Here is a 46,962-nt window from a genome sequence, read left to right as displayed (position 1 = left end):
CATCGCCAGCCTCGTCTCCGACCGCACCATCACCGCCTGACTACAGGCCACGATCAGGCCAAACACGCCTCACCCACTATCACGCACCAACTCGTAAAGCCGTGGAGCCGACCGCCCCAGCCGCAGACGTCTGAACCTCGGCATTGTCAGGCGATGCTGTCGAGACCGAGCTAGGCCAGCCGTGACCGGATGGCGCTGGGCTTTCGGCCGAACTGCTTCCCGAGGGTGTCGAAGTCTCGTTCGTCCTGCTGGTAGAGCGCAAGGAGGCGGGCGTCGTCCTCTGGTGACCAAGGGTGGCCCATCCTCGGAAAGCGAGCCCGTAGTTCTTCCGGCGTCTCACGCCTTCTGCCGGCATCACCCGCGGGACAGACGGACTCGATGATGTCGAGGGGGAACTCTCCGACGCGGATGCCTGTGAGCCAGAGGTTCAGGTGGTCGTCGTTGAACGTGATCCGGTCGGCCTGGATGGTCACTGCTCGCCGTAGGACGTCGCTGTCGTTCGGGTCCTGGTGGTAGTCGGTGAACGTCAGACGGAACGCTGTGCGCACGGTGGATTCCCCCATAGGGGCCATCCTGACTTGCTCGCTGGGCATGCGGTAGATCGTTTTTCGTCCCTGCCCGCTGCACGCAGCGCGCCGCTGGGCGGGGCCGCCGCTGGCGAAGACAGGGCGGTGGCCCCGCCGACAAGGCGGCGCGCGCCCGCGCCGTGCGCGGGCCTGGATGAAGTAGGGAAAGTCTTATCCCGCGGGGATGAGCTGCTTGCCGTCGTGGCTCCGTACGTGGGGGCCGTTGCCGTCCAAGGCGTCCAAGAGTCTGATCGCGTAGACCTCGGCCATGCGCTCGCTGACCTCGTCGGGTGTAAGCCAGGAAACGGCTGTCGACTCGCTCGATGTGCGCTCGGTGCCGCCGGAGGGCTTGCAGCGGAAGACCAGGGCCACGATGCCGCGGGTCGTGTTCTTGTAGACGCCGGTGAGTTCGTCCACCTTGACGTGGATGCCGGTCTCCTCCAGGACCTCGCGGGCTACTGCGGCGCACTCCTACACGTCGGTCTCGATTCCGGCCGCCGGGGACCAACCGGCACGCTCGTTCCGCTGGGGAACACAGCTCGACGTCCGGCCGGTGAAAGCTTTTGGGGACGGCTCCGACATCACCGAACAGGCCGTCGCCTCGTACGTCGCCAAGTACTCCACCAAGGCTGCCGAGAACACCGGCACCCTCGACCGCCGCATCGGGGAACTCGCCGAACTCGACCGTCACCGGGTCCCGGACCACACCCGACGGCTCATCACCGCATGCCGCGACCTGGACGGCCTGTACCCGGACCGCCGCCTCTGGGCCTGGGCGCACATGCTCGGCTTCCGCGGCCACTTCTCCTCGAAGTCCCGCCACTACTCCACCACCCTCGGCGCCCTCCGCCGGGCACGCGCCGACTACCGCGCCGCACAGGACGCCGGGGCCCTCGGCCTGGACGACCGTGAGCCGGAGACCGTCCTCGTCCTGGCGGACTGGCAGTACGCCGGACACGGCCACACTCCGGGTGAGTCCGCTCTGGCCGCCACCATCGCCCGGGACATCCGGCTCAACCGCGAGACCGCCCGCGAGGCTCTGGCCGCGCTGTCCGCCGACGAGAAGGAGTGGTGACCGTGGACCGCCTCCTCACCGTGGACCAGGTCGCCGAGCGTCTCGGTACGGGCGCCCGCTTCCCCCGCCGCCTCATCGAGGAACGCCGCATCACCTTCGTGAAGGTCGGCCGACACGTCCGCATCCCTGAGAGCGCCGTAAAGGCGTACGTGGACGCCCGCACGGTGGAACCGGTGAGGCTCCGTCGCTCCGGACTGCGGAGGGCTGCCTGATGGCCAACAAGAGGGGCAGGCGCCGGCGCTTCGGTGCGGTGCGGCAGTACCGGTCCGGCCGGTGGACGGCTTCGTACCTCGGGCCCGACGGTGAGCGCATCCGTGCGGACGAGACCTTCGCGACCAGGAAGGACGCCGAGATCTGGCTGTCCCAGGTCGAGGCGGACCTCAGCCGCGGGGACTGGCGCGCTCCTGATGCCGGGGCCGTCAACTTCGGCGTCTACGCCGAGAAGTGGGTCGAGGAACGGGAGCTGGCCGTCCGGACCGAGGATCTGTACCGGCACCTGCTCCGCCTGCACATCCTCCCGGCGTTCGGCGGGCTCGACCTGGACGAGATCACCGCTCCGCGCGTGCGTGAGTGGCGCGCCGAACGGCTCCGCGCCACCAAGGCCAAGACCACCGTCGCCAAGGCGTACCGCCTCCTCAAGGGCATCCTCGAGACGGCCGTCGACGACGACCTGATCACGCGCAACCCGTGCCGGATCAAGGGGGCGGGCAAGGAGTCGGCGGCGGAACGGCGCATCGCCACCGTCGCCCAGGTCGACGCGCTCGCCGACGCCATCGGCATCCGCTGGCGGCTCATGGTCTACCTCGGCGCCTACGGTCCGATGCGGCCGGAGGAACTGGCCGGCCTCCGCCGTCGGGACGTCGACGTCGACAACCTCGCGATCCGCGTGCGGGTCGCCGAGCCGGAGCGGACCAACGGCAGGCGGGCCCCCGGGCCGACCAAGTCCGACGCGGGTGCTCGCGTGGTCGTCCTCCCGCCCTTCCTTCGGAAGGAGGTGAAGCGGCACCTCGACTGGTTCGCCGAGAAGGGCACGGACGGGTTGGTCTTCGTGGGGGAGAAGGGCGCGGCCTTCCGGCGTACGACCTTCGGGCGGAAGTGGCGGCGGGCCCGTGAAGCCGCCGGTCTCCCGGACGGCTTCCGCTTCTACGACCTCCGCCACACCGGACACACCCTGTCGACCCGCTCGGGCGCCACCCTCCGGGACACGATGGTGCGCGCCGGCCAGTCCTCCGAGAAGGCGGCGCTGATCTATCAGCACTCCGACGAGGACCGGCAACGGGAGGTCGCCGCCGGACTGGACGACCTCGTGCGCACCGAACGTGCGAAGCACCACACCGACGATCGTGCGCACCACAGGGAAGAGCCGTCGGCGAGCTAATGGTGCGGTTGTGGTGCGGCACCCGCTCACCGGTCTGGACAACAAAGAACCCCCGGGTCACTGACCTGGGGGTTTTGCGTGGAGCGGGTGACGAGAATCGAACTCGCGCTCTCAGCTTGGGAAGCTGATGTTCTACCATTAAACTACACCCGCGTAAGATCCAGGCCCCGCGTCATCGGCGGTGTCCGGATGCCCGTTCACTCTACCCCATGCCAGGCCCCCGGTGTTCGCGCCCGAGGGGTCTGACGGCGTTTCAGGGGGTGGATGCGGCTGCGGCGGGAGGAAGTTGGGGCGTACGGTGAGGGGGTCGGGCGGGTGCCGGGGTGCCGCCTGGAGAGGCGTTCCTCTGATCCCGTAATGTGGCTTTTGTCGTCAGGCCAGTCAGCCAGACGCGGCTCCTGGGGAAGGGACTCTTGGACTTGATGGATCACACCGTCGTCCGCTGTGCCGATGGGCACGTGTTCACCGCCGCCTCGTTCCCGATGCAGCAGGCCGGGCGGCTCGGCCCCGGTCGGCTCGTGCGGTGTCCGCGCTGTGCGCGGCTTCGCAGTGTCGTACCGGTGACCCTTCAGAAGCGGTAGCGAGGGGCACGGGGGAGCGGAAGAGGGACAGAGGGCGTGGGCGCGTGGAGCGGCGCGATTGTGGCCGGTCCGCGCGCCTTGCGTATCCTCGGGGCGTGCTTCTCTCAGACAAGGACATCCGGGCCGAGATCGACGCCGGACGGGTGCGGATCGATCCCTACGACACCTCCATGGTGCAGCCGTCCAGCATCGACGTACGCCTCGACCGCTTCTTCCGGGTGTTCGAGAACCACCGTTACCCGCACATCGACCCGTCCGTCGAGCAGGCGGATCTGACCCGGCTCGTGGAGCCGGAGGGCGACGAACCGTTCATTCTGCATCCGGGTGAGTTCGTGCTGGCCAGCACGTACGAGGTCATCACGCTGCCCGACGATCTCGCCTCACGGCTCGAGGGCAAGAGCTCGCTGGGACGGCTCGGGCTCGTCACCCACTCCACCGCCGGGTTCATCGACCCCGGGTTCTCCGGGCACGTGACCCTGGAGCTCAGCAATCTGGCGACGCTGCCGATCAAGCTGTGGCCCGGGATGAAGATCGGGCAGCTGTGCATGTTCCGGCTCTCCTCGCCGGCCGAGCACCCGTACGGGAGCGAGCGGTACGGGTCGCGGTATCAGGGGCAGCGGGGGCCCACCGCCTCGCGCTCCTTCCTCAACTTCCACCGGACGCAGGTGTGAGCGGGGTGCGGGAGAACCTCGGTTACGAGCAGTTCGGGATGGCCGTGCGCGAGCTCGCCCAGGCCGTCGCCGACGACGGGTACGAGCCCGACGTGGTGCTGAGCATCGCGCGCGGCGGCGTCTTCGTTGCCGGCGGGCTCGCCTACGCCCTCGACTGCAAGAACATCCACCTGGTGAACGTCGAGTTCTACACCGGGGTGGGGACCACGCTCGAGATGCCGGTCATGCTGGCGCCGGTGCCCGACGTCATCGACTTCACCGACAAGAAGGTGCTGATCGCGGACGACGTCGCCGACACCGGCAAGACGCTCAAGCTCGTCCGCGACTTCTGCCTCGACGCCGTCGCCGAGGTGCGCAGCGCCGTCATCTACGAGAAGACGCAGTCGCTGGTGAAGTGCGAGTACGTGTGGAAGCGGACCGACGCGTGGATCAACTTCCCGTGGAGCGTCCTGCCTCCGGTGCGCAGGTCGGGGGAAGCGGTCCGGCCGAACAGGGAAGCACTCTGACGGGTGTGGAGGTCCCTTCGGCCTTCCCCGGGGTCCCGGGGGCCTGGGGGCCTGGGGGCCTGGGGGCCTGGGGAAGGACGAAGGACGTAGGACGCACGAGAACCCCCCCGGTGATCACCGGGGGGGGTTCTCGTGTCGGCGGGCGGTCCGCGGCAGGTCCTCTAGGCGGCGGCGTCCTCCACCGTCGGCCGGACGTCCAGGACGGCATCCATTCCGGTGAGCTCCAGGAGCCGCCGCAGCTGTCGTGTCGGCGCGGCCACGCGCAGGGGGGCCGACTGGTGGGTGAGGATCAGCAGATTCAGCAGCGCCGAGTCCGCGAAGCTGATGCCGGAGGCGTCCAGGATCACCTTCCGGTGGTTCCTGGCCGCGGTGTTCAGCGCCTCCGCGAGGGGCTTGACCGACTGCATGTCGTAGGAGCCGTGCGCGGCGACGACCGCGGCGTCGCGCCATTCGTACTGCGTCACCGTAGCCCCTTCCACAGCGTGCGCGTCGGCCTCGTCAAGCGCCCGTGCCGCGTCGGTGTCGCTCACGCGTCCGGGCGTGACGATCTCGTGCAAAGACACCCTCGGGTCCCTCCTGTGGTTCTCCCGGTGGGATCACGTCGGTTGTTACGTGAAAAGTATGTCAGGTATCTGGGTTCAGGCAACGGTGGTCCGTTAAAATGCGGAGCATGGTTGGAGTGCCTGAATCTCACATCGGATGGACGTTCGTCACCAACCACGCGCGCGTACTGGCGGCCATCGCCGACAACCCGAACGTCCGGATCCGTGACATCGCCGCCCGCTGTCGGCTCACGGAGCGTGCCGTCCAGCGGATCATCTCCGATCTCGAACAGGACGGCTACCTCTCCCACACCCGTGACGGACGCACGAACACGTATCGCATCGAGCCGGACAAGGTGCTGCGCCACCCGGCGGAGGCCGGCCTCTCCGTGGCCGCCCTGCTCTCCCTGCTCGTGCAGGACGAGACCGACCGTGCCCGGGAGCCGCTCGTGCAGTCGTCGCGCCTGATGGCCGCCACCGACGTGAGGTAGCGGCGCGCGGGGTGCCGGGCATGGTGCACGGGTCCGGCACGCGCGGGTGCGCGGCGGGCAAGGGGAAGGGGGCTCCCGGACCGGTCCGGGAGCCCCCTCCTCCGTGCGGCCGTGAGGTCAGAACGTGCCCAGTTTGACGATCGACAGCAGGGCGATCAGCTGGATCGCGGACGCGCCCAGGGCCTTCGGCCAGGGCAGGTCGTGGGAGCGGCTGACCATCACGGTGAGCAGGGCGCCGGCCGCCACCCAGGTGACCCAGCCGAGGATCTGCACGAAGGAGGCGTCGCCGCCGGCGAACATGGCGACGACCAGGCGGGGGGCGTCCGTGATGGACATGATCAGCATGGAGAGGCCGACCGTGGGCTGCCAGGCGCCGTCGCCGCCGAGCTGACGGGCGAGGGTGTGGGTGACCACGCCGAGGACGAAGGAGCTGAGCACCATCGCCACGGCCGTCATCAGGACGATCGGGACGGCGTTCGCCAGGGTGGCGCCGATCGCGTCCTCGCGGGCGGTGTCGAAGCCGAAGACGGCGAGCAGGCCGTAGAGGAAGGTGACGACGAGGGCGGGGCCCCACATCGTGTGGTCGCGCATCCGCAGGAACGTCGGGGAGGGGGACAGGACGATGCCCTTGAGCAGGTCCTTCCAGCGCAGGCGGGGGCCGGCCGGGCCGGCCGGCGGGGCCGCGCCGGCCCGGTAGGTGTCGCCCTGGTGGTAGGGGTCCTCGCCGATGGAGAAGGCCTGGGTATGGCCCGGGTTGTTGGCCGCGTACGGGTCGTGCGGGCCCTGGGCACCGTGGGTGCCGGGAGGGTACGCGCCGTCGCCGAAGTACTCGGGCTCGCCGTGACCGCCCGGGCCGCCGTTCGTGTGCGGCCATGGGCCACCGCCACCGCCACCGCCACCGCCGCCGCCGTACGACGGCTGTTGCGGGTACGGCTGCGGCGCCTGCGGGTAGCCGTATGACGGCCCCTGCGGCGTCTGCTGCCCGTGCGGGGGGTGTTGCGGTCGCGCGTGAGGAGCGCCGTTGTTGTTCCGGCCTCGTCCGATCCTGAATCCAGCCACGTCCTCGAACGTACCTGGTCCCGGACGGCCGCGTGCCGGGCCCCGGCTTCCGGGCCCGGCATTGCGGCCGAGCTGTGACATCCCCTAAGGGGACGTCAGCCCGGTCGTCCGTCCGGCGTAGGGGCCGGGGGCGGGCCGGTCCTCCGCAGGACGGAGACCGCGTCGGCCGAGGGTGCCGCCGTCCTTGTCGCCGGCCGCGTCCTCGTAGGGGGCGGAGACGGCGACGTCGTCGTAGCCGTCGCCGTTGAAGTCGGCGCAGGCGTGGTCGTAGCCGAAGGAGTCGTCGGTCTCGGCGGTGCCCGGGACGCCGCCGCTGTTCTGGCTGAGGGTGTGGCGCCGGGCGGAGGACACGCCGGTGGACGTGCCGTACAGGACGACGAACTGTCCGGCCCGGGCCCTGCCGGAGACGTGGGCGCCCGTGACCGAGGAGGCGATGTCGCCCCGGCCGTCGCCGTTGAAGTCGGCCTGGGGGACGTGCGTGGAGTCGGCGGCCGTGGCGGGCGCGGTGACGAGCAGACCACCCGTCAGCGCGGCGGCGGTGGCCGTCGCGAGGGCGGGTCGCAGCTGTCGGTGCATGCGGGATCTCCTGCGGCATGCGAGGGGATGCCCGGCGGGCATCCGGAGTCGATGAGATGCCGGGCCGTCCGGGTTCACCGGGAGTTGTGCCGTGGTTCACCGGACGGTCGGCGATCATGAGACCCGCGGCGGGGCGGGAGGGTTGTACGTGAGTTCGAGGAAGTCGCGGGGCAGGGGGCGGCCGGCGGCCGCCGCGCTCAGTCGGCCGGCTGTCCCGGGAGGAACGGCCGTGTACCCAGGCCCAGTCGCGTGGGCGTGAGCGGGAACGGACCGGAGCCGGAGGGGCCGGGGGAGGTGCCGGGCAGCAGGTGCGGGCGTCCGGCTTCGTGGGCCGTGGCGACGAGTTCGGCGCGGCCGTCGTGGCCGAAGCCCGGCATCGGGACCGAGGTGCCGAGCCAGGCGCCGTCCTCCTCGGCGGGGTCGCCCCCGACGCCGGCGGTGCCGTAGTCGTACCGGCGGGCGCCCTTGCCGGTGGGGCCGCCGGAACCGTCGCGCAGCACGTTGGCCGCGCCCGTGCGGAACGGGTTCGGCCCGGTCACCTCGCCGGGGACGCCGACCGCCAGGTCGCCGTAGCCGTTCCCTGCGGGAACACGGCGGAGGGGCCGCCCTGTCGGACGGCCCCTCGCGCACCGGGTGGTGTTACTTCACCGGCTCGGGTTCCGGAGCGTTCTCGCTCTCCGCCTCGCCCGCCGGGTCGAGCGGGGTCTTGACGGACTGCAGCAGCAACTGGGCGACGTCGACGACCTGGACGGACTCCTTGGCCTTGCCCTCGTTCTTCTTGCCGTTGACCGAGTCGGTCAGCATGACCAGGCAGAACGGGCAGGCGGTGGAGACGATGTCCGGGTTCAACGCCAGGGCCTCGTCGACGCGCTCGTTGTTGATGCGCTTGCCGATCCGCTCCTCCATCCACATCCGGGCGCCGCCGGCGCCGCAGCAGAAGCCGCGCTCCTTGTGGCGGTGCATCTCCTCGTTGCGCAGGCCAGGGACCTTGCCGATGATCTCGCGCGGGGGCGTGTAGATCTTGTTGTGGCGGCCCAGGTAGCACGGGTCGTGGTAGGTGATGAGGCCCTCGACCGGGGTGACCGGGATCAGCCTGCCCTCGTCGACCAGGTGCTGGAGCAGCTGGGTGTGGTGGATGACCTCGTAGTCGCCGCCGAGCTGCGGGTACTCGTTGCCGAGGGTGTTGAGGCAGTGCGGGCAGGTGGCGACGATCTTCTTGGCCGTCTTGGGCTTCCTGGTCGACTCGTCCTCGTCGTCCTCGCCGAACGCCATGTTCAGCGCCGCGACGTTCTCCATGCCGAGTTCCTGGAACAGCGGCTCGTTGCCGAGGCGGCGGGCGGAGTCACCGGTGCACTTCTCGTCGCCGCCCATGATGGCGAACGTGACGCCCGCGATGTGCAGCAGCTCGGCGAAGGCCTTGGTGGTCTTCTTGGCGCGGTCCTCCAGGGCGCCGGCGCAGCCGACCCAGTACAGGTACTCGACCTCGGAGAGGTCCTCGATGTCCCTGCCGACGACCGGGACCTCGAAGTCGACCTCCTTGGTCCACTCCAGGCGCTGCTTCTTGGCCAGGCCCCAGGGGTTGCCCTTCTTCTCCAGGTTCTTGAGCATCGTGCCCGCCTCGGACGGGAACGCGGACTCGATCATCACCTGGTAGCGGCGCATGTCGACGATGTGGTCGACGTGCTCGATGTCGACCGGGCACTGCTCGACGCAGGCGCCGCAGGTGGTGCAGGACCACAGCACGTCCGGGTCGATGACGCCGTTCTCCTCGGCGGTGCCGATCAGCGGGCGCCCGGCCTCGGCCAGCGCCGCCGCGGGCACGCCCGCCAGCTGCTCCTCGCTCGCCTTCTCCTCGCCCTCCATGGTCTTGCCGCCGCCGGCCAGCAGGTAGGGGGCCTTGGCGTGCGCGTGGTCGCGCAGCGACATGATCAGGAGCTTGGGGGAGAGCGGCTTGCCGGTGTTCCAGGCGGGGCACTGCGACTGGCAGCGGCCGCACTCGGTGCAGGTGGAGAAGTCCAGCAGGCCCTTCCAGGAGAACTGCTCGACCTGGGAGACGCCGAAGACGTCGTCGTCACCGGGGTCGGTGAAGTCGATCGGCCTGCCGCCCGACGTCATGGGCTGCAGGGCGCCGAGTGCGGTGGAGCCGTCCGCGTTGCGCTTGAACCAGATGTTGGGGAAGGCCAGGAAGCGGTGCCAGGCCACACCCATGTCGATGTTGAGCGACACCGTGATCATCCAGATGAACGAGGTGCCGATCTTGATCATCGCGACCAGGTAGACCAGGTTCTGCAGCACGCCGACCGACAGGCCCTCGAACGCCAGGACCAGCGGGTAGGAGGCGAAGTACGCCGCCTCGTAGTGGTCCACGTGGTGCAGTGCGCCCTCCAGGCCGCGCAGCACGTAGATCGCGAGGCCGATGGTGAGGATGACGTACTCGACGAAGTACGCCTGCCAGGCGGTGGAGCCCGCGAAGCGGGACTTGCGGCCGGCCCGGGAGGGCAGGCTGAGCAGGCGGATCACCATCAGGACGGCGATGCCGAGGATGGTCATCAGGCCGATGAACTCGATGTACAGCTCGAACGGCAGGAAGCCGCCGACGACCGGCAGTACCCAGTCCGCCTCGAAGAGCTGGCCGTAGGCCTGGGCGAGGGTCGGCGGCAGGGTCAGGAAGCCGACGGCCACGAACCAGTGGGCGAAGCCGACGATGCCCCAGCGGTTCATGCGCGTGTGGCCGAGGAACTCGCGCACCAGGGTCACACTGCGCTGGTAGGGGTTGTCGGTCCGGGTCCCGGCCGGGACCGGCTGGCCCAGCTTGAAGTACCGGACGAACTGGCCGATCGCGCGTGCGAGCAGCGCGACGCCGACCACGGTCAGGACCAGCGACACGATGATCGCGGCGAGTTGCATGGGGGCTCCTCGGGCCTGCGAGGGGTTTCGTCGGGGGTGCCACTACGGCTTCCCCAGATTACTAAGCGGTAACTTATGTGGTCCGTCTGAGACTACCCCCATCTCCAGCCGCACTGTAGCCGGGTGCGGGGTGATCTGAGTCGCTGAGGGTTGCCTGAAGTGGCACCCGAGATCAGATCGTGTTATTCACGTCCAATCGGCACATACGCACCTAACTTATATCTCGTGCTCTATGGGATCGCCGCCACCGTCGCCGCCCTGCTCCTCGCCGCCCTCCTGACCGCGCTGCTGCGGGCCCCCGCCCGGCGCCTGGGCCTGCTGGACCGCAGGCGCCGGCGTCCCGTTCCGCTGTCCGGGGGAGCGGCCGTGATGTCGGTGACCGGGCTGATCGCGGGCGGCGGGGACGCGCTGGGCCTGGTGTCCCTCGGTACCGGTGTGGGGGCGCTGCTCACCGCCGGGGCCTGTGTCGGCGTGCTGGGCCTCGCCGTCGACGCCTGGCGGCTGCGGTGGTGGGTCCCGCTCGCCGGTACGACGGTGGCGGCGGTGCTCGTCGTGCCCTACGAGGCGACCGGGGGGCCGGGCGGGCTGCTCGCCGCGGGGTGGATCGCGGCGGTCGCCGCCGCTTTCCGGGGGCTCGACCACGCCGACGGGGTGGCCGGCGCCGTGGGGACGGTGACCGCCTTCGGGGTGGCGGCCTGCGCGGCGGCCGAGCTGATGGACGGGATCGCGGCGCTGCTGAGCGTGCTGGCCGCCGCGCTCGCCGGGTTCCTGCTGCACAACTGGCATCCCGCGCGGGCGGCCCTCGGGGCGGGCGGCTCGCTGTTCACGGGGTTCCTGATCGCCTCGGCGGCCGTGTTCACCCGGGCCGGGCAGGGAATGGGCACCGGTGCCGGGGTGCTGTTCGCGCTGACCGCCGTGGCGTGCACCGACGCCGTGATGGTGGTCCTCGCGCGGCGGCTGGCCCGGTTCCCCCTGACGCGCGGGCGGCCGGACCACCTCGGGCACCGGATGCGGCGGCTCGGCCTCGCTCCCCGCGCGGTGGCCGTGCTGATCGGCACCGGGGCGCTCGGCGGGGTGCTGGTGGGCGTGTGCGTCCACACCGGGCGGGCGTCCGGGGACGCGGTGCTGTGGGTGGCGGCGGTGGCCGTGATGGTCGTCCTCGCGTTGGTACGTCTTCCCACCACCCCTGTTTTTCGCCCTCGTCAACGATCTTCCACTGCATCGACGCAGGTCACCGAGCACTTGCGCATAAGGGGCGGATAAGAGTTGAGTCCGATCGACTCAGCTCTGTTGACCCTGCGCCGGGCGTCATGCATGCTTGAGTCCGTTCCACTCAAGTCAGCTGGAGGAATCGACATGGCACGTGCGGTCGGCATCGACCTGGGCACGACTAACTCCGTCGTCAGCGTTCTGGAGGGCGGCGAGCCCACCGTCATCACCAACGCCGAGGGCGCCAGGACCACGCCTTCCGTCGTCGCCTTCGCCAAGAACGGTGAGGTGCTGGTCGGCGAGGTGGCCAAGCGCCAGGCCGTGACCAACGTCGACAGGACCATCCGGTCGGTCAAGCGTCACATGGGCACCGACTGGAAGATCGAGCTCGACGGGAAGCCCTTCAACCCGCAGCAGATCAGCGCCTTCGTGCTGCAGAAGCTGAAGCGCGACGCCGAGGCCTACCTGGGCGAGAAGGTGACCGACGCGGTCATCACCGTCCCGGCGTACTTCAACGACGCCGAGCGCCAGGCGACCAAGGAGGCCGGCGAGATCGCCGGTCTGAACGTGCTGCGCATCGTCAACGAGCCGACGGCCGCCGCCCTGGCGTACGGCCTCGACAAGGACGACCAGACCATCCTCGTCTTCGACCTCGGTGGCGGTACCTTCGACGTCTCCCTGCTGGAGATCGGCGACGGTGTCGTCGAGGTGAAGGCCACCAACGGTGACAACCACCTCGGTGGTGACGACTGGGACCAGCGCGTCGTCGACTACCTGGTCAAGCAGTTCCAGTCCGGGCACGGCGTGGACCTGTCCAAGGACAAGATGGCGCTGCAGCGTCTGCGCGAGGCCGCCGAGAAGGCGAAGATCGAGCTGTCCTCGTCCACCGAGACCTCGATCAACCTCCCCTACATCACCGCCTCCGCCGAGGGCCCCCTGCACCTCGACGAGAAGCTGACCCGCGCCCAGTTCCAGCAGCTGACCGCGGATCTGCTGGAGCGCTGCAAGACGCCGTTCCACAACGTCATCAAGGACGCCGGCATCTCCGTCAACGAGATCGACCACGTCGTCCTCGTCGGCGGTTCCACCCGCATGCCCGCCGTCGCCGAGCTCGTCAAGGGGCTGACCGGCGGCAAGGAGGCCAACAAGGGTGTGAACCCGGACGAGGTCGTCGCCATCGGCGCCTCGCTCCAGGCCGGTGTCCTCAAGGGCGAGGTCAAGGACGTCCTGCTGCTCGACGTCACCCCGCTGTCCCTCGGCATCGAGACCAAGGGCGGCATCATGACCAAGCTGATCGAGCGCAACACCACGATCCCGACCAAGCGCTCGGAGATCTTCACCACGGCCGAGGACAACCAGCCGTCGGTGCAGATCCAGGTCTACCAGGGCGAGCGCGAGATCGCGGCGTACAACAAGAAGCTCGGCATGTTCGAGCTGACCGGTCTGCCCCCGGCGCCGCGCGGCGTCCCGCAGATCGAGGTCTCCTTCGACATCGACGCCAACGGCATCATGCACGTCACGGCGAAGGACCTCGGCACCGGCAAGGAGCAGAAGATGACCGTCACCGGCGGCTCCTCGCTGCCGAAGGACGAGGTCGACCGGATGCGGCAGGAGGCCGAGAAGTACGCCGAGGAGGACCACGCCCGCCGCGAGGCCGCCGAGGCCCGCAACCAGGGCGAGCAGCTCGTCTACCAGACGGAGAAGTTCCTCGCGGACAACACGGACAAGGTCCCCGGTGAGGTCAGGACCGAGGTCGAGACCGCCGTCGCCGAGCTGAAGGAGAAGCTCAAGGGCGAGGACACCGCCGAGATCCGCACCGCCACGGAGAAGGTCGCCGCCGTCTCCCAGAAGCTGGGCCAGGCCATGTACGCCGACGCCCAGGGCGCCCAGGCGGCCGGCGGCGCGTCCGCGGACGCCGGCGAGGCCAGGGCCGACGACGACGTCGTCGACGCCGAGATCGTCGACGAGGACCGTAAGGACGGTGCGGCGTGACCGAGGAGACCCCGGGCTTCGACGAGCAGTCGCAGCAGCCCGACGTCCCCTCCGACGACACCGAGCCGAAGGCCGCCCCCACCCCCTCCGCGGAGGAGGGGGCGGCCCCGGCCGGGGACGCGGGCCAGAACGCGGCGCTGGTGGCCCAGCTGGACCAGGCCCGCACGGCGCTCGGCGAGCGCACGGCGGACCTGCAGCGCCTCCAGGCCGAGTTCCAGAACTACCGCCGCCGGGTCGAGCGCGACCGCATCGCGGTCAAGGAGATCGCCGTCGCGAACCTCCTGACCGAGCTGCTGCCCGTGCTCGACGACGTCGGCCGCGCACGGGAGCACGGCGAACTGGTCGGCGGCTTCAAGTCCGTCGCGGAATCCCTGGAAACGATCATCGCCAAGATGGGCCTCCAGCAGTTCGGCAAGGAGGGCGAGCCCTTCGACCCGACGATCCACGAGGCCCTGATGCACAGCTACGCGCCGGACGTCACCGAGACGACGTGCGTGGCGATCCTGCAGCCCGGGTACCGCATCGGCGAGCGCACCATCCGCCCCGCGCGGGTGGCCGTCGCCGAGCCGCAGCCGGGCGCGCAGACGGTCAAGCCGGCCGAGGAGAGCACCGAGGCCGAGGACGAGCCGGCGGAGACCAAGGAGAGCGGTGGCCCGGAGGAGGGCTGACGTCGACACTCACGCAGGGAAGGAGGGGCGTCGGGGATGAGCACCAAGGACTTCATCGAGAAGGACTACTACAAGGTCCTCGGCGTCCCCAAGGACGCCACCGAGGCCGAGATCAAGAAGGCGTACCGCAAGCTCGCCCGCGAGTTCCACCCGGACGCCAACAAGGGCAACGTCAAGGCGGAGGAGCGGTTCAAGGAGATCTCCGAGGCGAACGACATCCTCGGCGACCCCAAGAAGCGCAAGGAGTACGACGAGGCGCGCGCGCTCTTCGGCAACGGCGGCTTCCGTCCGGGGCCCGGCGCGGGCGGCGGCTCCTTCAACTTCGACCTGGGCGACCTCTTCGGGGGGCAGCCCGGCGGGCAGGCGGGCGGCGGCTTCGGCGGCGGCCTCGGTGACGTCTTCGGGGGCCTGTTCAACCGCGGCGGCGCGGGCGGCACCACGCGTACCCAGCCCCGGCGCGGCCAGGACATCGAGTCCGAGGTGACGCTCAGCTTCACCGAGGCGATCGAGGGCGCGACCGTCCCGCTGCGGATGTCGTCACAGGCGGCGTGCAAGGCCTGTTCGGGCACCGGCGACAAGAACGGCACACCGCGCGTGTGCCCGACCTGCGTCGGCACCGGCCAGGTGGCGCGGGGCTCCGGTGGCGGCTTCTCGCTCACCGACCCCTGCCCCGACTGCAAGGGCCGCGGTCTGATCGCGGAGGAGCCCTGCGACATCTGCAAGGGCAGCGGCCGGGCCAAGTCCTCGCGGACGATGCAGGTGCGCATCCCCGCGGGGGTGAGCGACGGCCAGCGGATCCGGCTGCGCGGCAAGGGCGCGCCGGGCGAGCGCGGCGGTCCGGCCGGCGATCTGTACGTCGTCGTGCACGTCGGCACCCACCCGGTGTTCGGCCGCAAGGACGACAACCTCACCGTCACCGTCCCGGTCACGTACCCCGAGGCGGCGCTCGGCGGCGAGGTGCGGGTCCCGACGCTCGGCGGTCCGCCGGTCACGCTGAAGCTGCCGCCGGGCACGCCCAACGGCCTCACCATGCGCGCCCGGGGCAAGGGCGCGGTCCGCAAGGACGGCACCCGCGGCGATCTGCTGGTCACCGTGGAGGTGAGTGTTCCCAAGGACCTGTCGGGGAAGGCTCGTGACGCGCTGGAGGCGTATCGCGAGGCGACCGCGGACGAGGATCCGCGGGCGGATCTGTTCCAGGCCGCGAAGGGAGCTTGATTTCAGTGGACGGCCGTCGACGCAATCCGTACGAACTGACCCAGGAGACCCCGGTCTACGTCATTTCGGTGGCGGCCCAGCTCTCCGGCCTGCACCCGCAGACCCTGCGTCAGTACGACCGGCTGGGGCTCGTGTCCCCGGACCGCACGGCGGGCCGGGGGCGCCGTTACTCGGCCCGTGACATCGAACTGCTCCGTCAGGTGCAGCAGTTGTCGCAGGACGAGGGCATCAACCTGGCCGGGATCAAGCGCATCATCGAACTGGAGAACCAGGTCGCCGCCCTCCAGGCCCGCGTGGCCGAACTGGAGGACGCCCTCGACGGCGCGGCGGCCGCGATGCGGCAGCGCGAGGCCGCGGTGCACGCCTCCTACCGGCGCGATCTGGTCCCGTACCAGGAGGTGCAGCAGACCAGCGCGCTGGTGGTGTGGAGACCCAAGCGGCAGCAGGCGGACTAGTCGTGGTGTGAAGTACCGCGCGGGGCCCGGAGGTTCACCGAACCTCCGGGCCCCGCTCCGTCTGTGCGCACACATGTGTGATTATTGTGTGGCCGCGCGTTCAGGTGGCCCCCTCCTGATGTCCGCAGGTCCGTCACGAGTTCAGCCCGTCGTGCCGTGTCCATCTCGTTAAGTGGTTGGCCTTGACGCCAGTGGGGACTGAAGCGTTGGCTTTTCAGTCACGTAGGCCGAAAAGCTGTGCCCACGTCCGGAACGCACTGAAGTGAGCCCTCGCATGCGCCGTATCGCCATGTCCGTCGCCGCCACCACCGTGTCCGTCATGCTCGCCGGCTGCGGCGTGCTCAACGCGACGGGAAGCAGCGACGACGCGAGCCCGGCCAAGGGGGACGACATCACCGTCGGTCTGCTGCTCCCGGAGAAGGCCAACACCCGGTACGAGCAGTTCGACTACCCCATCTTCAAGGCGAAGGTGCAGACCCTCACCGGCAACAAGGGCAAGGTCGACTACGCCAACGCCGACGCGGACGCCGGGAAGCAGGCGAGCCAGCTGCAGCAGATGGTCGACGACAGGGTCGACGTCATCGTGCTGGACGCGGTCGACGCGCACGCCATCGCGGACGGCGTGCAGAAGGCCAAGGACGCGGGCATCCCGGTCATCGCCTACGACCGGCTGGCCGAGGGTCCGATCGACGCCTACATCTCCTTCGACAACGAGCTGGTCGGCGAGGTGCAGGGCCGTTCCCTGCTGGAGTCCCTCGGGGAGGACCTCAGCATCACCGACAAGATCGTGATGATGAACGGCTCCCCGACCGACCCGAACGCCAAGCAGTTCAAGGCGGGCGCGATGTCCGAGTTCAAGGGCAAGGTGACGATCGCCCGGTCCTTCGACACCAAGGACTGGAAGCCGGAGAACGCCGAGGCCAACATGGCCGAGGCGATCAACGCGCTCGGCGCGGAGAACATCGAGGCGGTCTACTCCGCCAACGACGGCATGGCGGGCGGCATCGTCGAGGCGCTGAAGGCCGCCGGCGTGACCGAGCTGCCCCCGATCACCGGCCAGGACGCGGAACTCGCGGCGGTGCAGCGGATCCTCGCCGGCGAGCAGTACATGAGCGTGTACAAGTCATACCCGGAGGAGGCCGAGAGCGCCGCCGAGATGGCGGTGGCGAAGGTCCAGGGCCGGGACATCCAGTTCGACGCGCTGACCCGGGAGCGGGTGGACAGCCCCACCACCAAGGACATCCCGGCGCAGCTGGTGCCGGTGGTGGCGCTGACCAAGGAGAACATCGGGGACACCGTCGTCGCCGACGGGATCTACGAGGTGTCGGACATCTGCACCGCGAAGTACCGGGCGGCCTGCGCGGCGCTCGACCTCGTCTGACCGCTCCGGCGTTATTCGGCCACCCCGCCGGCACCGGGCGGAGCCGTATTGCACAGCCGGTTCCGGCCGCGCATAGTTGCGCTGCGGAAAGTGGCTGAACCGGGGGTGGAACGGGCGATGGCCGGGCACGGGACGGACGAGCACCCACACGGTGCTGACCGACTGTGCGAGACCGGGGATCGCGTGTATTCCCGGGCCGTACGGCGCGGACGCGTGCCGCGCCGGGACGCGGAGCCGGCGCCCTGCCTGCTGGAGCTGGCCCTGCTGCACCCGGACCCCGACGACATGGACTGGCTGGTGCCGACCCCGCCGCAGGAGGTCATGACCCGGCTGCTGCGCGGGATGTACGACGAGATCAGCGCGAGCCAGCGCCGGGTCGGCTCGGCCGTGGAGGCCTTCGAGTGGTACGCCGGTCTGGGCCGTCCCGTGCCCGCGGCGCCCTCGGTGACGGAGGGTCCGGCGATCCGGGTGCTGGACGGACTGGCCCGGATCCAGGCCGCGATGGACGAGGCCACGCAGACGTGCACCACCGAGGTGCTCACCGTGCAGCCGGGCGGCATCCGGCGCGAGGCGGAGCTGTCGGAGGGGCTGCACCGGGCGATGGCGCTGCGCGGCCGCGGGGTGCGGATGCGGGACCTCTACACGCACGTGGCCCGGCACGGGCACGGACTGCTCACCTATCTGGAACTGATGGGCGACGCGGTGGAGGCGCGCACGCTGGACGAGGTGATCGAGCGGCTGATCCTCTTCGACCGCACGGTGGCCTTCATCCCCGCCAACGCCGAGCGGACCATGGCGCTGGAGCTGCGGCACCCGGCGCTGGTGGGGTACCTGGGCACGGTCTTCGAGCGGCTGTGGCGGCTCGCCGTCCCGCTGGCCGCCCCGCTGCCCGACACCGGCATCGAGGGCATCTCGCACCGGGAGCAGTCCATCGCGGCGCTGCTGGCCGAGGGCCACCAGGACGCGGTGATAGCGGAACGGCTGGGGGTCAGCGTCCGCACCTGCCGCGCGCACATCGCCCGGCTGTCGGAGCGGCTGGGCGCGGCCAGCCGTACCCAGCTGGGCGTCCGTATCGCGCAGGCCGGACTGGACGGCCCGCGCCGCCCCGCGCCGGTCCCCGTCATGGAGGACCGGGGATCCCCGAACGTCCGGTGAGACGGCCGGGCGGGCCCCGGCTCCGGCCGCCCGGCGTCGCGGCGGGCCCGGCGGTGCGCACCCGCGCGGTCCGCACGCGCACGCCGAGCCGGCCGGCGGAGGAGCGCGGCGGCCGGTGCGGAGCGACGTGCGGGCGGCGTGCGGGGCGGCGGGTTCCAGCCGGTCCGATCGTCCGGGGCGGGGTGCGGCAGCCCGGGACGGGCCGGGCGGGACGCCCCGGAGGCCGCAGGGGCGGCTGTGCGGCCCTGTCGCGGGGCGCGGGCGACCGGGTCCGGCTCCCCCTCGCCCGGCGCCCTCAGGCCGTCGCCGGGCGCGTTGCCGGCCGTGCGCGGCCCGCTCCCCGGCTCACTGGTCCTGCCGCAGGATCCCCGACTGCGCGATGAGGTAGCCCAGCTGGGCGCGGCTGCCGCTGCCGAGGGTGGCGGCGAGTTTGGCGATGTGGGCGCGGCAGGTGCGGACGTTCATGCCGAGCCGGCGGGCGATGGCCTCGTCGACGTGTCCCTCGACGAGGAGCTTGGCGATGGAGTGCTGGATGTCGGTGATGCCGCCGGGAGCCGTCTCGTAGGGCGCGCCGGCGGACAGCGGCACCGCCCGGCTCCACATGAACTCGAACACTTTGATCAGATAGCGGACGAGACCGGGCTGGCGTATCTCGAGGGCCACCTGCTGGTCGTCCCGGGTGGGGATGAAGGCGACCGACTCGTCGCAGACGATGAGGCGTTCGACCACCTCGTCGATCGTCCGGTACTCCACCCGGCCCGCGGAGAGCTGCTCCACGTAGGCCCGCTTCTGAGGGCTGTAGCGGGCGGTGTGCTGGTAGAGCGTGCGGATCCGCACGCCCCGTTCGATGAGGGGCTTGTCCCGTTCCAGTCCCTGGATGATGCTGCGTTCGGAGAAGCGGTCGTCGCTGGGCTGGATGGTGAGCATCTCGGTGCGGCACTGGGTGACGGCCAGGTCGAGCGCGGCGTTGATCCGCTCGCTGCCCTCGAGCACGCTGATCGAGTTCTCGTCGCTCATGGCCCGGGTGCCCAGGGCCATGAAGGGTTCGAACGCGTCCGCGAGCCGGATCGACAGCCGCCGGCGGTCGGCGATGTCGCGCTCGATGGGGTGGAGGCGCTGGGCCAGGGCGATCGCGGGCGACACCGGGCGCAGCCAGTTCCCGTCGTCCGGATCGGGGTGGAGCAGGGCGAGTTCCACCAGGCAGGGGGCGGCTTCCGCCTCCTGCCGTGCGAGCCTCCCCGCCCGCAGGGCGTTGGCATAAAGTCGGCTGCCCGCCTCGCACAGTTCGGTCACCGCATGGGGATGCTCCGCCTTAGTCTGATTTGCCACGAAATCTCCACCCCCCAGGGTCCTGAACATGCAGGAACATGATGCACCGATTGTGTGGCCATGATGTGTTCGAATGAGCCATCGTCTTATCTGACGGGGGAACGAGGAGACTTTCACGTGAGGACGAAGCCGACTATGCGCAAGAGACTGCTTCGCTCGGTGCTCGCAGCCGCCCTCTCCGCCGTCGCGGCCTTCGGAGCGCTGAGCGGTCACTCCGACGCGAAGAGCGGGACCCAGGCCGACAGCCACTGGCCGTCGATCGTCGCCGACCCGGGGCGTTGAGGTGACCACTCCACCCGACGACCGCTCCTTCCGCAGGGAGATGGCGACCGCCTACCGGTCCGGATGGCACTTCATCGACCTGGTCACCGCCATCCCCCACAGCGGTGACTCGTTGATGGTGACCGTCTTCGGCGAGCCGGTCGTCGTCACCCGCGACGAGGACGGGGACGTACGGGCGTACCGGTGCCTGCGGCGGCCCCGGGGAGCGCCGAAGCCCGTGCGGTGCGCCATCCGGTACGGAATGATCTTTGTGAACCTGGACCAGCGGGACCGCCGGCAGGTGGAGGCCGACTCCCCCGCCCCCCGGACCATCTCGGCCACCCCCCGCAGTGCCTGACGCGATTCCCCCGTCGTAACAGATCGCGCAGGTGCTTCCCCCCGCAGCGGCGTCACCGTGACCTGAACACGGTGACGCCGCTGCAGTTTCGCGGGACATTTCAGGATGCCGGCCGGATCGCGCTGTGGCCGGAAACAGCCGCTCGCCGGGACCTCACCTCCGCCCCATGGCGCGGGTGAGCGCGATCTCGATGACCACCCGCGCCGGGTTCGGCGACGGCGTGCGGCCGTAGCGCTCCGCGTACCGCCGCTCGGCCTCCGCGACGCGCTCCCGCTCGGTGCGGACCACCGCCCGGCCCTCCAGCGTCGCCCACCGCCGTCCGTCGACCTGGCACGCCGCGACGGCCGCGCCCCCGTCGCCCGCCGCCCGCACGTGCCGCACCTTCGCGCTCGCCGCATTGGCGATCACCCGGGCCAGCCGCGCCCGCGGGTCGTAGGTCACCCCGACGGGCACCACGTGCGGCGTGCCGTCCGGGCGGAGGGTGGTCAGCGTGCACAGGTGCCTCTCCCGCCAGAAGGCGAGGTAGGAGGCGTCCGGATCGCCCGGATCCACCGAATACGTGGTAGCCATGCACGGAACTTAGCCCCACGGATGCTCCCGCCCACCACATTGAGTGGAATAGACTCAAGTTTGTGTACGTTGACCGAGTCAGCCACGAAGGCCGCTGAAGGGTCACCAAGGAGGAGAACGCGAACGTGGACGCCGAGCTGACCAACCGGAGCCGGGACGCGCTGGCCGCCGCCGGCAACCGGGCCGTGACCGACGGGCACCCCGACCTCACCCCCGCGCATCTGCTGCTCGCCCTGCTCCAGGGACAGGAGAACGAGAACATCACGGACCTGCTCGCCTCGGTCGAGGCCGACCAGGCGGCCGTACGCTCCGGAGCCGAGCGCGTCCTCGCCGGCCTGCCGAGCGTGACCGGATCCACCGTGGCACCGCCCCAGCCCAACCGCGAACTGCTCGCCGTCGTCGCGGACGCCCAGGCCCGCGCCCGCGACCTCGGCGACGAGTACCTCTCCACCGAACACCTCCTCATCGGCCTCGCCGCCAAGGGTGGAGCCGCCGGCGAGGTGCTCTCCCGGCAGGGTGCCACCGCGAGGAAACTGCAGGAGGCCTTCCAGAAGTCGAGAGGAGCGCGCCGGGTGACCACCGCCGACCCCGAGGGCCAGTACAAGGCCCTGGAGAAGTTCGGCACCGACTTCACCGCCGCCGCCCGCGAGGGCAAGCTCGATCCCGTCATCGGACGGGACCAGGAGATCCGGCGCGTCGTGCAGGTGCTGTCCCGCCGCACCAAGAACAACCCCGTCCTCATCGGCGAACCCGGCGTCGGCAAGACCGCCGTCGTCGAGGGCCTCGCCCAGCGGATCGTCAAGGGCGACGTGCCCGAGTCGCTGAAGGACAAGCGGCTCGTCGCGCTCGACCTCGGCGCCATGGTCGCCGGCGCCAAGTACCGCGGCGAGTTCGAGGAGCGGCTGAAGACCGTCCTCGCCGAGATCAAGGGCTCCGACGGGCAGATCATCACCTTCATCGACGAACTGCACACGGTCGTCGGCGCGGGCGCCGGCGGCGACTCGGCGATGGACGCCGGCAACATGCTCAAGCCGATGCTCGCGCGCGGCGAACTGCGCATGGTCGGCGCGACCACACTGGACGAGTACCGCGAGCGGATCGAGAAGGACCCGGCACTGGAACGGCGCTTCCAGCAGGTGCTGGTCGCCGAACCGACCGTCGAGGACTCCATCGCGATCCTGCGCGGACTCAAGGGCCGCTACGAGGCCCACCACAAGGTCCAGATCGCCGACAGCGCGCTCGTGGCCGCCGCCACCCTCTCCGACCGCTACATCACCTCCCGCTTCCTCCCCGACAAGGCCATCGACCTCGTCGACGAGGCCGCCAGCCGCCTGCGCATGGAGATCGACTCCTCCCCCGTGGAGATCGACGAACTCCAGCGCGCCGTCGACCGGCTGAAGATGGAGGAGCTGGCCCTCGGCAAGGAGACGGACGCCGCCTCCCTGGAGCGCCTGGAGAAGCTGCGCCGCGACCTCGCCGACAAGGAGGAGGAACTGCGCGGCCTGGGCGCCCGCTGGGAGAAGGAGAAGCAGTCCCTCAACCGGGTCGGCGAGCTGAAGGAGAAACTCGACGAGCTGCGCGGCCAGGCCGAACGCGCCCAGCGCGACGGCGACTTCGACACCGCCTCCAAGCTGCTCTACGGCGAGATCCCGGCCGTGGAGCGCGACCTGGAGGCCGCCTCCGAGGCCGAGGAGGAGGTCACCAGGGACACCATGGTCAAGGAGGAGGTCGGCGCCGACGACATCGCCGACGTCGTCGCCTCCTGGACCGGCATCCCCGCCGGCCGCCTGCTGGAGGGCGAGACCCAGAAGCTCCTGCGCATGGAGGACGAGCTCGGCAAGCGGCTCATCGGCCAGGGCGAGGCCGTACGCGCCGTCTCGGACGCGGTCCGGCGCTCCCGGGCCGGGATCGCCGACCCCGACCGCCCCACTGGCTCCTTCCTCTTCCTCGGCCCCACCGGCGTCGGCAAGACCGAACTCGCCAAGGCCCTCGCCGACTTCCTCTTCGACGACGAGCGGGCCATGATCCGCATCGACATGTCGGAGTACGGCGAGAAGCACTCCGTCGCCCGCCTGGTCGGCGCACCCCCCGGGTACGTCGGCTACGAGGAAGGCGGCCAGCTCACCGAGGCGGTGCGCCGCCGCCCGTACAGCGTGGTGCTGCTCGACGAGGTGGAGAAGGCCCACCCCGAGGTGTTCGACATCCTGCTCCAGGTGCTCGACGACGGCCGGCTCACCGACGGCCAGGGCCGCACCGTCGACTTCCGCAACACCATCCTGGTGCTCACCTCCAACCTGGGCAGTCAGTTCCTGGTCGACCCGATCCGCACCGAGACGGAGAAGAAGGAGCAGGTCCTGGAGGTGGTCCGGACCTCCTTCAAGCCCGAGTTCCTCAACCGCCTCGACGACCTCGTGGTCTTCTCCGCGCTGACCAAGCCCGAACTGGCACGCATCGCGCGGCTCCAGATCGACCGCCTGGCCAAGCGGCTCGCCGAACGCCGCCTCGCCCTGGAGATCACCCCCGAGGCCCTGGCCTGGCTGGCCGAGGAGGGCATGGACCCCGCCTACGGCGCCCGCCCGCTGCGCCGCCTCGTCCAGACCGCCATCGGCGACCGGCTCGCCCGGGAGATCCTCTCCGGCGAGATCAAGGACGGCGACACGGTCCGGGTGGACCGCTTCGAGAACGGCCTCCTGGTGGGCCCGGCCACCGGCACGTCACTCTGAGCGGCCCTCGGGGTTCCGGGCCCGATGTCCCCCGCGGACGTTGGGCCCGTCCTCCATCGGGTACCCCGGAACTGACCGGATCGAGTCAGCCCTCGGCTGACAGGCCCGTCGGGGCTTGCCACCCCCCTCCCCGCATGGTGGAGGATGGCGGGATCCGTACGAAGGGAAAATCACGGTGACCATCGACCCGTCCTCGATTCCAAACTTCGGGGGCCAGCCCGAGCCGCAGCCGCAAGGACCGGCGGGCCCCGTCGTCCCGGATCAGGACCTCGTGAAGCAGCTCCTCGACCAGATGGAGCTCAAGTACGTCGTCGACGACGAGGGTGACCTCGCGGCGCCGTGGGAGCAGTTCCGCACCTACTTCATGTTCCGCGGCGAGGGCGACCAGCAGATCTTCTCCGTTCGGACGTTCTACGACCGCCCGCACCAGATCGACGAGAAGCCGCAGCTGCTCGAGTCCATCGACGACTGGAACCGGCGCACCCTGTGGCCCAAGGTCTACACCCACACCCATGACGACGGCACCGTCCGTCTCATCGGTGAGGCGCAGATGCTCATCGGCATGGGCGTCAGCCTGGAGCACTTCGTCTCCTCCACGGTCAGCTGGGTGCGGGCCGCGATCGAGTTCGACAAGTGGCTCGTCGAGCAGCTGGGCCTGGAGCAGGAGATCAACGAGGCGGACAAGCCCGGGGACGACGAGTAGGGCGTCCCGAGCACGGCGTTCGGCGGGTACGGAGACGTACGCGGCGTTCGTGGGAGAGCCCGGCCCCGGGCGCCGGCCGTCACCGGTGGCTGTCGCGGGGCCGGGCTTTCGTGTGCCGCGCCGCGGCGACCGGGTCGATCCACGGGTGAGGTGGCGTCTCCGCGGGCACCTCCGCCCGCACCGTCTCGCCCATGGGGTGGCGAGGTGCCGGCCCCCGGCGCACCGCCGGGAGTGACCCCCGGCCGGGACTCACCCGGCGAGCCGAAGGCGGAACGGCACCGTCCCCGAGTGGGCCGGACTCCGGTCGCGGTCCGTCTCCCGGGACCACCCACCCTCCCCACCGGAGAGGCCCACACCATCCGTGCGGGTGACCGGCTTGCAGGCGCGGGACGCGGACGGTCGCGTACGCCGCGACAACCGCAGACGGATACGGCTGGTGCGGGTCATGACGTTGTCGACGCCGGCGGTCATCGGATCTCGTTGTCGGGATGCCGCGCGTCGTACGCCCGGCGGGCATGGGCGATGGCGCCTCGGTGCTCGAGTGACCAGTCGGCCAGTGCCTTGACGAGGTGGGTCAGGCTTGCGCCGGTCCCGGTGAGCCGGTAGTCGACCCGGGCGGGCACGGTTGGGTAGACGGTCCGGAGTACCAGCCCGTCGCGTTCCAGCCGGCGCACGGTCAGCGTCAGCATGCGCTGGGAGATCCCGTCGATGGCACGCTGGAGTTGCCGGAAGCGCCGCGCCCCGTTCGCGAGCTCGACGATCACGAGGACCGACCACTTGTCACCCACGCGGTCGAGGACGTCGCGGATCCCGCAGTCGAGGTGGTCCGGCTGCCCGCACGGTTCCAGCTCTGCGGGTCCAGCGGTTACATCGGTGTGCGTCACTGACATGAAACTGCCTTCTTGTGGGCCGACCACAGCCGGTTCAGGATCGCCGTAGTTACTGAAGAGAACCACGGTAGGGGATCGAACCGCAATGATCATGGTGACCGGCGCGAACGGACAGCTCGCCTCCCTCACGCTCCAGGAGTTGGCCGACCGGAAGGTGCCCGCCCTGGGGGGCAGCCGGACACCCGCCGACGGGCAGCGCCACCTGGACTTCGACGACCCCGCAGGCCTGGACCTCACCGGTGTCCCGACGCTGGTCCTGGTCTCGGCCGGATACGCCGAGGACGACCGGGTCATCGCTCGTCACCGGGCGCTCCTCGACGCTGCGGTCCGCGACGGCGTCGCGCACGTGATCTACACCAGCCTGACCGGCACCGGGAACCACCTCGGCTTCGCGCTCGCCCACCGCGCCACTGAGGACCTGGTCAAGGCCAGCGGTCTCGGGTGGACGATCCTGCGCAACGGGCTCTACGCCGAGCTCTTCGGAGCGTTGCTGACGTGGACACCCCACGGCCTGGAGTCAGCTTTCGGCGATGGCGCTCTGTCTGCGGTGGCCCGGGCGGATCTGGCCGCAGCCGCGGCCATCGTCGCCGGCCACCCGACCGCGCACGCCGACAGGACCTACGACTTGGTCGGCGACCCGATCACCGCCGGTGACGTCGCCGAACGCCTCGACGTCGCCCACCGGGCGATCGGGCTCGGCGAGTACCGCGCCCGACTCCTCGCGGACGACGCACTGCTGCCGTTCCAGCCGCCGATGCTCGCCTCGATCGCCTCCAGCGTCCGCCATGGGTTCCTCGGCAACTCCAGCCCCGACCTCGCGGGACTGCTCGACCGGCCGCTCACCGACGCGCTGGCCGTTGCGGCGGACACCGCGGCTGCGATGCGTCCCGGCGCACGCTGACGCGGATGGCGCATCGTGACGCGCCGCTGCCCCTCGAAGGGGGACCGGCCGGGCTCCCCCGGGTTCAGCGGGTCCCCGCGGCCCCGAGCCGGCGGACCGCCTCCTCCAGGACCGGCTTCCGCTTGCAGAACGCGAAGCGGACGAAGGGGGCGCCCATCTCGCGGTGGTCGGAGAAGACGGCCGTGGGGACGGCGACGACGCCCGCGCGTTCCGGCAGGGCGCGGCAGAAGGCGATGCCGTCGGTCTCGCCCAGGGGGCGGATGCCGGCGGTGACGAAGCAGGTGCCGGAGGGCCGGCAGACCGAGAAGCCCGCCTCCCCCGGGCCCGCCGCCAGGACGTTCCGCTTGGCGGGCATGTCCGCGCGGAACTCCTCGAAGCAGGTGTCGGGCAGGGCGAGGGCCTCGGCGACCGCGTACTGGAAGGGCCGGGAGGCCACGTACGTCAGGAACTGCTTCGCGGAGCGGACGGCGGTCACGAGTTCTGCGGTACCGGTCACCCAGCCGACTCCTCGTTCGCGCACTCGTTCGCGCACTCATTCGCAGGAGGGCCCACAGAGCTGCACCGCGAGCGATGGCGAGCTGTTGTGTACACATGGGACACCCGGTACTCTTGGGTACATGACACAGCCCATGCCCATAGAGTCGATCCGCGATGTCCGGGCACACCTGGCCGAGGTCGTGGAGCGGGCCGACCGGGACGACGTGCCTACCGTCATCACCCGGCGCGGCAAGCAGGTCGCCGCCGTGGTGTCCATCGAGGTGCTGCGCAAATACCAGGAGTGGGAAGAGCGCGAGATCAACCGGATCATCGACGAGCGCATGACCAACCCGGCGCCCGGCGTCCCGATCGAGGACATCATGAGGGAGACGCTGGCGCGCAGTGAGTGAGTACCGCACCGTCTTCCGGGTCGAGGCTCAGGCCGAACTCCGCAAGGTGCCGCGAGACGTGGCCCTCCGCATCCTGGCCAAGCTGACTGAACTGGAGAACGACCCGATGGGGTTCAACACCACGGCCCTCGTCTCCCAGCCCGACCGGCGCCGCCTGCGGGTAGGCGACTACCGCGTGATCTACACAATCGACAACGGCGAGCTGGTGGTGTGGGTCGTACACGTCGGGCACCGCTCCACCGTCTACGACACCTGAGCACTCCCTGACGTCGGGTCGGAACATCCAGCACCGATCCAGCACGGGATCAATGCAGATGCCGGGCCTGTAACAGCCTGCACCGCGGACGATGCAGGCGCCAGGCCGACCGGAGTGGGAGGGGAGACCGTGCCGCAGGAGGGCGACGTGCGGTTTCGTGTCGCTGAAGCGCTCGCCGGCATCGTGGCCATGCGTCGTGAGGGTGTCTGCTGGCACGTGACTCCTCCGGTGCGGGGCTGAGGTTCGCGGAGGAGCCCAGACCGTACGGCTGTCACGCGGCCGGCGACTTGAGCCGGGATGCCGCCTTCTCCAGCACGCTTGCCCGCTTGCAGAACGCGAAGCGGACGAAGGGTGCGCCTTGCTCGCGGTGGTCGTAGAAGACCGCGTTGGGGATCGCGACCACCCCGCAACGCTCCGGCAGTGAACGGCAGAAGGCGAAGCCGTCGCTCTCGCCGAGGGGGCGGATGTCGACGGTGATGAAGTAGGTGCCTGCCGGACGGAAGACGGTGAACCCCGCCTGCTCCAGGCCCGTTCCGAGCAGTTCGCGCTTGGCCTGCATGTCGGCGCGGAACTCCTCGAAGTATGAGTCGGGGAGCCGTAGGGCCTCAGCGACGGCGTACTGGAACGGCCCGGAGGACACGTACGTCAGGTACTGCTTCGCCGAGCGGACGGCCGCGACCAGACCAGGGGCCGCCGTCACCCAGCCGACCTTCCAGCCCGTGAACGAGAACGTCTTCCCCGCGCTGGAGATGGTCACCGTGCGCTCCCGCATCCCCGGGAAGGTCGCCAGCGGCACGTGCTCGGCCCCGTCGAAGACCAGGTGCTCGTACACCTCGTCGGTCACCACGAGCAGATCGCGCTCCACGGCCAGCTCGGCGATCACCGCCAGCTCCTCGCGGGTGAGGACGGTGCCGGTCGGGTTGTGCGGGGTGTTGATCAGCAGCAGCCGGGTGCGGTCGGTGACGGCGTCGCGCAGTTCGTCGAGGTCGAGGCGGAAGCGCCCCTCGCGCGGGCGCAGGGTCACCGGGACGCGGGTGCCGCCGGCCATGGCGATGCAGGCGGCGTAGGAGTCGTAGTACGGCTCCAGGGCGATCACCTCGTCGCCGGGTTCCACCAGGGCGAGCAGCGCGGCGGCGATCGCCTCGGTGGCGCCGGCGGTGACCAGGACCTCGGTGTCGGGGTCGACGGTCAGTCCGTAGCGGCGCCGCTGGTGCGCGGCGACGGCGGTGCGCAGTTCGGGGACGCCGGGGCCCGGCGGGTACTGGTTGCCGCGGCCGTCGCGCAGGGCCCGTACGGCGGCCTCCCTGACCTCCTCGGGGCCGTCGGTGTCGGGGAAGCCCTGGCCCAGGTTGATGGCTCCGGTCCGCAGGGCGAGGGCGGACATCTCGGCGAAGACCGTCGTTCCGAACTCGGCGAGCCGGCGGTTCAGGAGGGGACGCGCGCTGGAGGTCATGCCGGTCATCCTGCGCCGAAGCTCTGGAGTTCCTCAACTCTGCTTTGGGCCGCGCGGGGGGAGGGCATCTCCCGGTCACGCACGTGAGCGAGGCGCCCACGGGGGGCCGCTTCGGGCATCACGGGGGAACGAGAGGAGGGTGGCGCCATGGTCATCGGCATCATCCTGGTTGTGCTCTTCGCGCTGTTCGTCGGGGCCGTCGTGGCCGCGGCCCGCAGGGCCGGGCGGCGGTCGGGTGCCCGGCCGGCGCGTGGCCGTGCCGGATCGGGCGGCAACAGCAACAGCGGGAGCAATGAGAGCAGTTGGTGGGCGGGTGGTGGCGCCGGCGCCGCGGCCTGCGGGTCGTCGGACGGCAACTCCCACGGCGGCGGCGGAAGTTCCTGCGGCTCGTCCTCGGGCGGCGGTTCGTCCTGCGGAGGCGGGTCGTCCTGCGGGGGCGGGGGCGGGGGCGGATGCGGCGGCGGTAGCTGACACCGGCGATCCGCCTCCGTTTCGGGGGCGACGCATCCGCGACAGCGGGGTCCGCGCCTGGGCGGGCCCCGCTTCGCCGTTGCGTGGTGGCGGCGAGCCCGGTTCCGGTTGAGCGGTGGGCGGAGGGGCGCATCGGCGCACGCCGTCCTCCGGGGGCGTACGCCGAGGTGGAACAGGTGAGCTGAGGAGCCCCCTAGGGGATGGAAAGCCCACGAAGTTGGGTAAAAACGCTGTGGTGGCGCCACAGTTCATGATTCCCTATAAATCGCCGACGCAGCCCCTCGGACTTCCCGCGGACCCTCTTCCGGCCGGGCGACCGGGCTGACGGGCCGAGTTCCCCGGTGCGGCCGGGGCGCGCGGACCCCCATCTCCCTCCCTTGTGTGCTTGCGGAGCCGATCCATGCTCACGACCCTGAACACCGCCTACTCCGACACGCGTGCCGCCGACCTCGCCTGGGCCCTGGGACGCGAGCCGCTTCCCGCGCTGGCCACGCTCGATCTCGAACTGCGGGGGGCGAAGCTGCAGTTGAGGCTGCTCGGCGCGTCCCACCAGGTGCTGGTGGAGGAGGAGCGGGGTCTCTGCTCGGAGACGGTGGCGTGCATCCCGGGCAGCAGCACGCCGCTTCCGCTGGGCGTGGCCAAGCGGGTGGGCGACTGGGAGTACGAGTTCGCCGCCCGGGTGGAGGTGCTCACCCCGGGGTCCTTCGCGGGCCGGGCCCAGGAGCTGCTCGCGCTGGTCTCCGACCATCCGCAGGGTCTGGCCGGGGTCTTCCCCGGCAGTCCGCACGCGTTCACGGCGATGCTCGCCCAGCGGCACGAGGGCCGGCTCCACTGGCGGACCTGGCACGCCTATCCGCAGGACGGGCAGCTGGTGGTGACGCGGACGAAGGTGGGAATGAGAGTGGTCGCCCATGCCGATATCGGGCGAGATTGAACAAACTTCACGCGTGTGGGTGACGTTGCGCTCCGGAGGCGTAACGTAACGTCGCTGGAGTGATCGAACCGCAGGCCCCGGCCCCACCCCGCCCCGCACCGCCCTGGGACGGGCGGGGCGGAACCGGCGGCGACGCGGGCGGCCCGGCGCCGCTGCCCGTGCGGCAGGACACCGGGCGGTTCCTGGTCCTCGCGGGCGTGTTCGTCTGCGCCGCCTGCGGCCTCGTGTACGAACTGGAACTCGTGGCGCTGGCCACGTACTTGATGGGCGACTCGGTCACCCAGGCGTCCGTGGTGCTGTCCGTGATGGTCTTCGCGATGGGCATCGGATCCCTGGCCGCGAAACGGCTGCGGCGGCACGCGGCAGCCGCCTTCGGTGCCGTCGAGGCGGCCCTGGCGCTGGTCGGCGGGTGCAGTGCGATGGCCCTGTACGCCGTGTTCGCCTGGACGGGCGACTGGGGCGGCGTGTGGGCGAACGGCCCGCGCTCCCTGCTGGTCGCCTTCTCCCTCGCCACCGGGCTGCTGATCGGCGCCGAGGTGCCGCTGCTGATGGAGCTGATCCAGCGGATCCGCCGCCAGGACGCGGGCGGCGCGGTGGCCGACCTGTCCGCCGCGGACTACGTGGGCGCCCTGGTCGGAGGGCTCGCCTTCCCCTTCCTCCTGCTGCCGTTCCTCGGCCAGCTGACGGGCGCGCTGATCACCGGTGCCGTCAACGCGGTCGTCGGGGGCGCGCTGGTGCTCGGACTGTTCCGGCGGGACCTCGCGCGGCGCGCCCGCCGGCTGCTGGCGGCCGCCAACGTCTGCGTGCTCGCGGTCCTCGCCTCGGCCGCCGTCCTCGTCGACGACTTCGAGCGGGCCGCCCGGGACGCCATCTACGGCTCGGACGTACGGGTGGCCCTGCGCACCGACGTCCAGGAGGTACTGCTCACCGGAGGGCGGGACGGGCGGCCCCTGAACCTGTTCCTCGACGGGCGGCTGCGGGTCGGCGGCCGGGACGAACTCCGGTACCACGAGGCGCTGGTGCATCCCGCGATGAACGGGCCGCACGCCCGCGTGCTCGTCCTCGGCGGCGGCGCCGGGCCGGCCGTCCGCGAGGTGCTGCGGCACACCGGGGTGGACCGGGTCGACGTGGTCGAGGCCGACGCGGGCGTGGTGCGGCTGGCGCGCCGGGACCCGGCGCTGTCCGCCCTGAACGCGCACGCGCTGGACGACCCCCGGGTGCGCGTCGCCGTCGCGGACTCCTTCGACTGGCTGCGCGGGGCGCCCGCGGCGGCGTACGACGTGGTGGTCTGCGACCTGCCGCACCCGGGGATCACCGCGAACACCAAGCTGTACTCGCAGGAGTTCTACGGCCTGGCCCGGCGGGTGCTGGCACCCGGCGGGCGGCTCGTGGTGCACGGGGGCGCGGTGGCGTCCCGCCCCCGCGACTTCTGGACCGTGGACTCCACCCTCCGCGCGGCGGGACTGCGCACCGCCGCGTACCGCACCCGCGGGCGGCAGGCCGGCTTCGCCGCGGGGCCCGACCGCAGCGCCGTGGACACCGCCCGCGTCCACCGTGACTGGGGGTTCGTGCTGGCCGCCCGGCACGTTCCCGCGCCGCGCCTGGACCCGTCCGGGCCGCGCCCGCGCACGCTCACCGACGCCTCCCTCGCGGCGGACGTCAGGGCCGCCGGGCGCACCCGGGTCCCCGGCCTCCCGCCGTCGACCCTGGTGCACCCCCGCTACGCCGGCTGATCCTCCCCTCCCGCGTCCCGTGCCGACGCGCCGCGACTTCCCGCCGACGGGGGTACAAGCCCGGCGCCGCGTGGGTAGGCTCCGCTGTCATGGAGCACGAGGCGTTCGTTCCGGTCGAGGCGGAGCGGCTCAGGGAGGTGCTGGACGACCCCGCGCGGGTCGCCCGGGCGGTGCCCGGGCTCCAGCACGACGCCGGCGCGGACCCCGTCGCCGGCCGGCTGAAGGTCCGCGTCGGCAGCTACTCCGTCACCTACCGGGGCGCCGTGCGGGTGTCCGCGCGGCGGGACGGTTCCTACGCCGTCGAGGGCGACGCGGTGGAGACGCGGGGCAGCGGCTCGGTGCGGCTCGCGCTTCGGCTGGGCCTGCGGCCGGCGGACGCCGGCACCACCCTCACCGTCGACGGCACGGCGACGGCGGACGGCCGGGTCACGGAGTTCCCGCCGGACGCGGTGGCCGCGGCGGTGTCGCGCCTGCTGGACCGCTTCGCGGAGAACCTGGGCGCCGTGGCGGCGGAGGAACGGGACGGCGGGGCACCGGACCCCGGCGGCCCGCCGTCGCCGGAGCACCTGGCGGCGGGCGACTTCGAACCGCGGGCCACCACCGACTTCGACACCACCCCGGACGCGGACGACGCACCGTCCCCCGGACCCGCCGCGGACGCGGACGAGACGTCGCCCTCCGGGGCCGCCGCGGACGGAGACGACGCACCGCCCTCGAAGGCCGCCCCGGACCCGGTGGGTCCGCCCGTGCCCGACAGGGACGTCCCGCCTCCGTCCCAGGACCCCGGTGCGCGGGACGACGACTCCGTCGCCGAAGCGGCCCACGCCCGGCGCACGATGATCGGCCGCAGCGCCGAGGAAGTGGACCACGCCCCGCCCCGCGGCCGTTACGCCCCCGTCCCCGCCCCCCAGACGGTCGTGTCCCCCAGCCCCCTGCGCTGGGCCGCCCCGGCGGCGGCCCTGGCGGTCGCCTCGGCGGTCGTCGCCATCAAGACCCTCCGCAGACGCCGCTGACAGCGGTCGCGACGACGGCCCCGCCGGCTCCGCCGCGTCCTGGTGCCGATGCGGCGCCCCCGCGAGGCGACGCCTCCCTGATCGCACCAGTAGGGTCGTCGCGTGAGTAACGGAGACATCACGCTGACCGCGGGTGACGCGGAGGTGACCGTGCTGCCGGGCAACGGCGGGCGGGTCGGAGGGCTGCGGGTCGGGGGCGTCGAGCTGTTGCGGCAGGGGGAGCGGTTCGGGTGCTTCCCGATGGTCCCCTGGTGCGGACGGATCCGTGAGGGCCGGTTCCGGGACGGCGCGACCGTACGCCAGATGCCGCTCAACGCCCCGCCGCACGCCATCCACGGCACCGCCCGCGACGCCGTCTGGCGCACCGCCCGGACCGGCACGGACGAGGCGGTGCTCACGTACGACCTCGTCGAGCCCTGGCCCTACCCGGGGCGCGTCACCCAGCGGATCGCGCTCACCGGGGACTCCCTGACGCTGACCATGAGCGTCGAGACGTACGAGTCGTCCTTCCCCGCGCAGATCGGCTGGCACCCCTGGTTCAACCGCTCCCTCGGCGACGGCGAGGACGTGCGGATCGACTTCGCTCCGGCCTGGCAGGAGGAGCGGGGCGAGGACCACCTGCCCACCGGGCACCGCGTCGAGGCGAAGCCCGGGCCGTGGGACGACTGCTTCGGCATGCCCGGCGGCGTCGACGTCACCCTCACCTGGCCGGGACGGCTGGAACTGAGGGTGACCAGCCGCGAGGAGTGGGTCGTCGTCTACGACGAGCAGCGGGAAGCCGTGTGCGTGGAGCCGCAGACCGGCCCGCCGGACGGGCTGAACAGCCACCCGCGCCTGGTCACGCCCCTGGAGCCGCTGGAGGCCTCGACCACCTGGAGCTGGACCCGCCTCTAAGCTGGCTGTCATGAGTGACGTCAACGCAGCAATGCCGCCGGGCGCACGCGGCGCGCTGCTGCAGCAGATCAAGGACAAGGCCGTGGTGCACGGCAGGGTGACCCTCTCCTCCGGTCTGGAGGCCGACTACTACGTCGACCTGCGCCGCATCACCCTCGACGGCGAGGCCGCCCCGCTGGTCGGCCAGGTGCTGCTGGACCTGACCGACGGTCTGGAGTTCGACGCGGTGGGCGGGCTCACCATGGGCGCCGACCCGGTCGCAGCCGCCATGCTGCACGCCGCCGCCGCGCGGGGCCGCCGCCTGGACGCCTTCGTCGTCCGCAAGGCCGCCAAGGCGCACGGGCTCCAGCGGCGCGTCGAGGGCCCGGACATCAGGGGCCGCCGGGTCCTCGTCGTCGAGGACACCTCCACCACCGGCGGCTCCCCGCTCACCGCCGTCGAGGCCGTGCGCGAGGCCGGCGCGGAGGTCGTCGCCGTCGCGACCATCGTGGACCGGGCCACCGGCGCCGCCGAGAAGATCCGGGAGGGCGCCGGGGTGCCGTACCTGTTCGCCTACGCCAAGGACGAACTCGGCCTCGACTGACGCGGCCCCCGCACGGGCCCGCCCTCCCCGCCCGGCCCCGCCCGGCATAACGACTTGAGCGGCGCGGCCGACCCGCCGGACAAGTCTGGGAGGATGGGCCCGACAATGACGTCGCAGTCAAGGTTCCAGGTCAGGGCCGACAGTACGCAGTACGCCAACCCGCAATGCTAAGAGGAGCGGACAGATGCCCATCGCAACTCCCGAGGTCTACAACGAGATGCTGGACCGGGCGAAGGCGGGGAAGTTCGCCTACCCGGCCATCAACGTCACCTCGTCCCAGACCCTGCACGCGGCACTGCGCGGCTTCGCCGAGGCGGAGAGCGACGGCATCGTCCAGATCTCGACGGGCGGCGCCGAGTTCCTGGGCGGCCAGCACAACAAGGACATGGTGACCGGCGCGGTCGCGCTGGCCGAGTTCGCGCACATCGTCGCCGAGAAGTACGACGTCAACATCGCCCTGCACACGGACCACTGCCCCAAGGACAAGCTCGACGGGTACGTCCGTCCGCTGCTCGCGGTCTCCGAGGAGCGGGTCGGGGCCGGCCGCAACCCGCTGTTCCAGTCCCACATGTGGGACGGCTCCGCGGAGACCCTCGCCGACAACCTCTCCATCGCGCAGGAACTCCTCGAGCGCGCCCGCGCCGCGAAGATCATCCTCGAGGTCGAGATCACCCCGACCGGCGGTGAGGAGGACGGCGTCTCGCACGAGATCAACGACTCCCTCTACACCACGGTCGACGACGCCGTCCGCACCGCGGAGGCCCTCGGCCTCGGCGACCGGGGCCGCTACCTGCTGGCCGCGTCCTTCGGCAACGTGCACGGCGTGTACAAGCCGGGCAACGTCGTCCTCCGTCCCGAGCTGCTGAAGGAGCTCAACGAGGGCGTCGCCGCCAAGTACGGCAAGCCGGCCGGCTCCCAGCCGTTCGACTTCGTCTTCCACGGCGGCTCGGGCTCCACCCCGGAGGAGATCCTCACCGCGCTGGAGAACGGCGTCGTGAAGATGAACATCGACACCGACACCCAGTACGCCTTCACGCGTCCGGTCGTCGACCACGTCTTCCGCAACTACGACGGCGTCCTGAAGGTCGACGGCGAGGTCGGCGACAAGAAGACCTACGACCCGCGCACCTGGGGCAAGCTGGCCGAGGCGTCGATGTCCGCCCGCGTCCTCGAGGCCTGCCAGAACCTGCGTTCGACGGGCACCCGCATCAAGTAGGGCGCCCGCGGGACCCGAGTGCGGAAGAGCCCGGCACCCACCGCGGTGCCGGGCTCTTCCGCGTGCCCGCCGCATGCGCGACGTGCGGCTGTGTCGTCGTCGGCCGGTCCGCGCTCGCCGCCGGCACCGCCCTGCTGCCCACGACCGCGCTGATGCCGCCGCTCTCCGCCCTCCCGCCCTCCCGGCTTCGCTCGAGCGGGAGGTACCCCCATCGGCGAACCCGGCGCCCGGACCGGCTGCCACCGCGGTCCGGACGCGCTGCGCCGCAACGGCCGGGAGGGGCGCGGACCGGTGCCCCGGGCGCAGGGCGCCGCAGGTGATCGTGCCCTGCGTGCCGCCGCTCCCCGGGGGGCGGCGGCACATCCCCTCCGCGCTGCCGGGACGGTTACCGCTTCAGCTCGGCGAACGCCTCGGCGCTGCTGTCCTTGAGGAACTGCCAGCAACGCTCCGCCTCGTCCCGCTCGTCGATCTCGCCGGCGGCACGAGCGAGGGCCGCGAGGCAGCGCAGGAACTCGCGGTTGCCCCGGTGGTCCCAGGGGATGGGGCCGTGCCCCTTCCACCCGGCCCGGCGCAGCGCGTCCAGACCGCGGTGATATCCGGTACGCGCGTACGCGTACGACTCGACCACTCGCCCCGCCTCGAAGGCGTCGTCGGCGAGCATGGCCCAGGCGAGCGAGAACGTGGGGTGTTTCGCGGCGACCTCGGCCGGTGACAGGGACTCCTCGCCCAGCAGGCGGTACGCCTCTTCGTTCTCCGGCAGGTAGGTCGGGTCCGGGCCGCCGAGCAGGTTCTTGTGCGTCGTCATGGAAGCAGTCTGCCACCTGTGGACAGCCAGTCCGGGATGCCCGTGGACAGCCCCCGGCAAGCCGCGGACCGACGCTCCCCGGACGACGCCCGCCGTTTCGCGCGGGAGTCGTCCGGACCGGCCGCGTCGTACGGGGTGTGGCGGGCTCAGCGACGTCGTCCCACGGCGCCCGTGCTCCGCGGGTCGTGTCTTCGCGCGACGAGGACGCAGACCGCAGCGGTCGCCCCGCCGGCCGTCAGCACCCACCAGGCAGCGGCCGGATCCACAGTGAACAGCAGGCCGCACACCATCGGTCCGGCCGCCGCCCCCAGAGAAACCCCCATCTGGCTGTGGGCGGTGGCCCGTTGCTCCCGGCCGGCATAGGGCAGGCCTATGAGGTAGTGCAGCAGGCCCGCCCATCCCCAGCCCCCTCCGTACGCGAGCAGGGCCCCCACCGCGCTCACCGTGAGCGGTCCGTGTGCCAGAAGCGCAGTACCCGCCACGCCGACCACGAACAAGCCCGTCAAAGCCGCCCACGCGGCCTCGGGCCTCCGCCCGGCCAGCCAGCCCGCGGCCAGACGGACCACGATGTTCAGTGCGGCGCCGGCGGTCGCCACCGCGCCGGCGGCCGACAGCGACGCGCCCCGCGAAGTCAGCGTGAGCACCAGGAAGCCCGCCAGGCCGTTGCCGACCATCGCGCCGAAGAAGCCGGCGCAGCCGAGAGCCGTCAGGAAGACCTGCCCGCGCAGTGGCACACCGGTGCGGTCCCGTGCCGCGGCCGGTGGCCGTGTGCCCGGGGCCCCGTGGCGTAGCAGGAGACCGACGCCGCCGGCACCGCACACCACGGCGGTGCCGGCGAACACGGGCCGCCAGCCGGCCGGACCGGCCAGCATCGGCACCGCCGCGCTGGCAAGCAGGGTCGCGGCCGGTACGGCTGCCTGCTTCAGACCGAAGGCGAGCGCGCGCAGGCGGGGCGCGCACCGCTGCATGAGCAGGGCGTTGGTGTGCGGTTGGGTGTAGCCGTAGGCGAAGCCCCCCACGGTCGAACTGACCCACAGACCCACGGCCGGCACCAGCGCCGCGGAGAGCAGTCCCAGGCAGGTGGCGCACAGCGCGACGGCGAGTGCGCGTTCCACCGCCGGGGGAACCGCAGCACGTTTGCTGACGTAGGCGCCCGACAGGGACGCCAGCCAGTACGCGGCCAGGACGGCCCCGATCCGCGCGGAACTCCAGCCGAACTCGGCCGAGATCAGGCCGTTCGCAGCCCCGGGCAGGAAGACCGGCAGCGAAGTGAGGACGGTGACCGCCGCGACACCCCATGCCGTCGACACGCCTGCCCGTTCACGGTTCGCCGGGCGGTTCCGTCCGCGTTGGCCGGTACGCGGGGGCGTGCTCACGGAACGTGGGCCTCCGCCTGGGCGACGGGCCGGGTCGCTCCGAGGTCGAGCAACGCCTGGGCGACCGCGTCCGCGTCGCGCAGCGTCACGGAGTCGACGCCCGGCCGTACGCCCGCTGCCGTCGCCCAGTGCACACCCTCCGTGGGGATGCCCAGCGCGAACCGTCGGGGGTGCGCCTGTCCGTGCGGGTCCAGGAGTCGGCTCGGCCGGTCCGTCACCGCAAGGGCTCCGGTCTCGTAGTGACTGCCGTCCGGGTCGGGGATGCGGTGCAGGGCCGCCTGGCCGGTCTCCAGGAGCTGACGCAGCAGCGGGTCGGTGGTCGCGCGGACGTCCGGGGCCTGTATGCGGGCCTCGATGAGGGTGGTGACCGTGATCGGTGGCCCCGGCACCACGGACGAGGAGACGACGAAGCCCCCGGAGCGCGTCGCCGGTGTCACGGCCATGCCCGGCCCGACAGGCCGCAGGACACCGGCGCGGATGAGCGCGGCCATCTCGGAGATGCGGCGTCTGGGCGGGCCGATCGACAGGGCGGCGTTGAACGGCGAGTACCAACCGGTGAGTTCGTCGCGGTAGGAGTTCCCGGTGATGCCTCCGTGATCGACGACCTGACGGATCTCGTTGCGCAGGTCGCGCAGCACATCGAGGGCGGACTTGACCGGGTCGTCGAGATTACCGCCGCGGGCCCTGGCCGCGTCCCGCTCCAGGTGCGCCGCGAGCCAGCCGGTGAACTCCTCGCGACCTCGCAGGGCCCGCGCGTCGTAGGGGGTCTCCACTGCCCGCCAGTCCCACCGGTCGCACTCGGCGACACCGTGGCATCGAAGCAGTCGTGCCTCCGCCCGGCTCCCGGCAGGGGAGCGCAGGTAGTCCCGTACGAAGGCGACCGTGACCTCGTCCGGTACGCCACGCCGACGGAGCAGCGTGCGGTAGTAGACGACCTCGACCTCGCGGGCGATCAGGGGCCAGACGTCCCTGCGGAAACGGAGGTCGCCGTGTGAGACGGCGCGTTCCCGCAGCGCGCGGATCGCCTGCGGGGTGATCAGCACCGGCTGATGGCGTTCGCCCCAGCCCTTCTGGTTGTCGCCACGCGCCTGGTAGGGGATGCCGCGCCGAGAGCCTATGTACAGGCAGGGCTCCCGGCCCGAGGCGTGGTAGTCGAGGCGCCCGTCGGCACCTTCTTCGAAGACGCCACCACGGCCCTCGGTGAACAGGGTCTGGTAGTCGAAGAACGTCAGCCCGAGGCCGCGGAGGGCCACCGGCTCCCCGGGGGCGATCGAGTCGAGATCGACCTCGGCCGGGTTGCCGGGGCCGATGTGGCGGGTGCCGTCGTGGCGCGACGTGGCCGAGGGGCCCGCGGCCGGCAGATGCCCCTGGGCGAGTACCACCGTGTCGAGCAGCAGGCAGCCGCCGTCCGCGAGTCGCAGCACCTGCTGTGTGCCCCGCTCGTCCAGTGCGACCGCGGTGTCCCGGTGGACGCGTACCGTCACATGCTGCGGCGCGGTCTCCACGGTCCGCCGAAAGGCCCATTGCAGGTAGTGGCCGTACAGGGCACGGGTCGGGTAGGAGTCGGGACCCAGGCCCCGCACCTGATCGAGGACGTCGTCGGGGTAGGTGCCCGCCGCGCTCATGTCGGAGAGCAGAGCCGCCCACTCGAACAGGTTGGGGCCGGGTACCACGGGGCCGGTGCACGTGACACTCGCGTCGGTGAACACCGTTATCTGCTCCGCCACCGTGTTCATCAGCAGATGCGCGGACTGATCCGTCCGCCAGACCCGGCCGGCGCCGGCCGGATGCGGATCGATGACGTGTACGGTCACCGGTCTGGCGTCCGGGTCCACCCGCGCGTTCGCACACAGCCGTTCCAGCACGGTGAATCCACGCGGCCCCAGTCCCACGATGCCGACGGTGAGTCGACGGTTCAACGGAAGTCCCCCGCTTCTGTCTGCTGCCGATCAGGCCTTTGCCGATCCTAGTCACCGCAGAACTCATTGATGCGCAGTGCGCGTAATTCATGCGCGGGGTGCATGAGAGCCGTTCATGCGTGACGCGAATCAATTGGCTGTTCGATCTATTTCTCACGCCCCCGCCTATCCGGTTAGATTCCCGGGACGGTAAGCGGGATACGCCCGCTGAGCCTTGCCTGCATGGCCGGGGTGGGCGCGAAGAAGCACAGAAGATGCGCGGGAGCCTTTGCGCCCACCCCTGTTTTCCGCCGCTCGGACGGAGGATTCTCATGGGTAATTCCAACCCTGTCAGGTACAAGCCGTACAATCGCTCGTCGATTCAGCGGGCGCCGCAATGGGAACTCATTCCGCACGACCTTCGCGAGGCCGTCGAGGTGGTGGCCCACGTATTGCCGTTCAGAACCAACCAATACGTACTCGACGAACTCATCGACTGGGACCGCATTCCCGACGACCCGATATTCCGGCTCAACTTCCCGCACCGGACGATGCTGGACCCGGACGACTACACCACCCTGCGTGACCTGGTCCGGTCCGGTGACAAACAGCAGCTGGCCAAGCAGATCCACATGGTCCGCTCGCGCATGAACCCGCACCCGGCCGGCCAGCTGACGCACAACGTGCCGAAGCTGGACGGCGAAGTCGTCCCGGGGATCCAGCACAAGTACACGGAGACCGTGCTCTTCTTCCCGAGCGCCGGCCAGACCTGCCACGCCTACTGCACGTTCTGCTTCCGATGGCCGCAGTTCGTCGGCGAGGAGGACCTGCACTTCGCGGCCCGGGACGCCGAGGGCCTCACCGCCTACCTCAGGCGGCACCCCGAGGTCACCGACGTGCTGATCACCGGTGGCGACCCCATGATCATGCGGACGGCCACCCTGGAGCGGTACCTCGAACCCCTCCTCGCGCCCGAACTCGCCCACGTCCAGAACATCCGGATCGGCACCAAGGCCGTCGGCTACTGGCCGCAGCGCTTCGTCGGCGACGCGGACGCCGACGACCTGCTGCGCCTGTTCGAGCGCGTCGTCGGCGCCGGGAAGCACCTGGCGCTGATGGGCCACTACAACCACCCGGCCGAACTGCGCCCCGCCATCGCTCAGCAGGCCCTGAGGCGCATCACCGCGACCGGTGCCGTCGTCCGCATGCAGTCCCCCGTGCTGCGGCACATCAACGACGACCCCGGCGCATGGCGCGAGCTGTGGACCCAGGGTGTGAAGCTGGGCGCCATCCCGTACTACATGTTCGTCGAGCGCGACACCGGTGCCCGCTCCTACTTCGAGTTGCCGCTGGCCGAGGCGCACGAGATCTTCCGGACGGCCTACGGGTCCGTCTCCGGGCTCTCCCGCACCGTGCGCGGCCCGTCGATGAGCGCGTTCCCCGGCAAGGTGCTCATCGACGGGGTCCCGACGATCCGGGGCGAGAAGGTGTTCGCCCTGCAGTTCCTGCAGGCGCGTCGGAGCGGTCTCGTACGCCGGCCCTTCTACGCGAAGTTCGACCCGGAGGCCACGTGGTTCGACCAGTTGGTCCCGGCGTTCGGTGAGCGCCGGTTCTTCTTCGACGACGAGCCGGCCGTCGACCGATCCGCTCTCGGCCTGCCGCTCGACCTGGTGGGGGCGTGAGACGCATGGCCGAGGACACGCATCCGACGTACGAAGTCCTGGCACTGCGCTTCGGCACCCACGCCGACCGGCCCGCGCGGGACAACTTCCTGCTCGACGAGGGCCAGTTCGTCCGTGGCAGTGACATGCCCATGGACTTCTACCTCTGGGTGGTCCGCGACGACCGGCACTTTCTGCTGGTCGACACGGGATTCCCGGAGGAGATGGCGGTGCGCCGGGGACGGACCCTGTTCCGCGATCCCGTCGACGCGCTGGCCGACCTCGGTGTCGCGGCCCGTGACATCGAGGACGTCGTGATCACGCACATGCACTACGACCACGCGGGAAACCTGGACCGCTTCCCCCACGCGCGTATCCATCTGCAGGAGGAGGAGCTCCGGTTCTGCACCGGGCCCGCGATGCGCCACCACGCCGTGCGCAAGCCCTTCGAACCCGTCAACGTGCAAACGGCCGTCCAGGGGCTCTTCGAGGACCAGCTGGTGCTGCACCGGGGCGAGGCCGAGATCCTGCCCGGTGTGACGGTGCACCCGGTGCCGGGCCACACCCCGGGCACCCAGGTGGTCCGGGTGCCCACCGCGCGCGGCTGGGTCGTGCTGGCCAGCGACGCCACCCACCTGTGGGCCAACATCCGGCTGCGCAGCCCGTTCCCGATCCTCGACCACCTCACGCCGATGCTGGAGGGCTACGACACGATCGAGGCGCTCGCCGACGGCGACGACCACATCATCCCCGGCCACGACCCGCAGGTGGCACGGCGATTCCCCCGGCTCGCCGGCGCGGACGACTGGGTCCGCCTCCACGAGGGGGCCCTCGGCGGGCTGGAAACCGCCGCGGCGGCGAGCGGAGCCACGCGATGACGGCCCCCCGGGTCCGCCGGGTGGCCATCGTCGGCATGGGCCCGCGCGGTCTGAGCATCCTGCAGAGGCTGTCCGAGCTCGCCGACCGGCTGCCCGAGGGGTGCGCGCTGGAGGTCCACCTGATCGACCCGGGCGACGGCGGCCAGGGCGCGCATCCGCAACGCCAGCCGGCCCACCTCCTGACCAACACCCTCGCCAGCCAGGTGACCATGTTCACCGACGGCCGGGGCCCCTCGTTCACCGAGTGGGCGGTGAACAGCGGTTACCGGGAGTACGCGGACGCGTACTACCCGACCGGCGGCGACATGGGTGACGCGCCGGGGGAGCACGCCTATCTGCCGCGTCAGATCCTCGGCTCCTACCTCAGCTGGGTCTTCGACGAGACGGTGCGGTCACTGCCGCACGGGATCCGCGTGGTGCACCACCGGGACCGGGCCGTGGACATCGAGGCGCGGGAGGACGGAGGCTTCGCCGTCCACCTGGCGAAGGGCTTCACCCTGCCCGGCGACTACGTCTTCCTGGCCACCGGGCACTGCGAGCGCATCCCCACCGAGGAGGACCGCGCCTACGAGGAGTTCGCCCGGGAGTACGCCCACCGCAACCCCCGGCTCGTCTACTGCCCCCACCCCTACCCGGTCGACCGGCTCCGGGAGATCGCCCCGGACTCCGCCGTCGCGGTGCAGGGATTCGGGCTGACCGCGCACGACGTCATCTCCGAGCTCACCGCCGGCCGCGGCGGCCGGTTCCACGGATCCGGCGCGGACATGGAGTACCGCCCCTCCGGACGCGAGCCCCGCATACGGCTGTTCTCCCGGCAGTGCCTGCCGTTCGCCGCGCGCGGGGTGAACCAGAAGGGCCTCACCGGCCAGCACCGGCCCCGCTTCTTCACCAAGGAAGCCGTACGGAGCCTGAAGGAGCAGGCGGCACGGCACCGCGGCGATGCCCGTCTCGAGTTCGAGGACGAGATCCTGCCGCTCCTGCTGAAGGAGATGGCGTACGCCTACCGCGCGGTACAGGGCCGGCTCCCCGCCGGCGACGACGAGGGGTACGAGGTCACGCCGGCCGACCTGCGGGTGATCGAGGAGATCATCGACCCGCTGCGCGGCCGGGAGTTCGAGAACCAGGACGCGTTCACGAAGTTCTTCGTCGACCATGTCGAGAGCGACCTGGAGCATGCCGGGCTGGGCAACCTGACGAGTCCCGTGAAGGCCGCCACCGACGTCATCCGCGACACCAGGGCGAGCCTGCGGGAAGCCGTCGAGTTCGGCGGCCTCACCCCCGAGTCGCACCGGGCGTTCACCACGAGGTACGTCCCGGTCATGAACCGGATCTCGTTCGGCCCGCCCCGCCACCGCAATTTCCAGCTCCTCGCGCTGCTGCGGGCGGGCGTCGTGGACCTGGCCGGCGGACCGGGGTGCCGGGTGGTTCTGGACCGGGAGGCGGGGCGGTTCGTGATCCGGACCGACTACCCGGACGGGGCGGAGACCCGCCCTGCCGACGCGCTGGTCGTCGCCCGGCTCGACGTCTTCCACCCGGAGCGGGACGGGTCCCCGCTGATGGCGAACCTCCTGAAGCGCGGTCTCGTCCGCCCGTTCGCGAACGGGTCGTTCAAGCCGGGTGGCATCGACATCGACGAGCGGGGCCGGCCCGTCACGGCGGCGGGCGAGCCGCTGCGCACCGCCTGGGCGGTGGGATATCCGGTCGAGGGGCCGCGGTTCTACACCCACGCCCTGCCCCGGCACGCGATGCCCTCGCAATTCACCGCCGATGCCGATGTCGCCGTACGGGACATGATCGCGCACATCCGACACCGAGACGACGCAACCCGGGAGGAAGATCATGCCGGTGCAGACCGGAAGTCAGTTTCCCTACCCTGAATTTCGCAAACGCCACGAGCGGGTACAGCCGGCCCCGGTCCTGTGGCAGTGGGAAACCCTGGCCAAGGAGATAGAGGCGGCCGAGCACACCCCGTACGGAACGCTCACCCTGGCCGCGCCCGACGGCCGCCACGAAATCGTCCCGGGCACGTCCATGACCTTCCAGGCGGTCCGGCCCGGTGAGCGCACCACCCCGCACTCGCACTCCTGGTGGCACCTCTATTTCGTACGGTCCGGATCGGGCACCGTGACCTTCGACGACACCGGGGAATCGGCCGGACTGAGCGAGGGCGACATCATGCTCATCCCGGCCTGGTCCGTGCACCACTTCGAGAACCCGGACGGGACCACGGACCTGCTCCTTCTCAACATGTCGAACCTGCCGCAGCTGGCGGCCCTGTACAACAACTTCTCCGAAGAGCACGCGTAAACACATCGGCGAGATCGGGAGACGTACATGTTCAAGCGGATCGACCACATCGGCGTGGTCGTCGACGACATCACCGAGGCGCGGAAATTCCTGGAGAGCCTGGGGATGCAGCTGGAGCGGGCGCAGGAAGTGCCCGAGCGGAACGTGAAGATCGCCTTCTACCACTGCGGGGACGGGCGGATCGAGCTCATCGAGCCCACCACCGAGGAGGCCCGCAGCCGGCGGCTGGGCGAGGGCAACCAGGCCCGGATCGAGCACATCGGCGTCGAGGTCGACGACGTGCCCCGGATCATGAAGGCCGTCCAGGGCCTCGGCGTCGAGCTCACCACCAGCGAGCCCGTCCCGGTCGGCCCCAACCTCAACGCCTGGACCCGGCCCGAGACCTCCAACGGAGTCCAGTTCCAGCTGGTCCAGCGCGACGCGGTCTAGCGCGGCCGAGGCGGCGCCGGGGAGCCCCCGCAGGTGCTCCCCGGCGGCCCCGCGGGGCCGCCGGCCCTGCCCCGGCCCCGAGTTGCTGCCTGTACATACTAGTAGTTACAGTGGTGGGGTGGATTCCTTGAAGACGTCCGGTGCGATCGAGCAGGCCCCTGCCGGGGAGCGGCACGGCCTGACCGGCCAGCGGGGGAAGCGGCCCGGCTGGATGCTGGCCTCCTTGCTCGGAGGCATGTTCCTCGGGAACGTCGACATCGCGGTGGTCAACGTCGCGATCCCGTCGATCCGCGAGGATCTGCACGCGTCCGGCGGCGAGCTGGAACTCATCGTCTCGGGTTACACGTTGGCGTACGCCATGCTGCTGATCACCGGCGCGCGGCTGGGCGAGATACGCGGCCGGCGCTGGACGTACCTGGTCGGACTCGTCGTCTTCACGCTGTCCTCGTTCGCCTGCGGGCTCGCTCCCAACAGCCCCGCCCTGGTGGGCTCCCGCGTGGTGCAGGGCATCGGTGCGGCGCTGATGGTGTCCCAGGTCCTGACGATCATTCAGGTGCACTTCGACGGGGCCGCGCGCCGCCGGGCCCTGGGCGCGTACACCGGCGTCCTCGGGGTGAGCTCCGTCATCGGCCAGGCGCTGGGCGGGGTCCTGGTGTCCGCCGACATCATGGGCACGGGATGGCGGCCCATCTTCCTGATCAACGTGCCGATCGGCGTTGCCCTGATCGCCGCCTCGTACGCCTTCCTGCCGGACAACGAGACCTTGCGGCACAAGAAGCTGGACGGGTCCGGGGTCGCGCTGCTGTCCCTCGGGCTGTTCCTGCTGGTGACCCCGTTGGTGCTCGGCCCGCACGCCGGCTGGCCGCTGTGGAGCTGGCTGTGCCTCGCCGCCTCCCTGCCCGTGTTCGCCCTGTTCGCCAGGGTGGAGCGCGGCATCGCGCGGCGCGCGGGCGACCCGCTGATGAACGTCGCGCTGCTCGCCCGCAAGCACGTCGCCCTCGCGCTCGTCTCCCAGGCCGCCACTCGTGCCGGTTACTTCGCGCTCCTCTTCGTCCTCGCGCTGTATCTGCAGCAGGGGCTCGGCAGGAGTGCGGTCTACTCCGGTCTGATCCCCATCGCATGGGTGGCGACGTTCGCCCTGGTCGGGCCGGTCCTGGGCCGGGCGGGAGCGCGTGCCAGGATGCTCGCCGCCCCGGTGGGCGGCCTGCTGATGGCGTTCTCCTTCGCTGCGGTGGCGGCCGGGGCGCAGAGCACCGGCTGGCTGATCATCCTGCTCGGCATCGGCGGCATCGGCTACGGCGCGGCGTTCAGCGGCACCCTGGCCCACCTGACCGAGTCCGTCGAAGCCCGCCACGCGTCGGACGTCAGTGGCCTGTTCAATACGACGCTGCAGGTCGGCGGGACCCTGGGCGTGGCCGTCTTCGGCACCGTCTACCTGAACCTCGTCGCACGGGGCGGAGTTCCCGCGGACGCGTTCAGTACGACCAACGCCGCTCTGGCGGTCATGTCGGTCGCCGCCGCCGTGCTGGTGCTCTTCGCCGAAAAGGCCACGCCGGACAGGCCCCGGGTCGCCGGTCACTGAATGACACCGGTGTGAAAGGGGCGCCGAGTCCGCGGCGTCCCGTGTCTGCGGGCAATAGCCAACCTGTTATCACGAACAAAACAGAAGGAATGCGAGTTATGGACGTAAACCGTCATCCCGGAGACGCGACCAAGGGACCCGAGGACCGGTTCTCCGGCGATGTGTGGCTGTGGCCGCGCATCGGCGCGACCGCCAACGCCGAGGTGCGCAACGTGCTGTTCACGCCCGGCTCCCGCAGCGCCTGGCACCGGCACCCCGCGGGCCAGGTGCTGCACGTCACCGAAGGTGTCGGCATCGTGCAGTCCCGGGGCGGCGAACCCCAGGAGATCAGGGCCGGCGACACGGTGATCTGCCACCCCGGTGAGGAGCACTGGCACGGTGCGGCACCGGGCACTTTCATGACCCACATCGCCGTCACCGACGG

Annotated in this window: 45 protein-coding genes, 1 tRNA gene and 4 pseudogenes (1 of these 50 cut by a window edge); 34 read left to right on the top strand and 16 right to left on the bottom strand. The window is 71.2% G+C overall.

Features of this window, described 5'->3' with window-relative positions:
- Positions 1 to 170: 170 nt before the first annotated feature.
- Entirely contained in the window at positions 171 to 593 is a 423-nt protein-coding gene (locus ACF07S_RS23455) for a hypothetical protein (RefSeq protein WP_391975009.1), read from the bottom strand.
- 144 nt (positions 594 to 737) lie between these two features.
- A pseudogene (locus ACF07S_RS23450) lies at positions 738 to 1,031 on the bottom strand (NUDIX hydrolase); the annotation flags it as partial.
- On the opposite strand from ACF07S_RS23450, the pseudogene repSA reads away from it, so the two are divergent.
- From repSA to ACF07S_RS23435, 3 genes and pseudogenes are all read left to right on the top strand, one after another.
- Positions 1,018 to 1,641 (top strand): annotated as a pseudogene (gene repSA, locus ACF07S_RS23445) (replication initiator protein RepSA); the annotation flags it as partial. The pseudogenes ACF07S_RS23450 and repSA sit on opposite strands and share 14 nt — an antisense overlap.
- A complete protein-coding gene (locus ACF07S_RS23440) occupies positions 1,635 to 1,853 on the top strand; it encodes an excisionase family DNA-binding protein (RefSeq protein ID WP_391975008.1) in 219 nt (72 codons plus the stop codon). The pseudogene repSA and the gene ACF07S_RS23440, both read left to right, overlap by 7 nt.
- The gene (locus tag ACF07S_RS23435) at positions 1,853 to 3,019 is read left to right on the top strand and encodes a tyrosine-type recombinase/integrase (protein ID WP_391975007.1); all 1,167 of its coding nucleotides are present in this window, start codon (positions 1,853 to 1,855) and stop codon (positions 3,017 to 3,019) included. The genes ACF07S_RS23440 and ACF07S_RS23435 overlap by 1 nt, the downstream gene beginning before the upstream one ends.
- Positions 3,020 to 3,098: 79 nt before the next feature.
- On the opposite strand, the gene ACF07S_RS23430 is transcribed toward ACF07S_RS23435, so the two are convergent.
- Positions 3,099 to 3,172: transfer RNA gene (locus tag ACF07S_RS23430), tRNA-Gly, on the bottom strand.
- Between the two features lie 523 nt (positions 3,173 to 3,695).
- Here ACF07S_RS23430 and dcd point away from each other — a divergent pair.
- Entirely contained in the window at positions 3,696 to 4,271 is a 576-nt protein-coding gene (gene dcd, locus ACF07S_RS23425; RefSeq protein ID WP_391962797.1) for a dCTP deaminase, read from the top strand.
- The gene (locus ACF07S_RS23420) at positions 4,268 to 4,777 is read left to right on the top strand and encodes a phosphoribosyltransferase (RefSeq protein ID WP_391975006.1); all 510 of its coding nucleotides are present in this window, start codon (positions 4,268 to 4,270) and stop codon (positions 4,775 to 4,777) included. Before dcd ends, ACF07S_RS23420 begins: the two co-directional genes overlap by 4 nt.
- 161 nt (positions 4,778 to 4,938) lie before the next feature.
- Here the strand turns inward: ACF07S_RS23420 and ACF07S_RS23415 are convergent, their stop codons facing one another.
- Positions 4,939 to 5,241: an STAS domain-containing protein gene (locus ACF07S_RS23415; protein WP_391962799.1), complete on the bottom strand. Its 303-nt coding sequence runs from the start codon at positions 5,239 to 5,241 to the stop codon at positions 4,939 to 4,941.
- Positions 5,242 to 5,447: 206 nt separating this feature from the next.
- On the opposite strand from ACF07S_RS23415, the gene ACF07S_RS23410 reads away from it, so the two are divergent.
- Positions 5,448 to 5,810 carry a helix-turn-helix transcriptional regulator gene (locus ACF07S_RS23410; protein ID WP_391962800.1) on the top strand — a complete coding sequence of 121 codons (363 nt, stop codon included), beginning with the start codon at positions 5,448 to 5,450 and terminating at the stop codon, positions 5,808 to 5,810.
- Between the two features lie 117 nt (positions 5,811 to 5,927).
- On the opposite strand, the gene ACF07S_RS23405 is transcribed toward ACF07S_RS23410, so the two are convergent.
- The 4 genes and pseudogenes from ACF07S_RS23405 to ACF07S_RS23390 form a co-directional block, all read right to left on the bottom strand.
- The gene (locus ACF07S_RS23405) at positions 5,928 to 6,950 is read right to left on the bottom strand and encodes a Yip1 family protein (RefSeq protein WP_391975005.1); all 1,023 of its coding nucleotides are present in this window, start codon (positions 6,948 to 6,950) and stop codon (positions 5,928 to 5,930) included.
- Between the two features lie 87 nt (positions 6,951 to 7,037).
- Positions 7,038 to 7,445, bottom strand: a pseudogene (locus ACF07S_RS23400) (FG-GAP repeat protein); the annotation flags it as partial.
- Between the two features lie 197 nt (positions 7,446 to 7,642).
- On the bottom strand, positions 7,643 to 7,984 hold the full coding sequence (locus ACF07S_RS23395; RefSeq protein ID WP_391962802.1) for a hypothetical protein: 342 nt from the start codon (positions 7,982 to 7,984) through the stop codon (positions 7,643 to 7,645).
- Positions 7,985 to 8,084: 100 nt separating this feature from the next.
- Positions 8,085 to 10,352: a (Fe-S)-binding protein gene (locus tag ACF07S_RS23390; protein WP_391975004.1), complete on the bottom strand. Its 2,268-nt coding sequence runs from the start codon at positions 10,350 to 10,352 to the stop codon at positions 8,085 to 8,087.
- Between the two features lie 225 nt (positions 10,353 to 10,577).
- Here ACF07S_RS23390 and ACF07S_RS23385 point away from each other — a divergent pair, with 225 nt between their 5' ends.
- The 7 genes from ACF07S_RS23385 (at position 10,578) to ACF07S_RS23355 (ending at position 18,427) form a co-directional block, all read left to right on the top strand.
- Positions 10,578 to 11,615 carry an undecaprenyl/decaprenyl-phosphate alpha-N-acetylglucosaminyl 1-phosphate transferase gene (locus tag ACF07S_RS23385; RefSeq protein ID WP_391962804.1) on the top strand — a complete coding sequence of 346 codons (1,038 nt, stop codon included), beginning with the start codon at positions 10,578 to 10,580 and terminating at the stop codon, positions 11,613 to 11,615.
- Between the two features lie 93 nt (positions 11,616 to 11,708).
- Entirely contained in the window at positions 11,709 to 13,553 is a 1,845-nt protein-coding gene (gene dnaK, locus ACF07S_RS23380; protein WP_391962805.1) for a molecular chaperone DnaK, read from the top strand.
- On the top strand, positions 13,550 to 14,221 hold the full coding sequence (gene grpE, locus ACF07S_RS23375) for a nucleotide exchange factor GrpE (protein WP_391962806.1): 672 nt from the start codon (positions 13,550 to 13,552) through the stop codon (positions 14,219 to 14,221). The genes dnaK and grpE overlap by 4 nt, the downstream gene beginning before the upstream one ends.
- A 36-nt stretch (positions 14,222 to 14,257) precedes the next feature.
- Complete coding sequence (gene dnaJ, locus ACF07S_RS23370) at positions 14,258 to 15,436, top strand: molecular chaperone DnaJ (protein WP_391962807.1); 1,179 nt, start codon at positions 14,258 to 14,260, stop codon at positions 15,434 to 15,436.
- Positions 15,437 to 15,441: 5 nt separating this feature from the next.
- Positions 15,442 to 15,891 carry a heat shock protein transcriptional repressor HspR gene (locus ACF07S_RS23365; RefSeq protein ID WP_391962808.1) on the top strand — a complete coding sequence of 150 codons (450 nt, stop codon included), beginning with the start codon at positions 15,442 to 15,444 and terminating at the stop codon, positions 15,889 to 15,891.
- A 274-nt stretch (positions 15,892 to 16,165) separates the two neighbouring features.
- Entirely contained in the window at positions 16,166 to 17,272 is a 1,107-nt protein-coding gene (locus tag ACF07S_RS23360) for a sugar ABC transporter substrate-binding protein (RefSeq protein WP_391975003.1), read from the top strand.
- A 117-nt stretch (positions 17,273 to 17,389) separates the two neighbouring features.
- Positions 17,390 to 18,427, top strand: a complete 1,038-nt coding sequence (locus tag ACF07S_RS23355; RefSeq protein WP_391963052.1) for a LuxR C-terminal-related transcriptional regulator — start codon at positions 17,390 to 17,392, stop codon at positions 18,425 to 18,427.
- Between the two features lie 345 nt (positions 18,428 to 18,772).
- On the opposite strand, the gene ACF07S_RS23350 is transcribed toward ACF07S_RS23355, so the two are convergent.
- The gene (locus tag ACF07S_RS23350) at positions 18,773 to 19,786 is read right to left on the bottom strand and encodes a helix-turn-helix transcriptional regulator (protein ID WP_391975002.1); all 1,014 of its coding nucleotides are present in this window, start codon (positions 19,784 to 19,786) and stop codon (positions 18,773 to 18,775) included.
- 105 nt (positions 19,787 to 19,891) lie between these two features.
- On the opposite strand from ACF07S_RS23350, the gene ACF07S_RS23345 reads away from it, so the two are divergent.
- Together ACF07S_RS23345 and ACF07S_RS23340 are read left to right on the top strand one after the other, a co-directional pair.
- On the top strand, positions 19,892 to 20,038 hold the full coding sequence (locus ACF07S_RS23345; protein WP_391962811.1) for a hypothetical protein: 147 nt from the start codon (positions 19,892 to 19,894) through the stop codon (positions 20,036 to 20,038).
- 40 nt (positions 20,039 to 20,078) lie between these two features.
- The gene (locus ACF07S_RS23340) at positions 20,079 to 20,375 is read left to right on the top strand and encodes a (2Fe-2S)-binding protein (RefSeq protein WP_391963053.1); all 297 of its coding nucleotides are present in this window, start codon (positions 20,079 to 20,081) and stop codon (positions 20,373 to 20,375) included.
- Positions 20,376 to 20,528: 153 nt separating this feature from the next.
- Here ACF07S_RS23340 and ACF07S_RS23335 read toward each other — a convergent pair whose 3' ends face one another.
- Positions 20,529 to 20,945, bottom strand: coding sequence for a pyridoxamine 5'-phosphate oxidase family protein (locus ACF07S_RS23335; RefSeq protein WP_391975001.1), 417 nt, complete (start codon positions 20,943 to 20,945; stop codon positions 20,529 to 20,531).
- A 125-nt stretch (positions 20,946 to 21,070) separates the two neighbouring features.
- Between ACF07S_RS23335 and clpB the strand changes: the two genes are divergently transcribed.
- Positions 21,071 to 23,668 carry an ATP-dependent chaperone ClpB gene (gene clpB / locus ACF07S_RS23330; RefSeq protein WP_391962813.1) on the top strand — a complete coding sequence of 866 codons (2,598 nt, stop codon included), beginning with the start codon at positions 21,071 to 21,073 and terminating at the stop codon, positions 23,666 to 23,668.
- A 175-nt stretch (positions 23,669 to 23,843) separates the two neighbouring features.
- The gene (locus ACF07S_RS23325; protein WP_391962814.1) at positions 23,844 to 24,371 is read left to right on the top strand and encodes a YbjN domain-containing protein; all 528 of its coding nucleotides are present in this window, start codon (positions 23,844 to 23,846) and stop codon (positions 24,369 to 24,371) included.
- 467 nt (positions 24,372 to 24,838) lie between these two features.
- Here the strand turns inward: ACF07S_RS23325 and ACF07S_RS23320 are convergent, their stop codons facing one another.
- Positions 24,839 to 25,261 (bottom strand): winged helix-turn-helix transcriptional regulator, encoded by a 423-nt coding sequence (locus ACF07S_RS23320; RefSeq protein WP_391962815.1) that lies wholly within the window; start codon positions 25,259 to 25,261, stop codon positions 24,839 to 24,841.
- Between the two features lie 85 nt (positions 25,262 to 25,346).
- On the opposite strand from ACF07S_RS23320, the gene ACF07S_RS23315 reads away from it, so the two are divergent.
- On the top strand, positions 25,347 to 26,162 hold the full coding sequence (locus ACF07S_RS23315) for an NAD(P)H-binding protein (protein WP_391975000.1): 816 nt from the start codon (positions 25,347 to 25,349) through the stop codon (positions 26,160 to 26,162).
- A 64-nt stretch (positions 26,163 to 26,226) separates the two neighbouring features.
- On the opposite strand, the pseudogene ACF07S_RS23310 reads toward ACF07S_RS23315, so the two are convergent.
- Positions 26,227 to 26,667: pseudogene (locus tag ACF07S_RS23310) on the bottom strand (aminotransferase class I/II-fold pyridoxal phosphate-dependent enzyme); the annotation flags it as partial.
- A 112-nt stretch (positions 26,668 to 26,779) separates the two neighbouring features.
- On the opposite strand from ACF07S_RS23310, the gene ACF07S_RS23305 reads away from it, so the two are divergent.
- Together ACF07S_RS23305 and ACF07S_RS23300 are read left to right on the top strand one after the other, a co-directional pair.
- Entirely contained in the window at positions 26,780 to 27,049 is a 270-nt protein-coding gene (locus ACF07S_RS23305) for a type II toxin-antitoxin system Phd/YefM family antitoxin (protein WP_391962817.1), read from the top strand.
- Positions 27,042 to 27,305, top strand: a complete 264-nt coding sequence (locus ACF07S_RS23300) for a type II toxin-antitoxin system RelE/ParE family toxin (protein WP_391962818.1) — start codon at positions 27,042 to 27,044, stop codon at positions 27,303 to 27,305. Before ACF07S_RS23305 ends, ACF07S_RS23300 begins: the two co-directional genes overlap by 8 nt.
- A gap of 271 nt (positions 27,306 to 27,576) precedes the next feature.
- Here ACF07S_RS23300 and ACF07S_RS23295 read toward each other — a convergent pair whose 3' ends face one another.
- The gene (locus ACF07S_RS23295; protein WP_391974999.1) at positions 27,577 to 28,767 is read right to left on the bottom strand and encodes a pyridoxal phosphate-dependent aminotransferase; all 1,191 of its coding nucleotides are present in this window, start codon (positions 28,765 to 28,767) and stop codon (positions 27,577 to 27,579) included.
- 862 nt (positions 28,768 to 29,629) lie between these two features.
- Between ACF07S_RS23295 and ACF07S_RS23290 the strand changes: the two genes are divergently transcribed.
- From ACF07S_RS23290 to ACF07S_RS23260, 7 genes are all read left to right on the top strand, one after another.
- Entirely contained in the window at positions 29,630 to 30,163 is a 534-nt protein-coding gene (locus ACF07S_RS23290; protein WP_391962842.1) for a DUF2617 family protein, read from the top strand.
- Positions 30,164 to 30,222: 59 nt separating this feature from the next.
- A complete protein-coding gene (locus ACF07S_RS23285; protein WP_391974998.1) occupies positions 30,223 to 31,896 on the top strand; it encodes a polyamine aminopropyltransferase in 1,674 nt (557 codons plus the stop codon).
- A gap of 89 nt (positions 31,897 to 31,985) precedes the next feature.
- On the top strand, positions 31,986 to 32,909 hold the full coding sequence (locus ACF07S_RS23280) for an SRPBCC family protein (RefSeq protein ID WP_391962844.1): 924 nt from the start codon (positions 31,986 to 31,988) through the stop codon (positions 32,907 to 32,909).
- 102 nt (positions 32,910 to 33,011) lie between these two features.
- Positions 33,012 to 33,803, top strand: a complete 792-nt coding sequence (locus ACF07S_RS23275; RefSeq protein WP_391962845.1) for an aldose 1-epimerase — start codon at positions 33,012 to 33,014, stop codon at positions 33,801 to 33,803.
- A gap of 31 nt (positions 33,804 to 33,834) precedes the next feature.
- Entirely contained in the window at positions 33,835 to 34,386 is a 552-nt protein-coding gene (gene pyrE, locus ACF07S_RS23270; protein WP_391963056.1) for an orotate phosphoribosyltransferase, read from the top strand.
- 184 nt (positions 34,387 to 34,570) lie between these two features.
- On the top strand, positions 34,571 to 35,602 hold the full coding sequence (fbaA, locus tag ACF07S_RS23265) for a class II fructose-bisphosphate aldolase (protein ID WP_391962846.1): 1,032 nt from the start codon (positions 34,571 to 34,573) through the stop codon (positions 35,600 to 35,602).
- A gap of 210 nt (positions 35,603 to 35,812) precedes the next feature.
- Complete coding sequence (locus tag ACF07S_RS23260) at positions 35,813 to 36,031, top strand: DUF3151 family protein (protein WP_391975014.1); 219 nt, start codon at positions 35,813 to 35,815, stop codon at positions 36,029 to 36,031.
- Here the strand turns inward: ACF07S_RS23260 and ACF07S_RS23255 are convergent.
- The 3 genes from ACF07S_RS23255 to ACF07S_RS23245 form a co-directional block, all read right to left on the bottom strand.
- A complete protein-coding gene (locus tag ACF07S_RS23255; protein ID WP_391962847.1) occupies positions 35,988 to 36,407 on the bottom strand; it encodes a DUF3151 domain-containing protein in 420 nt (139 codons plus the stop codon). The two genes, ACF07S_RS23260 and ACF07S_RS23255, sit on opposite strands and share 44 nt — an antisense overlap.
- 146 nt (positions 36,408 to 36,553) lie before the next feature.
- The gene (locus ACF07S_RS23250) at positions 36,554 to 37,717 is read right to left on the bottom strand and encodes an MFS transporter (RefSeq protein ID WP_391974997.1); all 1,164 of its coding nucleotides are present in this window, start codon (positions 37,715 to 37,717) and stop codon (positions 36,554 to 36,556) included.
- Positions 37,718 to 37,779: 62 nt separating this feature from the next.
- On the bottom strand, positions 37,780 to 39,702 hold the full coding sequence (locus ACF07S_RS23245) for an FAD/NAD(P)-binding protein (protein WP_391962849.1): 1,923 nt from the start codon (positions 39,700 to 39,702) through the stop codon (positions 37,780 to 37,782).
- Positions 39,703 to 40,133: 431 nt separating this feature from the next.
- Here ACF07S_RS23245 and ACF07S_RS23240 point away from each other — a divergent pair, with 431 nt between their 5' ends.
- The 7 genes from ACF07S_RS23240 to ACF07S_RS23210 all read left to right on the top strand — a co-directional run.
- The gene (locus ACF07S_RS23240) at positions 40,134 to 41,363 is read left to right on the top strand and encodes a KamA family radical SAM protein (protein WP_391962850.1); all 1,230 of its coding nucleotides are present in this window, start codon (positions 40,134 to 40,136) and stop codon (positions 41,361 to 41,363) included.
- 5 nt (positions 41,364 to 41,368) lie between these two features.
- Entirely contained in the window at positions 41,369 to 42,220 is an 852-nt protein-coding gene (locus ACF07S_RS23235) for an N-acyl homoserine lactonase family protein (RefSeq protein ID WP_391963057.1), read from the top strand.
- On the top strand, positions 42,217 to 44,097 hold the full coding sequence (locus ACF07S_RS23230; protein WP_391962851.1) for an FAD/NAD(P)-binding protein: 1,881 nt from the start codon (positions 42,217 to 42,219) through the stop codon (positions 44,095 to 44,097). The genes ACF07S_RS23235 and ACF07S_RS23230 overlap by 4 nt, the downstream gene beginning before the upstream one ends.
- On the top strand, positions 44,066 to 44,527 hold the full coding sequence (locus ACF07S_RS23225; RefSeq protein WP_391974996.1) for a cupin domain-containing protein: 462 nt from the start codon (positions 44,066 to 44,068) through the stop codon (positions 44,525 to 44,527). Before ACF07S_RS23230 ends, ACF07S_RS23225 begins: the two co-directional genes overlap by 32 nt.
- A gap of 27 nt (positions 44,528 to 44,554) precedes the next feature.
- The gene (locus ACF07S_RS23220) at positions 44,555 to 44,956 is read left to right on the top strand and encodes a VOC family protein (RefSeq protein WP_391962853.1); all 402 of its coding nucleotides are present in this window, start codon (positions 44,555 to 44,557) and stop codon (positions 44,954 to 44,956) included.
- 118 nt (positions 44,957 to 45,074) lie between these two features.
- Entirely contained in the window at positions 45,075 to 46,538 is a 1,464-nt protein-coding gene (locus tag ACF07S_RS23215; protein WP_391974995.1) for an MFS transporter, read from the top strand.
- A 98-nt stretch (positions 46,539 to 46,636) separates the two neighbouring features.
- On the top strand, positions 46,637 to 46,962 hold the 5' portion of the coding sequence (locus ACF07S_RS23210; protein WP_391962855.1) for a cupin domain-containing protein. It continues 49 nt past the right edge of the window; the window shows 326 of its 375 coding nt (coding positions 1-326); its start codon is at positions 46,637 to 46,639; the stop codon falls past the right edge of the window.

This window comes from Streptomyces sp. NPDC016640 (genome assembly GCF_043076215.1).
GTDB lineage: Bacteria > Actinomycetota > Actinomycetes > Streptomycetales > Streptomycetaceae > Streptomyces.
This window is presented reverse-complemented; position numbering and strand designations above follow the sequence as displayed.

Coding starts and splice junctions, on each gene's coding strand:
- ACF07S_RS23455 (WP_391975009.1), bottom strand. CDS start 593: ATGCCCAGCGAGCAAGTCAGGATGGCCCCTATGGGGGAATCCACCGTG.
- ACF07S_RS23435 (WP_391975007.1), top strand. CDS start 1,853: ATGGCCAACAAGAGGGGCAGGCGCCGGCGCTTCGGTGCGGTGCGGCAG.
- ACF07S_RS23410 (WP_391962800.1), top strand. CDS start 5,448: ATGGTTGGAGTGCCTGAATCTCACATCGGATGGACGTTCGTCACCAAC.
- ACF07S_RS23405 (WP_391975005.1), bottom strand. CDS start 6,950: ATGTCACAGCTCGGCCGCAATGCCGGGCCCGGAAGCCGGGGCCCGGCA.
- ACF07S_RS23390 (WP_391975004.1), bottom strand. CDS start 10,352: ATGCAACTCGCCGCGATCATCGTGTCGCTGGTCCTGACCGTGGTCGGC.
- dnaK (WP_391962805.1), top strand. CDS start 11,709: ATGGCACGTGCGGTCGGCATCGACCTGGGCACGACTAACTCCGTCGTC.
- dnaJ (WP_391962807.1), top strand. CDS start 14,258: ATGAGCACCAAGGACTTCATCGAGAAGGACTACTACAAGGTCCTCGGC.
- ACF07S_RS23360 (WP_391975003.1), top strand. CDS start 16,166: ATGCGCCGTATCGCCATGTCCGTCGCCGCCACCACCGTGTCCGTCATG.
- ACF07S_RS23355 (WP_391963052.1), top strand. CDS start 17,390: ATGGCCGGGCACGGGACGGACGAGCACCCACACGGTGCTGACCGACTG.
- ACF07S_RS23350 (WP_391975002.1), bottom strand. CDS start 19,786: ATGTTCAGGACCCTGGGGGGTGGAGATTTCGTGGCAAATCAGACTAAG.
- ACF07S_RS23345 (WP_391962811.1), top strand. CDS start 19,892: ATGCGCAAGAGACTGCTTCGCTCGGTGCTCGCAGCCGCCCTCTCCGCC.
- ACF07S_RS23340 (WP_391963053.1), top strand. CDS start 20,079: ATGGCGACCGCCTACCGGTCCGGATGGCACTTCATCGACCTGGTCACC.
- ACF07S_RS23335 (WP_391975001.1), bottom strand. CDS start 20,945: ATGGCTACCACGTATTCGGTGGATCCGGGCGATCCGGACGCCTCCTAC.
- ACF07S_RS23320 (WP_391962815.1), bottom strand. CDS start 25,261: ATGTCAGTGACGCACACCGATGTAACCGCTGGACCCGCAGAGCTGGAA.
- ACF07S_RS23315 (WP_391975000.1), top strand. CDS start 25,347: ATGATCATGGTGACCGGCGCGAACGGACAGCTCGCCTCCCTCACGCTC.
- ACF07S_RS23305 (WP_391962817.1), top strand. CDS start 26,780: ATGACACAGCCCATGCCCATAGAGTCGATCCGCGATGTCCGGGCACAC.
- ACF07S_RS23295 (WP_391974999.1), bottom strand. CDS start 28,767: ATGACCGGCATGACCTCCAGCGCGCGTCCCCTCCTGAACCGCCGGCTC.
- ACF07S_RS23290 (WP_391962842.1), top strand. CDS start 29,630: ATGCTCACGACCCTGAACACCGCCTACTCCGACACGCGTGCCGCCGAC.
- ACF07S_RS23280 (WP_391962844.1), top strand. CDS start 31,986: ATGGAGCACGAGGCGTTCGTTCCGGTCGAGGCGGAGCGGCTCAGGGAG.
- pyrE (WP_391963056.1), top strand. CDS start 33,835: ATGCCGCCGGGCGCACGCGGCGCGCTGCTGCAGCAGATCAAGGACAAG.
- fbaA (WP_391962846.1), top strand. CDS start 34,571: ATGCCCATCGCAACTCCCGAGGTCTACAACGAGATGCTGGACCGGGCG.
- ACF07S_RS23255 (WP_391962847.1), bottom strand. CDS start 36,407: ATGACGACGCACAAGAACCTGCTCGGCGGCCCGGACCCGACCTACCTG.
- ACF07S_RS23235 (WP_391963057.1), top strand. CDS start 41,369: ATGGCCGAGGACACGCATCCGACGTACGAAGTCCTGGCACTGCGCTTC.
- ACF07S_RS23230 (WP_391962851.1), top strand. CDS start 42,217: ATGACGGCCCCCCGGGTCCGCCGGGTGGCCATCGTCGGCATGGGCCCG.
- ACF07S_RS23220 (WP_391962853.1), top strand. CDS start 44,555: ATGTTCAAGCGGATCGACCACATCGGCGTGGTCGTCGACGACATCACC.